General features: G+C 35.0%; 54 protein-coding genes, 1 pseudogene and 1 other annotated feature. Of the genes and pseudogenes, 45 read left to right on the top strand and 10 right to left on the bottom strand.

Annotated features, from left to right (window positions below; translation table 11 throughout):
* The first annotated feature begins 171 nt into the window (after window positions 1-171).
* From radA to tuf, 24 genes are all read left to right on the top strand, one after another.
* Entirely contained in the window at window positions 172-1539 is a 1368-nt protein-coding gene (radA, locus tag RPL90_RS01975) for a DNA repair protein RadA (protein ID WP_313542069.1), read from the top strand.
* Window positions 1540-1612: 73 nt separating this feature from the next.
* Window positions 1613-2677, top strand: coding sequence for a PIN/TRAM domain-containing protein (locus tag RPL90_RS01970; RefSeq protein WP_313542066.1), 1065 nt, complete (start codon window positions 1613-1615; stop codon window positions 2675-2677).
* 348 nt (window positions 2678-3025) lie between these two features.
* Window positions 3026-4480 (top strand): glutamate--tRNA ligase, encoded by a 1455-nt coding sequence (gene gltX, locus RPL90_RS01965; RefSeq protein WP_313542063.1) that lies wholly within the window; start codon window positions 3026-3028, stop codon window positions 4478-4480.
* A gap of 335 nt (window positions 4481-4815) precedes the next feature.
* Window positions 4816-5445 (top strand): serine O-acetyltransferase, encoded by a 630-nt coding sequence (cysE, locus tag RPL90_RS01960; RefSeq protein ID WP_061855526.1) that lies wholly within the window; start codon window positions 4816-4818, stop codon window positions 5443-5445.
* Window positions 5429-6829, top strand: coding sequence for a cysteine--tRNA ligase (gene cysS, locus RPL90_RS01955; protein WP_313542061.1), 1401 nt, complete (start codon window positions 5429-5431; stop codon window positions 6827-6829). Before cysE ends, cysS begins: the two co-directional genes overlap by 17 nt.
* A 40-nt stretch (window positions 6830-6869) precedes the next feature.
* A complete protein-coding gene (locus RPL90_RS01950; RefSeq protein ID WP_313542105.1) occupies window positions 6870-7220 on the top strand; it encodes a Mini-ribonuclease 3 in 351 nt (116 codons plus the stop codon).
* Window positions 7221-7224: 4 nt separating this feature from the next.
* Complete coding sequence (gene rlmB / locus RPL90_RS01945; RefSeq protein ID WP_313542058.1) at window positions 7225-7971, top strand: 23S rRNA (guanosine(2251)-2'-O)-methyltransferase RlmB; 747 nt, start codon at window positions 7225-7227, stop codon at window positions 7969-7971.
* Window positions 7971-8498, top strand: coding sequence for an NYN domain-containing protein (locus tag RPL90_RS01940; protein WP_103294580.1), 528 nt, complete (start codon window positions 7971-7973; stop codon window positions 8496-8498). Before rlmB ends, RPL90_RS01940 begins: the two co-directional genes overlap by 1 nt.
* Before the next feature lie 68 nt (window positions 8499-8566).
* Entirely contained in the window at window positions 8567-9148 is a 582-nt protein-coding gene (locus RPL90_RS01935; RefSeq protein WP_313542053.1) for a sigma-70 family RNA polymerase sigma factor, read from the top strand.
* Window positions 9149-9267: 119 nt separating this feature from the next.
* Window positions 9268-9411, top strand: coding sequence for a 50S ribosomal protein L33 (gene rpmG, locus RPL90_RS01930; protein WP_313542051.1), 144 nt, complete (start codon window positions 9268-9270; stop codon window positions 9409-9411).
* Between the two features lie 85 nt (window positions 9412-9496).
* Window positions 9497-9676 carry a preprotein translocase subunit SecE gene (secE, locus tag RPL90_RS01925; protein WP_048792357.1) on the top strand — a complete coding sequence of 60 codons (180 nt, stop codon included), beginning with the start codon at window positions 9497-9499 and terminating at the stop codon, window positions 9674-9676.
* Between the two features lie 14 nt (window positions 9677-9690).
* A complete protein-coding gene (nusG, locus tag RPL90_RS01920) occupies window positions 9691-10239 on the top strand; it encodes a transcription termination/antitermination protein NusG (protein WP_048792358.1) in 549 nt (182 codons plus the stop codon).
* A gap of 179 nt (window positions 10240-10418) precedes the next feature.
* On the top strand, window positions 10419-10841 hold the full coding sequence (gene rplK, locus RPL90_RS01915; RefSeq protein ID WP_048792359.1) for a 50S ribosomal protein L11: 423 nt from the start codon (window positions 10419-10421) through the stop codon (window positions 10839-10841).
* Window positions 10842-11028: 187 nt separating this feature from the next.
* A complete protein-coding gene (gene rplA / locus RPL90_RS01910; protein ID WP_313542047.1) occupies window positions 11029-11724 on the top strand; it encodes a 50S ribosomal protein L1 in 696 nt (231 codons plus the stop codon).
* An 86-nt stretch (window positions 11725-11810) separates the two neighbouring features.
* Window positions 11811-11954, top strand: a sequence feature (ribosomal protein L10 leader region).
* A 75-nt stretch (window positions 11955-12029) separates the two neighbouring features.
* Window positions 12030-12533, top strand: coding sequence for a 50S ribosomal protein L10 (rplJ, locus tag RPL90_RS01905; RefSeq protein ID WP_048792361.1), 504 nt, complete (start codon window positions 12030-12032; stop codon window positions 12531-12533).
* 37 nt (window positions 12534-12570) lie between these two features.
* Window positions 12571-12939 carry a 50S ribosomal protein L7/L12 gene (gene rplL / locus RPL90_RS01900; protein WP_313542044.1) on the top strand — a complete coding sequence of 123 codons (369 nt, stop codon included), beginning with the start codon at window positions 12571-12573 and terminating at the stop codon, window positions 12937-12939.
* 216 nt (window positions 12940-13155) lie between these two features.
* Complete coding sequence (locus RPL90_RS01895) at window positions 13156-13776, top strand: class I SAM-dependent methyltransferase (protein ID WP_313542042.1); 621 nt, start codon at window positions 13156-13158, stop codon at window positions 13774-13776.
* A gap of 192 nt (window positions 13777-13968) precedes the next feature.
* Complete coding sequence (rpoB, locus tag RPL90_RS01890; protein ID WP_313542040.1) at window positions 13969-17520, top strand: DNA-directed RNA polymerase subunit beta; 3552 nt, start codon at window positions 13969-13971, stop codon at window positions 17518-17520.
* A 198-nt stretch (window positions 17521-17718) separates the two neighbouring features.
* On the top strand, window positions 17719-21315 hold the full coding sequence (gene rpoC / locus RPL90_RS01885; RefSeq protein ID WP_313542102.1) for a DNA-directed RNA polymerase subunit beta': 3597 nt from the start codon (window positions 17719-17721) through the stop codon (window positions 21313-21315).
* 135 nt (window positions 21316-21450) lie between these two features.
* Window positions 21451-21705, top strand: coding sequence for a ribosomal L7Ae/L30e/S12e/Gadd45 family protein (locus tag RPL90_RS01880; protein WP_061855462.1), 255 nt, complete (start codon window positions 21451-21453; stop codon window positions 21703-21705).
* A gap of 94 nt (window positions 21706-21799) precedes the next feature.
* Window positions 21800-22213 (top strand): 30S ribosomal protein S12, encoded by a 414-nt coding sequence (gene rpsL / locus RPL90_RS01875; RefSeq protein ID WP_048792367.1) that lies wholly within the window; start codon window positions 21800-21802, stop codon window positions 22211-22213.
* Window positions 22214-22273: 60 nt separating this feature from the next.
* A complete protein-coding gene (gene rpsG, locus RPL90_RS01870; RefSeq protein WP_048792368.1) occupies window positions 22274-22744 on the top strand; it encodes a 30S ribosomal protein S7 in 471 nt (156 codons plus the stop codon).
* Window positions 22745-22863: 119 nt separating this feature from the next.
* Window positions 22864-24954: an elongation factor G gene (fusA, locus tag RPL90_RS01865; RefSeq protein ID WP_313542029.1), complete on the top strand. Its 2091-nt coding sequence runs from the start codon at window positions 22864-22866 to the stop codon at window positions 24952-24954.
* 213 nt (window positions 24955-25167) lie between these two features.
* Window positions 25168-26355, top strand: coding sequence for an elongation factor Tu (gene tuf, locus RPL90_RS01860; RefSeq protein ID WP_313542026.1), 1188 nt, complete (start codon window positions 25168-25170; stop codon window positions 26353-26355).
* A 301-nt stretch (window positions 26356-26656) separates the two neighbouring features.
* On the opposite strand, the gene RPL90_RS01855 is transcribed toward tuf, so the two are convergent.
* Window positions 26657-27826 carry a M20 family metallopeptidase gene (locus tag RPL90_RS01855; protein ID WP_313542023.1) on the bottom strand — a complete coding sequence of 390 codons (1170 nt, stop codon included), beginning with the start codon at window positions 27824-27826 and terminating at the stop codon, window positions 26657-26659.
* A 166-nt stretch (window positions 27827-27992) separates the two neighbouring features.
* On the opposite strand from RPL90_RS01855, the gene RPL90_RS01850 reads away from it, so the two are divergent.
* The 3 genes from RPL90_RS01850 (at window position 27993) to RPL90_RS01840 (ending at window position 29795) form a co-directional block, all read left to right on the top strand.
* Window positions 27993-29180, top strand: coding sequence for a glycine C-acetyltransferase (locus RPL90_RS01850; RefSeq protein ID WP_313542020.1), 1188 nt, complete (start codon window positions 27993-27995; stop codon window positions 29178-29180).
* Window positions 29181-29294: 114 nt separating this feature from the next.
* Window positions 29295-29441 (top strand): AAA family ATPase, encoded by a 147-nt coding sequence (locus tag RPL90_RS01845; protein WP_313542017.1) that lies wholly within the window; start codon window positions 29295-29297, stop codon window positions 29439-29441.
* Between the two features lie 102 nt (window positions 29442-29543).
* Entirely contained in the window at window positions 29544-29795 is a 252-nt protein-coding gene (locus RPL90_RS01840) for a P-loop NTPase family protein (RefSeq protein ID WP_313542015.1), read from the top strand.
* Window positions 29796-30072: 277 nt separating this feature from the next.
* Here the strand turns inward: RPL90_RS01840 and RPL90_RS01835 are convergent, their stop codons facing one another.
* Window positions 30073-30519, bottom strand: coding sequence for a hypothetical protein (locus RPL90_RS01835; RefSeq protein WP_313542012.1), 447 nt, complete (start codon window positions 30517-30519; stop codon window positions 30073-30075).
* A gap of 209 nt (window positions 30520-30728) precedes the next feature.
* On the opposite strand from RPL90_RS01835, the gene RPL90_RS01830 reads away from it, so the two are divergent.
* From RPL90_RS01830 to RPL90_RS01810, 5 genes are all read left to right on the top strand, one after another.
* Window positions 30729-31307 carry a GNAT family N-acetyltransferase gene (locus tag RPL90_RS01830; RefSeq protein ID WP_313542009.1) on the top strand — a complete coding sequence of 193 codons (579 nt, stop codon included), beginning with the start codon at window positions 30729-30731 and terminating at the stop codon, window positions 31305-31307.
* 4 nt (window positions 31308-31311) lie between these two features.
* Window positions 31312-31815 carry a GNAT family N-acetyltransferase gene (locus RPL90_RS01825; RefSeq protein WP_313542006.1) on the top strand — a complete coding sequence of 168 codons (504 nt, stop codon included), beginning with the start codon at window positions 31312-31314 and terminating at the stop codon, window positions 31813-31815.
* 179 nt (window positions 31816-31994) lie between these two features.
* Entirely contained in the window at window positions 31995-32699 is a 705-nt protein-coding gene (locus tag RPL90_RS01820) for a CoA transferase subunit A (protein ID WP_313542004.1), read from the top strand.
* The gene (locus tag RPL90_RS01815) at window positions 32692-33339 is read left to right on the top strand and encodes a 3-oxoacid CoA-transferase subunit B (RefSeq protein WP_313542001.1); all 648 of its coding nucleotides are present in this window, start codon (window positions 32692-32694) and stop codon (window positions 33337-33339) included. The genes RPL90_RS01820 and RPL90_RS01815 overlap by 8 nt, the downstream gene beginning before the upstream one ends.
* Before the next feature lie 85 nt (window positions 33340-33424).
* Window positions 33425-34381, top strand: coding sequence for an ornithine cyclodeaminase family protein (locus tag RPL90_RS01810; RefSeq protein ID WP_313542099.1), 957 nt, complete (start codon window positions 33425-33427; stop codon window positions 34379-34381).
* 58 nt (window positions 34382-34439) lie between these two features.
* On the opposite strand, the gene RPL90_RS01805 is transcribed toward RPL90_RS01810, so the two are convergent.
* The gene (locus RPL90_RS01805) at window positions 34440-35291 is read right to left on the bottom strand and encodes an NAD-dependent epimerase/dehydratase family protein (RefSeq protein WP_313541998.1); all 852 of its coding nucleotides are present in this window, start codon (window positions 35289-35291) and stop codon (window positions 34440-34442) included.
* Window positions 35292-35497: 206 nt separating this feature from the next.
* Here RPL90_RS01805 and add point away from each other — a divergent pair, with 206 nt between their 5' ends.
* Entirely contained in the window at window positions 35498-36475 is a 978-nt protein-coding gene (add, locus tag RPL90_RS01800; RefSeq protein ID WP_313541995.1) for an adenosine deaminase, read from the top strand.
* A gap of 83 nt (window positions 36476-36558) precedes the next feature.
* Window positions 36559-36900 (top strand): DoxX family protein, encoded by a 342-nt coding sequence (locus tag RPL90_RS01795; protein ID WP_313541993.1) that lies wholly within the window; start codon window positions 36559-36561, stop codon window positions 36898-36900.
* Window positions 36901-37288: 388 nt separating this feature from the next.
* Here RPL90_RS01795 and RPL90_RS01790 read toward each other — a convergent pair whose 3' ends face one another.
* Both RPL90_RS01790 and RPL90_RS01785 read right to left on the bottom strand, forming a co-directional pair.
* Window positions 37289-38674 (bottom strand): GntT/GntP/DsdX family permease, encoded by a 1386-nt coding sequence (locus tag RPL90_RS01790; protein WP_313541991.1) that lies wholly within the window; start codon window positions 38672-38674, stop codon window positions 37289-37291.
* A gap of 185 nt (window positions 38675-38859) precedes the next feature.
* Entirely contained in the window at window positions 38860-39801 is a 942-nt protein-coding gene (locus RPL90_RS01785) for a LacI family DNA-binding transcriptional regulator (protein WP_313541989.1), read from the bottom strand.
* Window positions 39802-39925: 124 nt separating this feature from the next.
* Here RPL90_RS01785 and eda point away from each other — a divergent pair, with 124 nt between their 5' ends.
* The 5 genes from eda to RPL90_RS01760 all read left to right on the top strand — a co-directional run bounded on the left by eda (window position 39926) and on the right by RPL90_RS01760 (window position 44854).
* Window positions 39926-40549 carry a bifunctional 4-hydroxy-2-oxoglutarate aldolase/2-dehydro-3-deoxy-phosphogluconate aldolase gene (gene eda, locus RPL90_RS01780; protein WP_313541986.1) on the top strand — a complete coding sequence of 208 codons (624 nt, stop codon included), beginning with the start codon at window positions 39926-39928 and terminating at the stop codon, window positions 40547-40549.
* Window positions 40546-41517, top strand: coding sequence for a sugar kinase (locus RPL90_RS01775; RefSeq protein WP_313541983.1), 972 nt, complete (start codon window positions 40546-40548; stop codon window positions 41515-41517). The genes eda and RPL90_RS01775 overlap by 4 nt, the downstream gene beginning before the upstream one ends.
* A gap of 73 nt (window positions 41518-41590) precedes the next feature.
* Window positions 41591-42997, top strand: a complete 1407-nt coding sequence (gene uxaC / locus RPL90_RS01770; protein WP_313541980.1) for a glucuronate isomerase — start codon at window positions 41591-41593, stop codon at window positions 42995-42997.
* Between the two features lie 5 nt (window positions 42998-43002).
* The gene (locus tag RPL90_RS01765) at window positions 43003-44034 is read left to right on the top strand and encodes a mannonate dehydratase (RefSeq protein WP_313541977.1); all 1032 of its coding nucleotides are present in this window, start codon (window positions 43003-43005) and stop codon (window positions 44032-44034) included.
* A gap of 1 nt (window position 44035) precedes the next feature.
* Window positions 44036-44854, top strand: a complete 819-nt coding sequence (locus RPL90_RS01760) for an SDR family oxidoreductase (RefSeq protein WP_313541974.1) — start codon at window positions 44036-44038, stop codon at window positions 44852-44854.
* 81 nt (window positions 44855-44935) lie between these two features.
* Here RPL90_RS01760 and RPL90_RS01755 read toward each other — a convergent pair whose 3' ends face one another.
* Window positions 44936-45313, bottom strand: a complete 378-nt coding sequence (locus RPL90_RS01755; RefSeq protein WP_313541971.1) for a winged helix-turn-helix transcriptional regulator — start codon at window positions 45311-45313, stop codon at window positions 44936-44938.
* Between the two features lie 139 nt (window positions 45314-45452).
* On the opposite strand from RPL90_RS01755, the gene RPL90_RS01750 reads away from it, so the two are divergent.
* Together RPL90_RS01750 and RPL90_RS01745 are read left to right on the top strand one after the other, a co-directional pair.
* On the top strand, window positions 45453-46634 hold the full coding sequence (locus tag RPL90_RS01750) for an MFS transporter (protein WP_313541968.1): 1182 nt from the start codon (window positions 45453-45455) through the stop codon (window positions 46632-46634).
* A gap of 18 nt (window positions 46635-46652) precedes the next feature.
* Window positions 46653-47486: an aldo/keto reductase gene (locus RPL90_RS01745; protein ID WP_313542096.1), complete on the top strand. Its 834-nt coding sequence runs from the start codon at window positions 46653-46655 to the stop codon at window positions 47484-47486.
* A gap of 56 nt (window positions 47487-47542) precedes the next feature.
* On the opposite strand, the gene RPL90_RS01740 is transcribed toward RPL90_RS01745, so the two are convergent.
* Together RPL90_RS01740 and RPL90_RS01735 are read right to left on the bottom strand one after the other, a co-directional pair.
* The gene (locus RPL90_RS01740) at window positions 47543-48325 is read right to left on the bottom strand and encodes a DeoR/GlpR family DNA-binding transcription regulator (RefSeq protein WP_313541965.1); all 783 of its coding nucleotides are present in this window, start codon (window positions 48323-48325) and stop codon (window positions 47543-47545) included.
* Window positions 48326-48376: 51 nt separating this feature from the next.
* Window positions 48377-49603 (bottom strand): MFS transporter, encoded by a 1227-nt coding sequence (locus tag RPL90_RS01735; protein ID WP_313541962.1) that lies wholly within the window; start codon window positions 49601-49603, stop codon window positions 48377-48379.
* 333 nt (window positions 49604-49936) lie between these two features.
* Between RPL90_RS01735 and RPL90_RS01730 the strand changes: the two genes are divergently transcribed.
* The 4 genes and pseudogenes from RPL90_RS01730 to RPL90_RS01715 all read left to right on the top strand — a co-directional run bounded on the left by RPL90_RS01730 (window position 49937) and on the right by RPL90_RS01715 (window position 54576).
* A complete protein-coding gene (locus RPL90_RS01730; RefSeq protein ID WP_313541959.1) occupies window positions 49937-51583 on the top strand; it encodes a ribulokinase in 1647 nt (548 codons plus the stop codon).
* Between the two features lie 367 nt (window positions 51584-51950).
* Window positions 51951-53408: a carboxylesterase/lipase family protein gene (locus RPL90_RS01725; RefSeq protein ID WP_313541955.1), complete on the top strand. Its 1458-nt coding sequence runs from the start codon at window positions 51951-51953 to the stop codon at window positions 53406-53408.
* Between the two features lie 78 nt (window positions 53409-53486).
* A pseudogene (locus RPL90_RS01720) lies at window positions 53487-53660 on the top strand (recombinase family protein); the annotation flags it as partial.
* Window positions 53661-53670: 10 nt separating this feature from the next.
* Window positions 53671-54576: a PhzF family phenazine biosynthesis isomerase gene (locus RPL90_RS01715; protein WP_313541953.1), complete on the top strand. Its 906-nt coding sequence runs from the start codon at window positions 53671-53673 to the stop codon at window positions 54574-54576.
* Window positions 54577-55448: 872 nt separating this feature from the next.
* On the opposite strand, the gene RPL90_RS01710 is transcribed toward RPL90_RS01715, so the two are convergent.
* Window positions 55449-56672 (bottom strand): Nramp family divalent metal transporter, encoded by a 1224-nt coding sequence (locus RPL90_RS01710; protein WP_313541950.1) that lies wholly within the window; start codon window positions 56670-56672, stop codon window positions 55449-55451.
* A gap of 15 nt (window positions 56673-56687) precedes the next feature.
* Window positions 56688-57629, bottom strand: coding sequence for an agmatinase family protein (locus RPL90_RS01705; protein WP_313541948.1), 942 nt, complete (start codon window positions 57627-57629; stop codon window positions 56688-56690).
* Between the last annotated feature and the right edge of the window lie 42 nt (window positions 57630-57671).

Raw genomic sequence — 57671 nt, 5'->3', positions numbered from 1 at the left:
AAATTAATTTTAGGACCTAAATATAAATTAATAAAACTAGCTTTTATGAATTAATTGTCTGTACATAAGCAAATGCTACAATGATTTTTAAATGGAATTGTATTTTGATTTGTCTTTAAAGAAAGAGAAGTATAAAATAGATTTGTTCTATATAAAGTTGGAGGTGCAAATTTGGCCAAAAAGAAAGTAATATATGAATGTATGGCATGTGGCTATCAATCTCCGAAATGGATGGGAAAATGTCCGAACTGCGGTGCATGGAATCAAATGGAAGAGAGTATAGCACAGAAAGAAAGCAGTCCGAAACATGGTGTGCGAAGTAAAGCGACATCATCTAAAGTGCAAAAATTAAATGAAGTTCGCCATGAAACGATGCCTAGAATTAAAAGTAAATCTGAAGAATTTAATAGAGTACTTGGTGGCGGTGTAGTCAGCGGCTCATTAGTTCTGATTGGTGGGGACCCAGGTATAGGGAAATCCACGCTATTATTACAAATCTGTGCTGCCTTATCTCAAGACTATAATATTTTATACATAACAGGTGAAGAATCTTTAAATCAAACGAAGTTAAGAGCCGAAAGATTAGAAGAGGACTCGAGTCAGTTAAATGTATTTGCAGAAACAGATTTAGAAATTATACATGAAACAGTAAAACAAATACAACCAGATATGATCGTTGTGGACTCGATTCAAACAATATTTCATCCAGAAATCAGTTCTGCCCCGGGTTCAGTGTCTCAAGTTAGAGAGAGTACCCAAAGTCTTATGAATATTGCTAAACAAATGAATATTGCTACATTTATCGTTGGCCATGTTACGAAAGAAGGGCAAATAGCGGGTCCACGTCTACTTGAACATATGGTTGATACGGTATTGTATTTTGAAGGTGATGAACACCATGCTTATCGTATTTTAAGAGCGGTGAAAAACCGTTTCGGTTCTACGAACGAGATGGGCATTTTTGAAATGAAACAGAGCGGATTGAAAGGTGTCAAAAACCCTTCTGAAATGTTTTTAGAAGAACGTTCGACAAATGTGCCAGGTTCTACGATTGTATCAACTATGGAAGGAACTAGACCATTATTGATTGAGGTACAAGCTTTAGTCACACCAACTACTTTTAACAATCCTAGACGAATGGCTACAGGCATCGATCACAATCGCTTAAGTTTATTAATGGCTGTATTAGAGAAAAAAGAAAACTATTTACTACAACAACAAGATGCATATATTAAAGTTGCAGGTGGGGTGCGTTTAACTGAACCTGCAGTTGACTTAGGTATTATAATAGCTACAGCATCAAGTTTTAAAGATAAGGCTGTTGATGGCTTGGACTGTTTTATAGGCGAAGTTGGACTTACTGGTGAAGTGCGACGCGTCTCTAGAATAGAACAACGCGTACAAGAAGCGGCTAAACTAGGATTTAAAAAAGTAATTATACCCGAAACAAATATCGGTGGTTGGACATTTCCAGACAATATTAAAGTCGTAGGCGTAAAAAGTGTCCACGAAGCTTTAAAACATGCTTTAAAAAACTAAGACAAATTAAACAAAATGACTCAATTCATAACGTTATAGATAGAGAACATTTTGCAGAAAGGAGATTACTAGTGTGAATATGGTAAAATTCATTGTAATCTTGTGCTATATTATTTTAGGTGCAAGTTTAGGTGTATATTTTATTCCAGCTATCACTACTGATGCTGGTTTAGGAGATATAGCGTTATTAACAAATAGCTATTTTACTGGTCTCATTGGTATTATTTTATTCTTTTTAATTTTTGGATGGTTTATTAATAAAATCACTTTAGGAATGAAAGAATTAGAGCAAACATTTATGCGTCAAAGCGCAGTAGAAATACTATTTGCGACGATTGGACTTATTATAGGCCTGTTAATTTCAGTAATGATATCATTTATTTTTCAAATTATCGGGAACAATGTCTTAAATCATTTTGTGCCAATTATTATTACTATTGTTTTAGGTTATTTAGGTTTCCAATTCGGATTGAAAAAGCGTGACGAAATGTTGCTTTTTTTACCTGAAAATATGGCGCGTTCAATGTCGATTAATGCAAGAAATGCTGTACCTAAAATTATTGATACAAGTGCGATTATAGATGGCCGAATTGTAGATATTATTAAATGTGGTTTTATAGATGGTGAAATTTTAATTCCACAAGGCGTTATTAATGAACTACAAATTGTGGCCGATGCGAATGATAGCGTTAAACGTGAAAAAGGACAACGAGGTTTGGATATTTTAAATGAACTGTATGATACAGATCACCCGACAAGAATTATTCATCCAACAAAAACGCATAGTGATATTGACGCGATGTTGATCAAATTAGCGCAACATTATAGAGCTCATGTGATAACAACAGATTTTAATTTAAATAAAGTTTGTCATGTACAAGGTATACAAGCATTAAATGTTAATGATTTATCTGAAGCAATTAAACCAAATGTGCATCAAGGCGATCGTTTTAGCTTATTGTTAACTAAAATGGGTAAAGAATCTGGCCAAGCTGTAGGTTATTTAGATGATGGCACGATGGTTGTTGTGGATAATGCTAAAAAACATATTGGCGAACATATTGATTTAGAAGTTATTAGCTTATTACAAACATCATCAGGTAGAATTATTTTTGCGAAGAAATTAGATACTATTTAATTATAAGATTTTATATAAAAAGGTTGTTATTACGATAATTTTTTTATATGAAATCTTATTTTAATGTAAAACGAAGCATGTTGTTATCAAAAATAGGTGCGACGTGCTACAATGGATAGCGAAAAATTGCTACTTATTTTGATTAAAGTTCAACTGAAGTATTTATCCTATGTTTTCTAGAAAAGAGTTAAGCAAAATGAGTCCAGCTATGGTATTATTAATTAGAAAAATATTAAAGGTCTGCATTATTAATATTATAAAGTGATAAATATTAATTTGAGTTGATACGCAAGTTTCAACTTTTTTGATGCGCCGTGAAACAGAAAAAGTTAAATTGGAGTGAACATAATGAGCGATCGTGTAAGAGTTAGATACGCACCTAGCCCAACAGGTTATTTGCATATTGGTAATGCTAGAACAGCATTATTTAACTATTTATTTGCCAAACATTATGATGGGGATTTTGTTATCCGTATTGAAGATACAGATAGTAAACGTAATTTAGAAGACGGAGAATCTTCACAATTTGAAAACTTGAAATGGTTAGGCATTGAATGGGATGAATCAATTGATAAAGATAAAGGATACGGTCCGTACCGTCAGTCTGAACGTGCTGAAATCTATAACCCATTAATTCAACAATTATTAGACGAAGATAAAGCTTACAAATGCTACATGACTGAAGATGAGTTAGAAGCTGAACGTGAAGAACAAATCGCACGTGGTGAAATGCCTAGATATGGTGGTAAACATGCACATTTAACTGAAGAAGAACGTCAACAATTTGAAGCTGAAGGTCGTAAACCATCGATTCGTTTCAGAGTTCCTAAAGATACTAGTTTTAAATTTGATGACATGGTTAAAGGTGAAATTTCATTCGATTCAAATAATATGGGTGATTGGGTAATCGTAAAAAAAGATGGCGTCCCAACATACAACTTTGCTGTAGCAATAGACGACCATTATATGGAAATTTCTGATGTTATTCGCGGTGATGACCATATTTCAAACACACCAAAGCAAATTATGATATATGAAACATTCGGTTGGGAGCCTCCACGTTTTGCACATATGTCATTAATTGTTAATGAAGAACGTAAAAAATTAAGTAAACGTGATGGGCAAATATTACAATTTATTGAGCAATATCGTGATTTAGGTTACCTACCTGAAGCTTTATTTAACTTTATAACATTGTTAGGTTGGTCTCCAGAAGGCGAAGACGAAATCTATTCTAAAGAACAATTCATTAAAATATTTGATGAAAAACGTTTATCAAAATCACCTGCTTTCTTTGATAAACAGAAGTTAGCATGGATTAACAACCAATACATGAAACAAAAAGATGCTGAAACTGTATTCGAACTTGCATTACCACATTTAATTAAAGCTGAATTATTACCAGAAAATCCTTCTGAAGATGATTTAGAGTGGGGACGTAAGTTAGTTGCGTTATATCAAAAAGAAATGAGCTATGCAGGTGAAATTGTACCGTTGTCAGAGATTTTCTTCCGCGATGAACAAGCTTTAGGCAAAGATGAACAAGAAATTTTAGACGGTGAACAAGTTCCTGAATTAATCAACCACTTATACGGTAAATTAGAAGCTTTAGAACCGTTTGAAGCGGCAGAAATTAAAAAGACAATTAAAGAAGTACAAAAAGAAACAGGTATTAAAGGTAAACAATTGTTTATGCCTATCCGAGTTGCTGTCACTGGACAAATGCATGGACCAGAACTACCAAATACGATTGAAGTACTTGGTAAAGACAAAGTTTTATCAAGACTTAAAAAATATTTATAATGATTACAAAGTGGTACGTGTTGTAACTTGAAAATTTACAACAAACGACTTATGATTAATATTAAATAACAGAGGATTAGTAAATAATTGGCAGTGTTTAGAGAGTGTGCGGTTGCTGCAAGTACATCACTGCGATTATGGAATGCACCTTTGTGTCTTTATAATTAAATAAGATAAATGAGCGTATACTAGTTAACAGTTTGAATTTTTATAGTTATTCAAGCTATCACTATTATAAAAAAGAGTGGAACCGTGCAAAAGCACCTCTAACATAAATTGTTGGGGTGCTTTTTTTAGTAGGGAGGAAATATACCTTGTTTAAAGTAATAAAAAGAATGAAAGACGATATTAATATGGTGTTTGAGCAAGATCCCGCAGCAAAAACGACATTTGAAGTTGTGACGTCATATGCCGGTTTACATGCGATATGGAGCCATTTAATAGCGCATGAATTATACAAAAAGAAAAAATATGTCATCGCCAGACTGATTTCTCAAGTAGCGCGTTTCTTTACGGGTATCGAAATTCATCCAGGTGCAGAAATAGGAAAACGTCTATTTATCGATCATGGAATGGGCGTAGTCATCGGAGAAACATGTAGAATCGGTAATAATGTTACTATCTATCAAGGTGTCACTTTAGGTGGTACTGGTAAAGAAAAAGGGAAAAGACATCCTGATATTGGCGACAATGTATTGATTGCAGCAGGTGCGAAGGTTTTAGGTAATATCCAAATTGATTCAGATGTGAATATTGGTGCTAATTCTGTAGTTTTAACTTCTGTTCCAAGTTATTCAACAGTAGTAGGTATTCCAGGTCATATCGTTAAACAAGATGGTAAACGTATTGGTAAAACATTTGATCATTTAAATTTACCAGACCCTATTTATGAGCAAATGAAAGAATTAGAGCGTCAGTTAGAGAAAACAAGAAACGGAGAGATACAAGATGATTACATTATATAATACACTTACACGTCAAAAAGAGACGTTTGAGCCTATTGAGCCGGGCAAAGTTAAAATGTACGTGTGTGGGCCAACGGTTTATAACTATATTCATATAGGAAATGCACGCCCGGCTATTGTTTATGATGTCGTACGTAGATATTTTGAATATCAAGGCTATGAAGTGATCTATGTATCTAACTTTACGGATGTTGATGATAAATTAATCAACCGCTCTAAAGAATTAAATGAACCTGTAGAAACGATTGCTGAACGTTATATTAATGCTTTCTATGAAGATACTGGTGCGTTGAATGTAAGAAGAGCAACTGCTAACCCACGAGTGATGAACCATATGGATGATATTATTCAATTTATTCAAGATTTAGTGGACGAAGGATATGCTTATGTTAGCGGTGGAGATGTTTATTATAGAACGCGTAAATTTGAAGACTATGGTAAATTAAGCCACCAGTCTTTAAATGATTTGAAAGTTGGCGCACGTATTGAGCAAGGCGAGCAAAAAGAGGATGCTTTAGACTTCACTTTATGGAAAGCCGCAAAAGAAGGTGAAATAAGCTGGGATAGTCCGTTTGGTAAAGGTCGTCCGGGTTGGCATATTGAGTGTTCAGTTATGGCTTATAAAGAACTTGGCGCTACGATGGATATTCACGCAGGTGGTACAGACTTACAATTCCCTCACCACGAAAATGAAATTGCACAATCTGAAGCACATAACCATGCAACATTTGCTAATTACTGGATGCATAATGGCTTTATTAATATTGATAATGAAAAGATGAGTAAGTCGTTAGGTAATTTTGTACTTGTACATGACATTATTAAAGAGATTGATCCTGATGTGTTACGTTTCTTTATGATTAGTGTACACTACCGTAGTCCTATAAACTATAATATGGAATTAGTTAACGCAGCGAAAAATGGATTAGAACGTATACGTAATAGTTACAAAGCAATAATAGAACGTGCAGAAATAGCTACTGACGTAACAGATCAAAATGATTATATTGCAGAAATCAATAATATATTAGCTCAATTTGAAGCAGTGATGAACGATGACTTTAATACAGCCAATGCGATTACGGCTTGGTTTGAATTAACAAAACTAGCTAATAAATTTGTATTAGAGAACACGACTTCATTAGCAGTGCTTGAAAGATTTAAAGAAGTTTATCAAATATTTAGCGATGTGTTAGGTGTACCACTTGTTGGACAAGAAGCGGAAGTGTTATTAGATGAAGATATCGAGGCGCTTATTGAAGAACGTAATGAGGCAAGAAAAAATAAAGACTTCGCTAGAGCTGATGAAATACGTGACTCACTTAAAGAACAAAACATCGTTTTAGAAGATACGCCTCAAGGTGTGAGGTTTAAACGTGGATAAAGCCAATGCAAAATTATTAAATCCTTTAACTTTAGCTTATATGGGTGATGCAGTTCTAGATCAACATGTACGTACTTACATTGTTTTGAAACTTAAAAGTAAACCTAATAGATTACACCAACTCTCTAAAACTTATGTATCAGCTAAAAGCCAGGCGCAAACTTTGGAAACACTAATGACAATGAAATGGTTTACTGAAGAAGAATTAGACATTGTTAGACGTGGTCGTAACGCTAAAAGTTATACTAAGGCGAAGAACACAGATATTCAAACTTATAAAAAAAGCACAGCTTTAGAAGCGATAATTGGCTACTTATATTTAGAGCGTCATAACGAAAGATTAGAGCGATTATTAACAACAATAGTAAATATAGTAGATGAAAGGGCGTAATAATTTGGAAGACATTGTCATCGTTGGTCGTCATGCTGTTAAAGAAGCTATTGTCTCAGGACATACTATAAATAAAATTTTGATTCAAGAAGGCGTAAAGAAACAACAATTGAGTGAGATTTTAAAAAAAGCAAAAAACGATAAACTTATAGTTCAAACCGTACCGAAATCTAAATTGGATAATCTAGCAGATGCACCTCACCAAGGTGTTGCAGCACTAGTAGCACCTTATGAATATGCTGATTTCGACAATTTTTTAACGGCGCAACAAAATAAAGAACAATTATCGACAGTACTTATATTAGATGGACTAGAAGACCCACATAATTTAGGATCAATTATACGTACTGCCGACGCTTCAGGTGTTGATGGCATTATTATTCCTAAACGTCGTTCCGTTGCGTTAACACAAACTGTAGTGAAAGCAAGTACAGGTGCTATCCAACACGTTCCCGTTATGCGTGTGACAAATCTAGCTCAAACAATTGAAACATTAAAAGAAAAAGGCTATTGGGTTGCTGGTGCAGAAGCGGATAATGCGACGGATTATCGTCAATTAGATGCTGGGATGCCAATAGCCATCGTCATTGGTAGTGAAGGTCAAGGAATGAGCAGACTTGTAAAAGATAAATGCGATTTTTATATCAAGATTCCTATGGTAGGGCATGTAAATAGCCTAAATGCGTCTGTAGCAGCTAGTTTAATGATGTATGAGGTTTATCGTAAGCGGAATCAGATAGGAGATAACTAATGAAGTCTCGTTATTTAATCATTGATGGTTATAACATGATAGGGCAGTCTACTGAATTGAGTAAACTGTCCCAAGAGAATTTAGAAGAAGCTCGAGAAAGTTTGCTCACTACCATTGCTAATTATAGTGCTGTAATCGCAGATGAGGTATTATGTGTATTTGATGCTTATGAACAGTCAGGCATGCAAACTGAATATATGTATCATGGTGTTAAAGTCGTTTTTACGAAGGAGAAAGAAACAGCAGATAGCTATATCGAAAAATATGTGTATGATTTATACGATAAATACACTACTCATATTACAGTTGTGACGAGTGATATGAGCGAACAACATGCCATATTTGGCACGGGGGCCTATAGAATTTCATCTAGAGAAATGTGGCGAGATTTAAAAGAGAGCGAAGTGACAATCTCTAAGTCGCTTGATGGCTTTAAAGAACGCAAGCCACGTACGCGAATTGAACTGTCGAATGATATATTGGAAGAATTCGAGAAAATTAGACGTGGCGATCGTAAAAAAGACTAATTTAGCACTATTGATTTAACATATGAATCTATGTATGATGTCTATACTTTTAAGAAAGGACATTACATATGATTCGTAATAAAACAACAAAAGACTATGAGCAACAAAGTGAGTTACGTATTGATGATTGTATAGATTTAGAAGACTACTTAAATAAGATAGAACCTAAGATTAGACAAAAACTAAATCACTACGCAATTGATTGTCATGTACAAGATGATTTATATCAAGAAGTAGTAGTTAAAATATTTTTAGCTATAAGTAAATTTGACTTCCGTCGATCAACGCCGTTTGAGCATTATATTAGTAAAATAGTAAAGTCGGTAAAATATGATTATTTGCGCAGACGGATGAATCAGTATCATAAACAAGAAATGCTAATTAATGAATATAAAGTAGAATATAATTATTTCAAACACTATCATATAGTGGAGCAGCAAGTACTCAATGATGAAATAGCAAGACACATTAAGCAAAGTTTATCTATACTAAGTGATTTTGAGTGTGTGGTTGTTACGTTTTTATTGCAAGGGTACACGCCACAAGAAATGGCTCGGAAATTAAATGTTAACAATAAAAATATTTATAATGCTATACAACGGTGTAAAATAAAACTCCGAAAAAAATTAATGTTACATAAGAATAATTAAGTAGCACTTACAATGATAAAAAAGCGTTGCTTACTTCGTTAGGAAAAAGCTGAGGTTTGACATTTATCATGCTATTTATGTATAGTATACTGGTATTATAATGAATAAGGTGAAGTCTAGTGAAAAAAGTACCGCTTAGTTGCGAAGAATGTGGTAACCGAAATTACAACGTTCCAAAGCAAGATGATTCTACGATAAGGCTAACTTTGAAAAAGTATTGCCCAAGATGTAATGCGCATACCGTGCACAAAGAATCTAAATAAAATTGAAATGTTTTTATCTACTTGGTTTAATAAATAGCGCAGTTAGATGATAATTTAAGATAGAATTGAGATGGAGGTCTGTAATATGGCTAAAAAAGAAAATTTCTTCCAAGGCGTTAAGTCAGAGATGGAAAAAACAAGTTGGCCTACAAAAGAGGAATTGTTTAAATACACAGTTATTGTAGTAGCAACAGTAGTATTCTTCTTAGCTTTCTTCTATGCCTTAGATTTAGGAATTGGCAGAATCATAGAAATAATTAAATAATAAGGAGTGACGACATGTCTGAAGAAGTTGGCGCAAAGCATTGGTATGCAGTGCATACGTATTCTGGATATGAGAATAAGGTTAAAAAGAATTTAGAGAAACGTGTAGAATCTATGAATATGACTGAACAAATTTTTAGAGTTGTCATACCAGAAGAAGAAGAAACGCAAGTGAAAGATGGTAAAGCAAAGACATTAACTAAAAAAACATTCCCTGGTTATGTATTAGTTGAATTAGTAATGACTGATGAATCATGGTATGTAGTAAGAAATACACCAGGAGTAACTGGGTTTGTCGGTTCTGCTGGATCTGGTTCTAAACCGAATCCATTATTGCCTGATGAAGTGCGCTTCATTTTAAAACAAATGGGCTTAAAAGAAAAAACGATCGATGTAGAAGTTGAAGTTGGTGAACAAGTTACTATTAAATCTGGACCTTTTGCGAATCAAGTGGGTGAGGTTCAAGAAATTGAAGCCGATAAATTCAAACTTACTGTATTAGTAGACATGTTTGGTAGAGAAACTCCTGTCGAAGTAGAATTTGATCAAATCGAAAAATTATAATAAAAGAAATCATAACATCAGCTGGAAATTAGCAAAATTACTATTGCTTTATATTCTTAGTTGATGTTATAATACTGTGGTCGCGCTTAAGAGCGTTTCATTTCGTCACGAAATGTTGAAGAGTGGGAGGGCAAAACTTAGTCCTATGACCACATCACGATATCAAGGAGGTGCACATCGTGGCTAAAAAAGTAGAAAAAGTAGTTAAATTACAAATTCCTGCAGGTAAAGCAAATCCAGCACCACCAGTTGGACCAGCGTTAGGTCAAGCAGGTGTGAACATTATGGGATTCTGTAAGGAATTCAACGCACGTACTCAAGAGGATGCAGGTTTAATCATTCCAGTAGAAATCAGTGTATATGAAGATCGTTCATTTACATTCGTTACTAAAACACCACCTGCGCCAGTACTACTTAAAAAAGCAGCTGGAGTTGAAAAAGGTTCAGGTGAACCAAACAAAAACAAAGTTGCTTCAGTAACTAAAGATCAAGTACGCGAAATTGCTAACACTAAAATGCAAGACTTAAACGCTGCAGACGAAGAAGCAGCAATGCGTATTATCGAAGGTACTGCTCGTAGTATGGGTATAACTGTAGACTAATTAATAACATTGATATTATAACGATAAATTATTATAGCAGATAACAATAGCTATAGATTATTTATGGCTTGATGAATGAATGAGGCAATACCTTGTGATTCTCAGTAAATGTTGTCTGCTCTTAACTTGTGTAAACAAGTAAACGTGGGAGGAAATTCCGCTAAAACCACTAAAGGAGGAACTTAAAATGGCTAAGAAAAGTAAAAAGTATCAAGAAGTAGCTAGTAAAATCGATCGCCAAAAACACTATAGTGTTGAAGAAGCGGTTGCATTAGCTAAAGAAACAAGTATTGCTAACTTTGATGCTTCGGTTGAAGTAGCATTTCGTTTAGGCATTGATACACGTAAAAATGATCAACAAATCCGTGGAGCGGTAGTATTACCAAACGGTACAGGTAAATCACAACGTGTATTAGTATTTGCTAAAGGTGACAAAGCAACAGAAGCAGAAGAAGCAGGAGCAGATTATGTAGGCGAAGGCGACTATGTAACTCAAATCCAACAAGGTTGGTTCGACTTCGATGTAGTTGTTGCTACACCAGACATGATGGGTGAAGTTGGTAAATTAGGTCGTGTATTAGGACCTAAAGGTTTAATGCCAAACCCTAAAACTGGAACTGTTACAATGGATGTGAAAAAAGCCGTTGAAGAAATTAAAGCTGGTAAAGTTGAATATCGTGCTGAAAAAGCTGGTATTGTCCACGCTTCAATTGGTAAAACTTCATTCGATACAGATAAACTAGTAGAAAACTTTAAAGCTTTACAAGATGTTTTAACAAAAGCTAAACCATCTTCAGCTAAAGGGACTTACTACAAATCTGTTAACGTAACTACAACAATGGGCCCTGGTATCAAAGTTGATACTTCAAGCTTCAAATTGTAATTTCATACAAAAATAATTATAGACTGGAAGATTTTCTTTCAGTCTATAAATAAATATTGACTTATTAACGTAAACGAGTTATATTTGTTTATGTGATTATTTTACCTAAGACAGTAGGAGTTATACGTAACTTAAAAATTATCCTACCGAGGCTAAAATTGACTTGAACGTGAAGATTAAACTTTCAAGCACTTTTTGCCGTGGGTAGAAAGTGCTTTTTTTATTGATTATTGGTTGTTACATACACTTGTATTGCCAATATCAAAATTAAAAGCACCAAAATTAAACTATATGGAGGTGTCTAAATGTCTGCTATCATTGAAGCAAAACAACAACATGTTGATGTTATAGCTGATCAACTTAAAAACTCAGTTTCAACTGTTATCGTTGACTATCGTGGTTTAAGCGTATCTGAAGTAACAGAATTACGTAACCAATTACGTGAAGCTGGCGTGGAATACAAAGTATACAAAAATACTATGGTACGTCGTGCAGCTGAAAAAGCAGGTATTGAAGGTTTAGACGAATTTTTAGTTGGACCTACAGCTGTTGCTACTTCAACTGAAGATGTTGTTGCGCCAGCAAAAGTACTTGCAGGATTCGCAAAAGAACATGATGCGTTAGAAATTAAGACAGGCGTTATGGAAGGTAACTTAATCTCAGCTGAAGAAGTTAAAACAGTTGGTTCTTTACCAAATCACGACGGTCTTGTATCTATGCTTTTATCTGTATTACAAGCTCCAGTACGCAACTTCGCTTATGCGGTTAAAGCTGTTGGAGAACAACAAGAAGAAGAAAGCGCTGAATAATCGCGCAAAAATATTAAATTAACGGAGGAATATTAAAATGGCTAATCAAGAACAAATCATTGAAGCAATTAAAGAAATGTCAGTATTAGAATTAAACGATTTAGTAAAAGCAATTGAAGAAGAATTTGGTGTAACTGCAGCGGCTCCAGTAGCAGCTGGCGGTGCTGCAGGTGGCGCTGACGCTGCTGCTGAACAAACTGAATTTAACGTTGAGTTAACTTCAGCTGGTTCATCTAAAATCAAAGTTGTTAAAGCTGTTAAAGAAGCAACTGGCTTAGGCTTAAAAGATGCTAAAGAATTAGTAGACGGAGCTCCAAGTGTAGTTAAAGAAGGTTTATCTAAAGAAGATGCTGAAGAACTTAAATCTCAATTAGAAGAAGTTGGCGCTTCAGTAGAATTAAAATAATTCTAGCCTTAATACTCAAAAATAATTTTATATTGCAGTAACAAGGATGTTTCACTATTTAAGTATACACCTTGCAGTCTAAGATTTTGAGAAGTGAAAACCCCGTTATAGATATAACGGGGTTTTATCTTTTTGTATATATAGTTATTTCAAAGAGTCGAACGACGTAAGATATTATATCATTCATGTAACGATGAATAATTAAGAGGTGAAGTCATGAGTCATTATTATGATGAAAATCCTGAAATTGAAAGTGACGAAATAACATTTACATACTCCTATGATCAACATAACTTGAAATTAACTACCGACAGTGGCGTATTTTCAAAAGGAAAGATTGATTTTGGTTCCGATTTATTAATTAGAACTTTTTTAAAATCTAACCCGCCAGGCCCTAAAAAGAAAATAGTCGATGTAGGGTGTGGATATGGCCCGATTGGCTTGATGATTGCTAAATGTGCGCCACATCATGAGGTTGCAATGGTAGATGTTAATGAACGAGCACTAGCTTTAGCTAAAAAGAATAAAAAAAGCAATCATATAGATAATGCGGGAATTTTTAAAAGCGATGGCTTAACACAAACGATTGATAACAATTATGATGCCATTGTTACTAATCCACCAATAAGAGCTGGAAAACAAGTCGTGCATCGTATATTAGAAGACGCTTATAGCAAATTAAATAATGATGGATCCTTGTATGTTGTAATTCAAAAAAAGCAAGGTATGCCATCTGCGAAGAAGAAAATGGAAGAAACTTTTAGTAACGTTGAAGTTGTTGACAAAAGTAAAGGATATTACATTTTGAAAAGTGTGAAGGTTGATTTCGAAGTGTAATTCTGATATAGTTATAGAATGTAAAAATTTATGTTCAATAAGTGTGTACTTTTATCAATCATACAACAATGCAAATTGTAAATATAGTAAATCGAAAATGGTGTCATAAGGAGTGCTACCGTTTTCTTTTTGTCTTATTATATTGAGTAATTTGTTAAAAGTAAACACACAATTTTTGAGGGGTGAATCTGTTTGGCAGGTCAATTTGTCCAATATGGAAGACATCGTAAACGTAGAAACTACGCTAGAATTTCAGAGGTTTTAGAATTACCGAACTTAATCGAAATCCAAACGAAATCATATGAATGGTTTTTAGAAGAAGGATTACTAGAAATGTTCCGCGACATTTCACCAATTGAAGATTTCACTGGAAATCTATCATTAGAGTTTGTTGATTATAGACTTGGTGAACCGAAATACGATTTAGAAGAATCAAAAAACCGCGATACAACTTATGCGGCACCGCTACGCGTCAAAGTTCGTTTAATCATTAAAGAAACTGGCGAAGTGAAAGAACAAGAAGTATTTATGGGTGATTTCCCATTAATGACAGACACAGGTACATTTGTAATCAACGGTGCTGAACGTGTTATCGTATCACAATTAGTTCGTTCACCATCCGTTTATTTCAATGAAAAATTAGACAAAAATGGTCGTACAAATTATGATGCAACAATTATTCCAAACCGTGGTGCATGGTTAGAATATGAAACAGATGCAAAAGACGTTGTGTACGTGCGTATTGATAGAACGAGAAAATTACCTTTAACAGTTCTTTTAAGAGCTTTAGGTTTCTCAACAGATCAAGAAATCATTGAATTACTTGGTGACAATGAATACTTGCGTAACACATTAGAAAAAGATGGCACAGAAAATACTGACCAAGCTTTATTAGAAATTTATGAACGTTTACGTCCTGGCGAGCCACCTACAGTAGAAAATGCAAAAAGCTTATTATACTCACGTTTCTTCGATCCGAAACGTTATGATTTAGCGAGTGTAGGTCGTTACAAAGCAAACAAAAAATTACATTTAAAACATCGTTTATTCAATCAAAAATTAGCTGAACCCATCGTTAATGCTGAAACTGGTGAAATAGTAGCTGAAGAAGGCATTGTTTTAGACCGTCGTAAAATTGATGAAATTATGGATGTTTTAGAATCTAATGCCAACAGCGAAGTTTATGAATTAGAAGGCACTGTAATTGATGAGCCTGTTGAAATCCAATCTATTAAGGTTTATGTTCCTAATGATGAAGAAGGGCGTAAAACAACAGTAATTGGTAATGCATTCCCTGATTCAGAGGTTAAATGTATAACACCAGCAGACATCATTGCTTCAATGTCATACTTCTTTAACTTATTAAGTGGTATTGGTTTCACTGATGATATTGACCATTTAGGTAACCGTCGTCTACGTTCAGTAGGTGAATTGTTACAAAACCAATTCCGTATTGGTTTATCAAGAATGGAACGTGTTGTAAGAGAAAGAATGTCTATTCAAGATACTGACTCAATTACACCACAACAATTAATCAATATTCGTCCGGTTATCGCTTCTATCAAAGAATTCTTTGGAAGCTCACAATTATCACAATTCATGGACCAAGCTAACCCATTAGCTGAGTTAACGCATAAACGTCGTCTATCTGCGCTTGGACCTGGTGGTTTAACTCGTGAACGTGCTCAAATGGAAGTGCGTGACGTTCACTATTCTCACTATGGTCGTATGTGTCCAATCGAAACGCCAGAGGGCCCAAACATTGGACTTATCAACTCATTATCAAGTTATGCACGTGTTAATGAATTTGGCTTTATCGAAACACCATACCGTAAAGTTGATTTAGAAACTAATTCAATTACAGATCAAATTGACTATTTAACAGCTGATGAAGAAGATAGCTATGTGGTAGCACAAGCAAACTCTAAATTAGATGAAAATGGTCGTTTCTTAGACGATGAAGTAGTTTGTCGTTTCCGTGGTAACAACACAGTTATGGCGAAAGAAAAAATGGACTACATGGATGTATCACCAAAACAAGTCGTATCGGCTGCGACAGCATGTATTCCTTTCTTAGAAAACGATGACTCTAACCGTGCCTTAATGGGTGCGAACATGCAACGTCAAGCAGTACCATTGATGAACCCTGAATCACCATTTGTTGGTACAGGTATGGAACACGTTGCCGCTCGTGACTCAGGTGCTGCAATTATTGCTAAGCATAAAGGCCGCGTTGAGCACGTTGAATCTAATGAAATCTTAGTACGTCGATTAATCGAAGAAGACGGCAAAGAATACGAAGGCGAATTAGATCGTTACCCATTATCTAAATTCAAGCGTTCTAACACTGGTACTTGTTATAACCAAAGACCAATCGTTGCAGCAGGTAATGTTGTAACTAAAGGCGAAATCTTAGCGGATGGACCTTCTATGGAACTAGGCGAAATGGCATTAGGCCGCAACGTTGTTGTAGGTTTCATGACATGGGACGGTTATAACTATGAAGATGCTGTAATTATGAGTGAACGTCTTGTTAAAGATGACGTATATACTTCAATTCATATTGAAGAATACGAATCAGAGGCGCGTGACACTAAATTAGGACCTGAAGAAATCACAAGAGATATTCCTAATGTTTCTGATAGTGCATTGAAAAACTTAGATGAACGAGGCATTGTTTACGTTGGTGCTGAAGTTAATGATGGTGACATCTTAGTAGGTAAAGTAACGCCTAAAGGTGTAACCGAATTAACTGCTGAAGAACGCCTATTACATGCAATCTTTGGTGAAAAAGCAAGAGAAGTTCGTGATACTTCACTACGTGTACCTCATGGTGCAGGCGGTATTGTACTTGATGTTAAAGTATTTAATCGTGAAGAAGGAGACGACACTTTATCTCCTGGTGTAAACCAATTAGTACGTGTATATATCGTTCAAAAACGTAAAATTCATGTTGGTGACAAAATGTGTGGTCGTCACGGTAACAAAGGTGTCATTTCTAAAATAGTTCCTGAAGAAGACATGCCTTATTTACCAGACGGTACGCCAATTGACATCATGTTAAATCCACTAGGTGTGCCATCACGTATGAACATCGGACAAGTACTTGAACTACACTTAGGTATGGCTGCTAAAAATCTAGGCATTCATGTTGCATCTCCAGTATTTGATGGTGCTAACGATGAAGACGTTTGGTCTACGATTGAAGAAGCAGGCATGGCTAGAGATGGTAAAACTGTCCTTTATGATGGCCGTACTGGTGAACCATTCGACAACCGTATTTCAGTTGGTGTAATGTACATGCTTAAACTTGCTCACATGGTTGATGACAAGTTACATGCGCGTTCAACTGGACCATATTCACTTGTAACGCAACAACCACTTGGCGGTAAAGCTCAATTTGGTGGACAACGTTTCGGTGAAATGGAAGTATGGGCACTTGAAGCTTACGGTGCTGCTTATACGTTACAAGAAATCTTAACTTATAAATCTGACGATACAGTAGGTCGTGTTAAAACTTACGAATCAATCGTTAAAGGTGAAAATATCACTAAACCAAGTGTTCCTGAATCATTCCGCGTATTGATGAAAGAATTACAAAGTTTAGGATTAGACGTTAAGATTATGGACGAACATGATAATGAAATTGACATGCATGATAACGAAGATGAAGATGCTACAGAGCGCAAAGTTGATTTACAACAAAAAGATGCGCCAGAATCTCAAAAAGAAATCACTGACTAATTGCATTTAAGTTTTAATAGCTATGCAATTGAGCAATGAGGCAATTCATTAATAGTATTTAGCTTAAATTACACTATTGAATGATTGCCTTTAGCTCACTTGCACACTATTGATCGATATAAGCTAATCAATCAATTTGCACAGTAATCTAAATTGAAGGAGGTAGGCTCCTTGATTGATGTAAATAATTTCCATTATATGAAAATAGGACTTGCTTCACCTGAAAAAATCCGCTCATGGTCATTTGGGGAAGTTAAAAAGCCAGAAACAATTAACTATCGTACGTTAAAACCAGAAAAAGATGGTCTTTTCTGTGAAAGAATATTCGGACCTACTAAAGACTGGGAATGTAGTTGTGGTAAATATAAACGTGTCCGTTATAAAGGCATGGTTTGTGACAGATGTGGTGTCGAAGTAACTAAATCTAAAGTACGTCGTGAAAGAATGGGTCATATCGAACTAGCTGCACCTGTTTCTCACATTTGGTACTTTAAAGGTATTCCAAGTCGTATGGGACTATTGTTAGATATGTCTCCTAGAGCTTTAGAAGAAGTAATTTACTTCGCGTCTTACGTACTTGTTGATCCAGGTCCAACTGGATTAGAGAAGAAAACGTTACTATCTGAAGCTGAATTCAGAGAATACTATGATAAATTCCCTGGGCAATTTAATGCCAAAATGGGTGCGGAAGGTATTAAAGAATTATTAGAAGAAATCGACTTAGACGAAGAACTTAAACAATTGCGTGATGAATTAGAATCAGCAACTGGTCAAAGACTAACTCGTGCAATTAAACGATTAGAAGTAGTTGAGTCATTCAGACATTCTGGTAACAATCCAGCTTGGATGATTTTAGATGTACTTCCAATCATCCCACCTGAAATCAGACCAATGGTTCAATTAGATGGTGGACGTTTTGCTACAAGTGATTTAAACGATTTATACCGCCGTGTTATTAACCGTAATAATCGTTTGAAACGTTTATTAGATTTAGGTGCACCTGGCATCATCGTTCAAAATGAAAAACGTATGTTGCAAGAAGCTGTGGACGCATTAATCGACAATGGTCGTCGTGGCCGTCCAGTAACTGGTCCAGGTAACCGTCCGTTAAAATCACTTTCTCATATGTTAAAAGGTAAACAAGGTCGTTTCCGTCAAAACTTACTTGGTAAACGTGTTGACTATTCAGGTCGTTCGGTTATTGCAGTAGGACCAAGCTTGAAAATGTACCAATGTGGTTTACCAAAAGAAATGGCTTTAGAATTATTCAAACCATTTATCATGAAAGAACTTGTACAACGTGAGATTGCTACTAACATTAAAAATGCGAAAAGCAAAATCGAACGTATGGACGATGAAGTATGGGATGTATTAGAAGACGTTATCGTTGAACATCCGGTATTACTTAATCGTGCGCCAACGCTTCACAGACTAGGTATTCAAGCATTTGAACCTACACTCGTTGAAGGTCGTGCAATCCGTTTACACCCACTTGTTACTACAGCTTATAACGCTGACTTTGATGGTGACCAAATGGCTGTTCACGTACCTTTATCAAAAGAAGCGCAAGCTGAAGCACGTATGTTAATGTTAGCAGCACAAAATATCTTAAACCCTAAAGATGGTAAACCAGTTGTTACGCCATCACAGGATATGGTATTAGGTAACTACTACTTAACATTAGAACGTAAAGATGCTGTAAATACTGGTACTATCTATAATGATACAAACGAAGTATTAAAAGCATACGCAAACGGTTATGTTCACTTACACACACGTATTGGTGTACATGCGCGTTCATTTAACAACCCAACATTTACAGAAGAGCAAAACAACAAAATTTTAACTACATCTGTTGGTAAAGTCATATTCAATGAAATCATTCCTGATTCATTTGCTTATATTAACGAACCAACACAAGCAAACTTAGAAGATAAAACGCCTGATAAATATTTCGTATCTGCAACTGAACTTGGTGAAGGCGGATTAGCGGAATACTTTGAAGATAAAGACCTTATTGAACCATTCAACAAAAAATTCTTAGGTAATGTCATTGCTGAAGTGTTCAACCGCTTTAGCATCACTGATACATCTATGATGCTTGATAGAATGAAAGATTTAGGTTTCAAATTCTCTTCTAAAGCTGGTATCACTGTTGGTGTATCTGACATCGTTGTATTACCAGATAAGAAAGATATCTTAGACGAACACGATGAATTAGTTGAAAAAGTAACTAAACAATTTAACCGTGGTTTAATCACTGAAGATGAACGTTATAACAGAGTCGTTGAAATTTGGACTGATGCCAAAGACCAAATTCAAGGCGAGTTAATGCAATCATTAGAAAAAACAAACCCGATCTTCATGATGAGTGACTCTGGTGCCCGTGGTAACGCGTCTAACTTTACACAGTTAGCCGGTATGCGTGGACTTATGGCTGCACCTTCTGGTAAGATTATTGAATTGCCAATCACATCATCATTCCGTGAAGGCTTAACAGTGTTAGAATACTTCATCTCTACTCACGGTGCGCGTAAAGGTCTTGCCGATACAGCACTTAAAACTGCCGATTCAGGTTACCTTACTCGTCGTCTTGTTGATGTTGCACAAGATGTTATCGTACGTGAAGAAGATTGCGGAACTGACCGTGGTTTACTTGTTTCAGATATTCGAGAAGGTACTGAAATGATCGAACCATTTATCGAACGTATTGAAGGACGTTATTCTAAAGAAACAATTCGTCATCCAGAAACTGACGAAATTATTATTCGTCCGGATGAATTAATCACAGCAGACATCGCTAAACAAATTACTGATGTAGGTATCGAACAAATGTACATCCGTTCAGCATTTACATGTAACACTAGACATGGTGTATGTGAAAAATGTTACGGTAAAAACCTTGCTACAGGTGAAAAAGTTGAAGTTGGTGAAGCAGTTGGTACAATTGCTGCCCAATCAATCGGTGAACCTGGTACGCAGCTTACAATGCGTACATTCCATACTGGTGGTGTAGCAGGAAGCGATATCACTCAAGGTCTTCCTCGTATCCAAGAGATTTTTGAAGCGCGTAATCCTAAAGGACAAGCGGTTATTACAGAAATCGAAGGTGTCGTAGAAGATATTAAATTAGCTAAAGACCGTCAACAAGAAATTGTGATTAAAGGTAGTAATGAAGTTAGATCATATCTTGCTTCAGGTACTTCAAGACTTAAAGTAGAAATTGGCCAAAGCGTAGAACGTGGTGAAGTATTAACTGAAGGTTCAATCGAACCTAAGAACTACTTATCAGTTGCTGGCTTAAATGCTACTGAAAGTTACTTATTAAAAGAAGTACAAAAAGTTTACCGTATGCAAGGTGTTGAAATCGATGATAAACACGTTGAAGTTATGGTAAGACAAATGTTACGTAAAGTACGTATCATTGAAGCGGGTGACACTAAACTATTACCTGGTTCATTAGTAGATATTCACAACTTTACTGATGCTAACCGTGAAGCGTTTAAAGATCGTAAACGCCCAGCAACAGCTAAACCAGTATTATTAGGTATTACGAAAGCATCTCTTGAAACTGAAAGCTTCTTATCAGCGGCTTCATTCCAAGAAACAACTCGTGTACTTACTGATGCTGCAATTAAAGGTAAACGTGATAATTTACTAGGCCTTAAAGAAAATGTAATCATTGGTAAACTTATCCCAGCTGGTACAGGTATGAGACGTTATAGAGATGTTGAATACGATAAAGCAGCACCAGAACAAGAGGTAGAAGAATCAATCGAATTTACTGAATCATAAGGTTAAATCAACAGTGGCCGATAGTTATGTCGGTCACTGTTTTTTTGATTTTATAGTTTAATTTAAGTTGACTATGTATAATATCGATGTTATTATTATTAAGGTTGATGCAAGCAGAACTTTGGAGGATATTTAATGTCTAATGAAAAAGTTGCACGCTTTAACAAACAACACTATGTTATTGGTCTTAAACAGACGCTTAAAGCGTTAAGTAAAGATCAAGTGACATCATTGATTATTGCTCAAGACGTAGAAGTTTATTTACTTACTCGCGTGTTAAGCCAAATCAATCTACAAGCAATGCCTATTACTTTTTTTAGTAGCAAAAAAGCACTTGGAGAGTATGTAGGTATTAATGTTAATGCTGCTATCGTGGCATTATTGAAATGAGATTAGTAAGAATTTTTCTTACTAAATTTTATTTACTCTGAAAATGAACCACCTGGATGTGTGGGATTAAAATTCAAGAGAGGAGGACATTCACATGCCAACTATTAACCAATTGGTACGTAAGCCAAGACAAAGCAAAAGCAAACAATCAGATTCACCAGCTTTAAATAGAGGTTTCAACAGTAAAAAGAAAAAATTTACTGATTTAAACTCTCCACAAAAACGTGGTGTTTGTACTCGTGTCGGCACAATGACACCTAAAAAACCTAACTCAGCTTTACGTAAATATGCTCGTGTTCGTTTATCAAACAACATCGAAATTAACGCGTATATCCCTGGTATAGGTCATAACTTACAAGAACACAGTGTTGTACTTGTACGTGGTGGTCGTGTAAAAGACTTACCTGGTGTGCGTTATCACATCGTACGTGGTGCGCTTGATACTTCAGGTGTTGATGGACGTAGACAAGGCCGTTCATTATACGGTACTAAAAAACCTAAAAACTAATTTTTTAATTAATATTTAGCTTTATAAATATCATTATTATAGGAAGGGAGGACTTACATTATGCCTCGTAAAGGATCAGTCCCAAAAAGAGACGTATTACCAGATCCAATTCATAACTCAAAATTAGTTACGAAATTGATCAACAAAATTATGTTAGATGGTAAACGTGGAACAGCTCAAGGAATTCTTTATTCTGCATTCGAACTAGTACAAGAACGTAGTGGTAGAGATGCATTAGAAGTATTCGAAGAAGCTATCGAAAATATTATGCCAGTTTTAGAAGTTAAAGCTCGTCGTGTTGGTGGTTCAAACTATCAAGTACCTGTAGAAGTACGTCCAGAACGTCGTACTACTTTAGGTTTACGTTGGTTAGTTAACTATGCTCGTCTTCGTGGTGAAAAAACTATGGAAGAGCGTTTAGCTAACGAAATCTTAGATGCAGCTAACAATTCAGGTGGCGCAGTTAAGAAACGTGAAGACACTCACAAAATGGCTGAAGCAAACAAAGCATTTGCTCACTATCGTTGGTAAGATGGTAGTTTTTACCCTGAGTACTTTTCGAGTTGATAGTTTACTATCTAAGGTTCGTACTTAGGGCATTGCCGTATTTATAGTATTTATTCACAGTAATACTGGAAGGAGAAAAATACATGGCTAGAGATTTTACTTTAGAAAAAACTCGTAATATCGGTATCATGGCTCATATCGACGCTGGTAAAACAACTACGACTGAACGTATTCTTTACTATACTGGCCGTATCCACAAAATTGGTGAAACACACGAAGGTGCTTCACAAATGGACTGGATGGAGCAAGAGCAAGACCGTGGTATCACAATTACATCAGCAGCAACAACTGCACAATGGAACGACCACCGTGTAAACATTATCGACACGCCTGGACACGTAGACTTCACTGTTGAAGTTGAACGTTCATTACGTGTACTTGACGGTGCTGTAACGGTACTTGACGCTCAATCAGGTGTTGAACCTCAAACTGAAACAGTTTGGCGTCAGGCAACAACATACGGTGTACCTCGTATTGTATTTGTTAACAAAATGGATAAATTAGGTGCTAACTTTGATTATTCAGTAAGCACTATTCACGATCGTCTACAAGCTAACGCTCAACCAATCCAATTACCAATTGGAGCGGAAGATGAGTTCGAAGCGATCATCGATCTTGTTGAAATGAAATGTTTCAAATACAACAACGACTTAGGAACTGAGATTGAAGAAATCGAAATTCCTGCAGACCATCAAGATAGAGCTGAAGAAGCACGTGCTAACTTAATTGAAGCAGTTGCTGAAACAAACGATGAATTGATGGAAAAATATCTTGGAGACGAAGAAATCTCTAAAGATGAATTGAAAGCTGCTATCCGTCAAGCAACTACTGATGTAGAATTTTACCCAGTACTTGTTGGTACAGCATTCAAAAACAAAGGTGTTCAATTAATGCTTAACGCTGTAATTGACTACCTTCCATCACCTTTAGACGTTAAACCAATTGTTGGTCACCGTTCTGGAAACCCAGATGAAGAAGTTATTGCAAGACCAGATGACAGTGCAGAATTTGCTGCATTAGCATTCAAGGTTATGACTGACCCTTATGTTGGTAAATTAACTTTCTTCCGTGTTTACTCAGGTACATTAACATCTGGTTCATACGTTAAAAACTCTACTAAAAACAAACGTGAACGTGTCGGTCGTTTATTACAAATGCACGCTAACTCACGTCAAGAGTTAAACACTGTATACTCTGGCGATATCGCTGCTGCGGTAGGTCTTAAAGATACAGGTACTGGTGATACTTTATGTGGTGAGAAAAATGACATTATCTTGGAATCAATGGTATTCCCAGAGCCTGTTATCCACTTATCAGTTGAACCAAAATCTAAAGCTGACCAAGATAAAATGACAACAGCTTTAGTTAAATTGCAAGAAGAAGACCCAACATTCCATGCACATACAGATGAAGAAACTGGACAAGTTATCATCGGTGGTATGGGTGAGCTTCACCTAGACATTTTAGTTGACCGTATGAAAAAAGAATTTAACGTTGAATGTAACGTAGGTGCGCCAATGGTTTCTTACCGTGAAACATTTAAGCAATCTGCACAAGTTCAAGGTAAATTTGCGCGTCAATCAGGTGGTCGTGGACAATATGGTGACGTTCAAATCGAATTCACTCCAAACGAAACTGGTGGCGGATTTGAATTTGAAAATGCTATCGTTGGTGGTGTAGTTCCGCGTGAATACATTCCATCAGTTGAAGCTGGTCTTAAAGACGCAATGGAAAACGGTGTATTAGCTGGTTATCCATTAATTGATGTTAAAGCTAAATTATTTGATGGTTCATACCATGATGTCGATTCATCTGAAATGGCCTTCAAAATTGCTGCATCATTAGCACTTAAAGAAGCTGCTAAAAAATGTGATCCAGTTATCTTAGAACCAATTACAAAAGTTACAATCGAAATGCCTGAAGAATACATGGGTGATATCATGGGTGACGTAACAGCTCGTCGTGGACGTGTCGATGGTATGGAACCTCGTGGTAATGCACAAGTTGTTAACGCTTATGTACCACTTTCAGAAATGTTCGGTTATGCAACTTCATTACGTTCTAACACTCAAGGTCGCGGTACTTACACTATGTACTTTGACCACTACGCAGAAGTTCCTAAATCAATTTCTGATGAAATCATCAAGAAAAACAGTGGTAACAAAGCTGACTAATTAAACTTGTATTGATTGGCTAAAGCCGATAAAATACACTAAGAGTTTATTTTAACTTAGTAATTGTTATAATTGATTTTTTGGTCTAAATGCATTATAAAGGAACTATGTTCCTTTATGTATAATGTAAACCATCTTCTCATGATGGTGAGAAACTGTCATGAGAGATAAATAATTAAATTAATTTTTTAAGAGAATAGGAGAGATTTTATAATGGCTAAAGAAAAATTCGATCGCTCAAAAGAACATGCCAATATTGGTACTATCGGTCACGTTGACCATGGTAAAACAACTTTAACAGCTGCTATCGCAACTGTATTAGCAAAAAATGGTGACACTGTTGCACAATCATACGACATGATTGACAACGCTCCAGAAGAAAAAGAACGTGGTATTACAATCAATACTGCGCACATTGAATATCAAACTAACAAACGTCACTATGCTCACGTTGACTGCCCAGGACACGCTGACTATGTTAAAAACATGATCACTGGTGCTGCTCAAATGGACGGCGGTATCTTAGTAGTATCTGCTGCAGACGGCCCAATGCCACAAACTCGTGAACACATCTTATTATCACGTAACGTTGGTGTTCCAGCATTAGTTGTATTCTTAAACAAAGTTGACATGGTTGACGACGAAGAATTATTAGAATTAGTTGAAATGGAAGTTCGTGACTTATTAAGTGAATACGACTTCCCTGGCGACGACATTCCTGTAATCGCTGGTTCTGCATTAAAAGCGCTTGAAGGCGACGAAGAATATGAACAAAAAATCTTAGACTTAATGCAAGCAGTTGATGACTTCATCCCAACTCCAGAACGTGACTCTGATAAACCATTCATGATGCCAGTTGAGGACGTATTCTCAATCACTGGTCGTGGTACTGTTGCTACAGGCCGTGTTGAACGTGGTCAAATCAAAGTCGGTGAAGAAGTTGAAATCATCGGTATGCAAGAAGAATCAAGCAAAACAACAGTTACTGGTGTAGAAATGTTCCGTAAATTATTAGACTACGCTGAAGCTGGTGACAACATTGGTGCTTTATTACGTGGTGTTGCACGTGAAGACATCCAACGTGGTCAAGTTTTAGCTGCTCCTGGTTCAATTACACCACACACTAAATTCAAAGCAGAAGTTTATGTATTATCAAAAGACGAAGGTGGACGTCATACTCCATTCTTCAGTAACTACCGCCCACAATTCTATTTCCGTACTACTGACGTAACAGGTGTTGTTACTTTACCAGAAGGTACTGAAATGGTTATGCCTGGTGATAACGTTGAAATGGAAGTTGAATTAATTTCACCAATCGCTATCGAAGACGGTACTCGTTTCTCAATTCGTGAAGGTGGCCGTACTGTAGGATCAGGCGTTGTTACTCAAATCGAAAAATAATAAACTGTAGTTTCTAAAACTATGTTTAAAGAGCCTGAGACATATTGTCTTCAGGCTCTATTTTTATATAGGCACTAGATGACCGAATTGAAAACGCGCTTATATCAAGCTGCTTTCAACTCTTTTCGTCCTTGCCGAGGCGGGGCTACAAAGTCTTCTTATAAAAATAATGTTTTGTCCCATCTGTTTTTAATTACATAATCATTAGCTTGTTTCTCATCAAAATAGTTTTCACAATAAAATGGCGCTTTCTATTTTTATTTAATAGAGAGCGCCGTTTTTGCGTTACTGTGAATTATTATTATTTGAATACTTGTTCTAATTCTAAGATTTTAAGGAAGGTACTTACTGCATATTTTAATGATGATTCATCTATATCAAAGTAGGGACTATGATGAGAGGCAGTAATATTTTTTTGTGGATTACCACAACCTGTTAAAAAGAATGCTCCAGGACGTACTTTTAAATAGTGAGAAAAATCTTCACCAATCATCATGAGCTCAGAATCATTAAATCTAAAGTTTAAATCATTAGCAGCCATCTTAATTGTATTATATGATTTAGGATTATTGTGCAACGGTAGATAGCCGCGTACATAATCTAAAGCATATGTGATATCGTTTGCTACAGCTAATCCTGCTAGCAGTTTTTCCATTTTGTCGATAACGTGTTGCTGTACTTCAGTATCAAACGTACGCACAGTTCCTTTACAATATGCTACATCTGGTATGACATTATCTATACTACCGGCTTGAATCATACCGAAACTAACTACAGCTTGTTTTACTGGATCTATCGTACGTGAAACAATTTTTTGTGCGCTTAGAATAAATTCAGCTAATACCACGACAGGATCAATCGTGTCGTGCGGTTTTGCACCGTGACCACCTTGTCCTTGTATTTTTATGCTAAATTCATCTGGTGATGCCATCATAGCACCTTCTCTAGAGTAGATTGTACCTGTTGGATAACCACTCCATAAATGATTACCGTATACGCTATCTACACCTTTAAGACAACCATCATCAATCATCTCTTGGGAGCCTCCAGGCATCATTTCTTCACCATATTGGAAAATGAGTACTACGTTACCGTTTAGATGTTCAAGATTGTCATTTATTATTTCTGCGACTGCTAACAATATAGCCGTGTGTCCATCATGACCACAAGCATGCATCACACCATCGTTTTTTGACTTAAAATCATGTGTAGTAAGTTCTTCAATAGGGAGTGCGTCAAAATCTGCACGCAATGCGATGGTAGGACCGTCGCCAGTGCCGTTAAAAGTCGCTACTACCCCGTTGCGACCAACAGGTTCAGTAATATCACATGACCATTGTTTTAATTGATTTACGATAAAATCATGTGTATGTGTTTCTGCAAAAGATAATTCAGGATACTGGTGTAAATATCTTCGAATTTGAATCATTTTATCTTCTTTTTTATTCGCAAGTTGATACCAATCAAACAACGTAAACCCTTCTTCCTAATGCAATTTATATACATTATAACATGGTATATAGTAGGTGGTACATGTTCATTAATTTACTTTATTACTAACGTGTTAGTGCTTTTATATTAAGTGAAAATAAGGTATTATTGTCATAGTAGATAGATAACTCAAAGGGGGATTTAAAGTGGTACAATCACTGACTGACTTTTTATCTGAAAATATTAACTATTTGAAAGATAATGGACTTTATAATGAAATAGATACAATTGAAGGTGCAAATGGACCTGAAATTAAAATTAACGGCAAAAATTATATCAACTTATCTTCAAATAACTATTTAGGACTAGCAACAGACGAAGATTTAAAAGAAGCAGCTAAAAGTGCAATAGATACACATGGTGTAGGTGCAGGTGCTGTACGTTCAATTAACGGAACATTAGACTTACATGATGAATTAGAAGCAACATTAGCTAAATTTAAAGGCACAGAAGCAGCAATTGCTTATCAATCAGGATTTAATTGTAATATGGCAGCTATTTCTGCTGTAATGAATAAAAATGATGCGATTTTATCAGATGAATTAAACCACGCATCTATTATTGATGGTTGTCGTTTATCACGTGCAAAAATTATTCGTGTCAATCACTCAGATATGGAAGATTTACGTGCGAAAGCTAAAGAAGCTGTAGAATCAGGTCAATATAACAAAGTAATGTATATTACTGACGGTGTATTTAGTATGGATGGAGACGTGGCAAAGTTACCTGAAATTGTTGAAATCGCTGAAGAATTTGGTTTATTAACATACGTAGATGATGCACATGGTTCAGGCGTTATGGGTAACGGTGCAGGCACAGTTAAACATTTTGGTTTACAAGATAAAATTGATTTCCAAATCGGTACATTATCTAAAGCTATTGGTGTTGTAGGTGGCTACGTAGCTGGTACACAATCACTAATTGATTGGTTAAAAGTACAATCAAGACCATTCTTATTCTCGACTTCATTAGCGCCTGGAGACACTAAAGCAATCACTGAAGCTGTAAAAAAATTAATGTCTTCTACAGCATTACATGATAAATTATGGGAAAATGGTAATTATTTAAAAGAAAACTTACAAAAACTTGGTTTTGACATCGGTCAATCAGAATCACCCATTACACCTGTTATTATTGGTGATGAGAAAAAGACACAAGCATTTAGTAACCGTCTAAAAGAAGAAGGCGTATATGTTAAATCAATCGTCTTCCCAACGGTTCCAAGAGGTACTGGTAGAGTTAGAAATATGCCTACTGCTGCACATACAAAAGAAATGTTAGATGATGCAATTGCAGCGTTTGAAAAAGTTGGTAAAGAGTTAGATATAATTTAATTATTAATAGTTAAGATATTATAGTCGAGATATAGGTAACAGTAAGAAACTTAACGTAGGTTTCGAAGTGTTACTTTACATCTCGACTATTTTTATATATTGTGAGGTGCTGAAATGAACTTGATTATAATAAGAGGTAATTCTGGTAGTGGAAAAACAACAATCGCAAAAGCATTGCATAATGAACTTGGAGAAGATGCGTTATTACTGTCACAAGATGTTGTAAGGCGCGAAATGTTACAAGTACATGATCGACCATGAAATTTAGCGATAACACTTATTCAGCAAATTGCATTATATGGTTTGGAACATTGCAAGTATGTCATACTAGAAGGTATATTAAACAAAGATAAATATAATCACATGCTACAATCATTAATTAGTTTGCCTGCAGTAACTGCACATATTTACTATTTTGATTTACCTTTTGAAGAAACTGTACGGCGACATAACACTAAAGCGCATACTGATTTTGGTAAAGAAAAGATGGCCTCTTGGTTTGTTGACCATGATTATTTAGGCAATGCTCAAGAACAAATATTAAATCAATATATGAATAAAGAAGAAATTTTAGCAAAGATAATTGGAGACTTACAGAAAGAGTCTGGGATATAACGTTCTTGCACAAATAAGAAAAGGCAATTGCTATATTATGTCAATAGCAACTGCCTTTTTCATTATTGTTTTGGTTATAGTTAATGCATTGCGCTACTACTTGTTTTATATTAAAAGCCATTCATACAGAGCTAAGTTCTCTTTTAATGACTTTCGAGTAAAACGTATAATGGCCTTATTTTTAAAGTATTGAAAAAAAGCACTTAGATGCATTGAATTAAATCATCATCTAAGTGCTATTTTTCTAGGATAGATGTCCCAGTATCTTTTAAACGGTTTAATGGTTATTATTGCTTTGATTGAGCTCTCGTTCTGCTTTTGTTTGCATAAATGGTATGGCACACCAAAGTATATGCAGTAAAATAGTTAGAATTACCAATACTATTGGAATAAATACTTCTATAATACTAATGTCGACAATAAATGACACGATGATAAATGCAGTTATTGATGGTAATGAACAAATAACTACAAGTGATAATAAAACGAATTGTAATACTTGTGTGGCGAAAGTGTTGAATATATCGAGTATAAGAATACCGATATAAAATAATGTGATTAAGACAAGTAATACTACAATCCAACCTTCAGAAATACCACTCTGCTTTTCAATATATTGTTGATAAGGTGTTAAGGTCGGTAAGATAAATATAATCATCGTTGCTAACCATGCTAATATGCCAAAAAATGTAAAGAGAATTTTAGATAAATTTTTGTTCATCATTATTGCCCCCTAAATTGATGCTTAATAATAGTTATTAAATAAGCTAACAATTGTGTATGACTTTGCGTGAATCGCCACATCTTTATTATTTAATATACCCAAGTGATGAAAATTGTAATCACTTACATTTACTACTGACATAATGGTGATTTATATGCTATATTCAAGCTAATATATACTAAAATAAATGGCGTTTAAGGGGATAATATATGGATAAATTGTCACGGTTGCATTTTATTACACCACGTCTTATCATAAGACCGTTAGCGAAAAATGACTATGAAGTTTGGTTAAAAGGTTTTAAAGGTAGACTGCCATCACAATATAAGTATGATAAAGGACAATTAGATATGTCAGATGCCACTGTTACTTGGTTTCATAATTTGGTAGAACGACAAACGATATCTGCCGAACAAGATGATTTGTATTTTTGGGGCATTTTTGACCGTAATAATAATCACTTAGGTATGCTAGATTTAAAAACGCTGAGTAGAGATAACTTTCAATGGGCTGAAATTGGTTACTTTATGCATAATCAGTATTGGAGAAATGGCTATTGTTATGAAGCTGTAGCAGAATTAGTCTTTCAAGCTTATGAGACGTTGAGATTTCATAGAATCGAAGCACACGTTAACATTGATAATGAACCATCTATAAAATTATTAGAAAAAGTAGGGTTTAAATTTGAATGTTTACGTGAAGGCTTTATTTATGAAGATGGAAAATGGACGGACAACTATGTCTACTATATAAATACACATAATAATGACTTGTACGGGGAGGCGTAATGTAATGACAGAATTTAGAGAATTAACGATGGGCGATGAAGAGTTGTACTGTAACTACATGGAAGAGTGGCTGGATAATGACGAACATATCGTGCCAACAGTTACAAACATTGCTAAATATAATAATTTTGAAGACTTAGTGCATAAATTAGAAGGTAATAAATCACACGATCAAAAAGTGGATAATACTACATTATTTTTAATTGGCGAAGAAATTATTGGCGCTGCCAATATACGACACAATTTAAATGATGCATTGAAAAAACACGGTGGACATATCGGTTATGGCGTGCGTAAAAAATATCGTCAACAAGGTTATGGCACTAAAATTCTTAAAAAGTCATTAGATTACTTATCTAGAATCGGTGTTCAAGAAGCGTTAATTACTTGTGATGATGATAATAAAGCTTCGGCGACTGTAATTTTAAATAATGGTGGCGAAGAAATTGAACCATACCAACATGATGATGGTACAATTACACGCAGATTTATGATAGAAATCGCATAAACTTTATAAATAAGGCTAGCTTAACGTATGTAACCCATACGTTAAGCTTTTTTAATTGAAACATTTTCGGCAAACAATAGTGGCTACAATATGAAAGCGTAACCATAATTAAAAGACTTTGTTTATTTTTTCAAGTATAATAACAGATGGATTAATTATGATATAGAAAGAGGGATTGCATGTCAAAGGTTATTCAAGACATCAACGAGGCGTTTGATGATTTAAAAGATGGGATGACCGTGTTAGCGGGCGGATTTGGACTATGTGGTATACCTGAGTATGCTATTGAAGCTATTCGACATAAAGGAACAAAAGGTTTAACAGTTGTAAGTAATAATTGTGGTGTCGATGATTTTGGTCTTGGTAGATTGTTAGAACATCAACAAATTGATAAAATGATCAGCTCATACGTCGGCGAAAATAAAATTTTTGAGCGCCAACTCATCAATGGAGAACTAGAAGTAGAATTAACACCCCAAGGTACATTGGCTGAAAAATTGCGAGCGGGTGGTGCAGGTATTCCAGCATTTTATACTAAAACTGGCGTAGGCACTCGTATCGCAGAAGGTAAAGAAACGCGCGAGTTTGACGGTGAAAATTATTTAATGGAACGTGCTATTAAAGGTGATTATGGCATTGTTAAAGCGGCAAAGGCGGACACATTTGGAAACTTAGTATTTAATAAAACGGCACGTAACTTTAATCCGTTATGTGCGATGGCTGCTACAACAACTGTTGTTGAAGTCGAAGAAATCGTAGATATTGGGGAAATCGATCCTGATGATGTACACTTATCAGGTGTATATGTCGATTATATTTATGAAGGACAAGATTACGAGAAACGAATTGAAAAAAGAACAGTTAAGGAGGCTAATCATGGATAAAGCGACACAAAGGAAGAAGATTATACAACGTGCAGCACAAGAAATTAAAAGTAATATGGTTATCAATTTAGGTATTGGAATGCCAACTTTAGTAGCTAATGAAATTAATGACCACGTTGAAAATGTTTATTTCCAATCTGAAAATGGGTTGCTAGGGATTGGTCCGTATCCAACTGAAGCGGAAGTAGACCCAGATTTAATCAATGCGGGTAAAGAAACGGTAACTGCTGCTAAAGGCGCTTCTTATTTCGATAATGCTGAATCATTTGCCATGATTAGAGGTGGGCATATTGATTTAGCTATTTTAGGAGGCATGGAAATATCTCAAAAAGGTGATTTAGCTAATTACATGATCCCTGAAAAGTTAGTTAAAGGTATGGGAGGCGCTATGGATTTAGTCGTTGGCGCTCAAAAAGTAGTAGTAATTATGGACCATATGAATAAGCACGGTGAATCAAAGGTTAAGAAAGCGTGTGAGTTACCATTAACAGGAAGTGAAGTCGTGCACACATTGATTACGGATTTAGCTGTATTTCATTTTGATAAAGGTGTTATGAAATTGATCGAACTGCAAGAAGGGACAACGCTTGAAGATGTAGAAAAGTATACCGATGCCGACTTTGAGAACCACTTAGCATAATTGCTCAACAACAGCGCCTTAGTAATTTGATAATTATGTATGATAGCAAGAACGTTATATTGATACATAGGAGGTTTGTTTTATGGTGCGATTTATAAATGAACGGCAGCAAGCTGAATTACTAAACATGGCAGAAGTTGTCGAAGCAGTTGAAGAAGCATTACAAACTTATTCTGAAGGACAAACAGAAAATCCTTTGCGTCATGTTTTGCCGTTCAATGAGGACAATAAGTATTTAGTGATGCCGGCATTATCTGACAAATTAGGTATAGTGGGACTGAAAACAGTAACATTCGCACCTAATAATCCACAACTTGGAAAAAATACTATAGTGGGTTCAGTTATGTTGTCAGATTATAATACAGGCGAGACGTTAGCTGTCTTAGAGGGAGCATATTTGACGAAAATACGTACTGGTGCAATTTCTGGTGTAGCTACAAAATACCTTGCACAACAAAATGCCAAAACACTATGTGTCATTGGCACTGGTAAACAGGCTGAAGGATTAGTCGAAGCGGTCCTTGCAGTGAGAGCAATAACGCATATACAACTTTTTAATCGAACTTACGATAAAGCTGTAACGTTGGCTAACAAGTTGCAAACACAATACGCTATAACTATAAAAGTATGTGAAGATGTTGAAGGTGCGATGCAAAATGCTGATGTCATCGTAACTGCTACAAATGCTACGTCGCCAGTATTTCACAACGCATTAACAGCTGGTGTACATATCAATGCTGTAGGTTCGTTTAAACCAGACATGCAAGAGTTACCGTCTGTTGCCATACAACAAGCAGACAAAGTCGTTGTTGAATCAACTGATACAGCATTAGAAGAAACAGGAGACTTAATTAATCCTATTGAAGAAGGCGTTTTTAAAGCGAACGATCTATATGGAGAATTAGGTAATATCGTAGCAGGTAAACTTGAAGGCAGATTGAATAATGAAGAAATAACTGTTTTTAAATCGGTAGGTCTAGCCATTGTAGATATTGTCGTAGCTAATTATTTCTATCAAAAATTGCTGACATTAAATAATTAATAAAAAAGTGTAATTACGTAGTTTGTACTTCGTAATTACACTTTTTAAGTAGCGTTGTTTATTTAATAGGGTTCATGCCATCTTGCCAATCAGAATAGATTAACTTGCCACCTTGTTGTCTAAATTTTTTGTTACTTGCACCACGTTCAAAGTCAGCAGCTTGTTCAATATTTAATGTTGGATTAACGTTTAATAGTTGTGCATACCATTTAGCCCAAGTTTCTCCGTCTACTGGATTGTCATCTGTAACATTATAGATACCTGGTTCAAATGAGAAAGCTTGTATAGCTGTTTCCACAGCATCATCTATATGAATAAATGATTGAATACCATTAGACATTGATACAGAGCCGTCTATAAATTGGTTATAAATCATACCATCTTTACCAAACCATGTTTGAGGACCATAAAGTAAGCCGTAACGTAAAATAATATGATGTGAAATACGAGCAGTTTCTTGTTCTAAAGCTTCTACACCATCTACAGTTACTTTTCTTTCGCCTGTCGCTTGATAATCAAGTGGCGTTGCTTCAGTTGCTAAACCTTGCCCACCTTCATAAACGAAAGCAATGCTTTGTGATTGAATATGTTGTACGTCGTTATTTAATGCTGCCGATACTATATTTTTTGTGCCTTCTTTTCTAACACGTGTGTTAGCTGACATATCCGCTTGTTTGAGGTCAGTAATTTCATTAATAATAACGTCTGGTTTGTAACTCGTAATTGCAGCTTCAATCGTATCTGCTTTAAATACGTCACCTATAAAACCAGTAACGCCTTGGTCTTCTAATTTAGCTTTGCCTTGTTGTGAACGTGTTAAACCAGCAACCTCGTATCCTTCTTCTAATAACCGTTTTGTTAATTTAGTACCAATAAGACCAGTGGCACCAACTACAAATATTTTTGTCATGTTAAGGACACCTTCCATTTTAAATTTTATAACTAAGTTCCGCATTTAAAATACATTATATGCGTTAGTCTGAAAACAGTTTAGTTAGAAAAATTAACTTAATTTACTATAGTATTATATGATATATAATTATATGATGTATAATATTAAGCGTTATGTTAAAAATAAAAGTCACACATAATTAATAAATGAACAAGGAGTCAAGAATGGAACAACAGTTATATACTATCCCGAAAATAGAATTACATTGTCATTTAGATGGATCAGTAAGTATAGCATTACTTAAGCAACTAGCTCTGGAACAAGGTGTTTCATTAAATGAACAGCATCTTTATGTTGATCAAAATTGTGAAAACTTGGAACAATATTTACGATGTTTTGATGAAATTCAAAAAGTGTTACAAACTGCAGATAGCTTACAACGTTCTGTTGTAGACGTAGCAGCACAAGCAGTTGAAGATAATGTTAAATATATTGAAATTAGATTTGCACCTTTATTTCACATGGAAAAAGGTTTAAGTATCGATGAGACGATTCAAGCAGTTGTTGCAGGCGCTCAACGAGCCATGTCTCAATACGATATTAAAATTAATATTTTAGTATGTGCTATGCGTCAACATAGTAATGCAGTAAACAAAAATTTATTTAACCATGTGCTTCAAAATGATACTGCACATATTGCTGGTATAGATTTTGCGGGTCCGGAGGCAGCTTTTCCACCAGAAAAAATTCAAGAAGCAGCACAATACGGTGTTGCTAAAGGGTTGAATCTAACACTTCATGCGGGCGAATGTGGTTGCATTCATAACGTTGTAGAATCGATTAAACTAGGGGCGAAACGTATAGGTCATGGCGTTGCCATTAATAATGACGCTCAAGTATTAGCAGAAGTAAAAGCACAACAAGTGTTATTAGAAATCTGTCCAAATAGTAATATACAAACACAAGCGATTACAGACGTTGCCGAGTTGAATTTACCGTACTTAGTATCACAAGGTATACCTTTTCTCATAAATACAGATAATAGGACAGTGACGCAAACAACATTGCTGGCAGAGTATGACTTATTACTTAAAGCACATCAACTCACGATGGAAGATATAGCAAGCATTAATAAAAATGCTGTTAAATATACATTTTTATCACCACAAGAACAAGAAGCATTACGACAAAAGATGAAATAATAATAAATACTATAAATAACAAATTATTTTGCTTATAATGAATATAAGTGTAAATTAAGTAGGGCGTAAAACGAGGTGTATATATGGGTGTAATAATTATTATCTTGCAAGTACTGCTTGGGATAATATTTATCATAACGGGGTCAAAAATTGTGTCGGGGGCTATGAATGAAGAGTTTGTGCGCATGGGGTACCCACAAATTTTTAATCAAATTACTGGAGCAATTGAACTATTAGGCGCTTTAAATATGTTGTTTGGCATTTTCAATCCTTATTTAGCTATAGGAGCTAGTGTTTTACTAGGATGTACAATGTTAGCAGGTGCATTATCATTAATATTTTTAGCTAAAGATCCATTAATAAAGGCGTTACCTGCAACGATATTATTATTGCTTAACGTTGTTATATTTTGTTATTACATATAAAAGTTTGAGTCTGGATATAAAGACCCAATATTAAAATAAGAGTTTTAATCCAAAATCGGATTAAAGCTCTTATTTTTTTATCTTATGTTTTTAGCGTGCATGCTTGTCTCTTGCCTGATGTACAGTTCGAAATAGTTTGATATGATTTGGTCCTGTAAGTCTCTCGCACATATGATTTCACTAGGCAGGCGTCAGTACGTTACAAAATCGCTATAAAGTAAATCTTAATATACTTTTGATTTGGAATAGCTGACTGAATTGAAATCACTATTGTAACAAGTTTTTTCATCTTTGGTCATCCTTGGTAGAACGGAGTGACAAAATCTTCTTATATAAATAAAACATTTGTGGTGCTCCCGTTTTTTTCTATTTGTCCAACTTAATATTACTAAAATAAATGAATAATATAATTCAGTAGGAGAGTCATAATTAAGCCACATAACCCTACAATAGATTGGACGACAGTAATGGTTTTAAATGTTTCACCCATTGACATGCCAAAGGACTCTTTCACTAACCAAAATCCTCCGTGATTGACGTAGTTGAAAAATAGTGAACCTGAGCCTATCGCGACTGTTAACAATTCTTTATTAATACTCGGATCTGCTTGTAAAAGTGGATATAATAAATTAGTTGCCCCGACTATACCAACAGTTGCCGAACCTGTAGATATTGATAGTAGGGCAGCGACTAACCAGCCCATAAGTATAGCTGATAATGAAAAATTATCGGCTAAATGTACAATTGCTGTACCTACGCCAGAATCTTCTAATACTTGTCCAAAAGCACCACCTCCAGCAATAATTAACATAATACCTGCAATCGGTTTTAAACTTGCGCCAAGTGAATCTCTTAATTTTTTAGTATCTGAATGACGTAAGTATCCGAGTGTGATTAACGCATATAACACACCTATAAACATCGCTATAATAGGACTACCTAAAAATTCAAAAGTTTTGTATTGTAATGTATGCTCTGCAAAAAATATGCCAGCAATAGCATGAAGTAACATCATTACGACAGGAACTAAGATTGTTGAAAAAGCTAAAAATGATGAGACTGATCGTTCATCGGTTGATTTTTCAGGTGTTGCATATTGCGTTAATAAGTCTTGATTTGGTTTTACAGATAATCTTGGCGTTATAAATTTACCGTATAGTGGGCCAGCAATAATAATTGTTGGTATCGCACAAATCATACCGTAAATCATCGTAATACCGATATTTGCTTTAAATTGATTAATAGAAATTAATGGTCCAGGGTGAGGTGGCACCATACCGTGCATCGTAGCTAATGCAGCAATTACCGGGACTCCTATAGCGACATATGTAGAACCTTTAAAGTTATGCTGATCTTCTAATTTTTTCGCTATCGTAAATATAAGGGGCAGCAGCATTATTAATCCCACTTCAAAGAACATAGGTATACCAATAATGAAAGCAGCTAGAGCCATTAACCATGGTAATTGCTTATATGAAGCATTACTTAAAATGGTGGATGCAATTTTATCACTTGCCCCAGTATCGGATAAAATTTTACCTAACATTGCTCCTAAAGCAATAGTGACGCCTGTCTCACCAAGCGTTGATCCCGCGCCTTTTTCGATAGAATCTACAATTTTACCTATATCCAAACCTGCCGAGAAACCAACAAAGATTGCTGTTAATAACAAAGCAAGTAAAGGGTGAAAACGTAGCTTAGATGTAATCAGTAATATAAGTAATAAAATACTAATAACTGTAATGATAAGTAATCTATAATCTTGTAATACCATAAAATAACTCCCTTAAAAATATATAATAAGTGCATTTTTATAATAAAAAATATTGAATACGAACCTATTATAACTTAATGAAAGGGATTACATAGGAATTTTGTTTTTTATATCAGAATGCGTGGGTCACAAAAATAGCGATTAAACTATGTCAGTTAATAATAGTTTAATCGCTATAAATATATTTATTCATTTAATTGTGGCTCTAAATTATAAACATTGTCTATTGTGCCGTCTGAAATAACTTGATCTAATACTTCGACAACCTTATTTGCAATTTCGACAGTAGGCACACCGATAGCATGTACCGGATAATCTAATTTAGCGATATGTGGAATATTATCATAAGAATAAATTATCGGTTGATTACGTTCCAAATCTATCGCATTTAAGGTGCCAAGTGTAATATCATAACTACCACAAATCACGCCAGGTGCAAGGTCGTGTTGCGCATAAAAATTTTTGACTGCTGATTCTGTTTCTAAAGCTGATAACCCTTGAGAATCAATGATGCGATAATAGATATGATGCTGTTGACAATAATCGACGATTGCATTTTTTTTTGCTACTTGTCTTGAGTCAGTAGTATTAATATCACCTATGTAATCAATTTGTTTGACGCCTTTATCAAGTAAAGACGTTATAGCCATTATCATTGCTTTATAATGGTTAACGTTAATGATAGGGTAGTCGATTTTTCTATCCACACCATATGCTACAACAGGTATGTTTTGATATACGTCAGGTGTCAAATTTGTACTCGGCCCTTCATCGAAAATGATAATACCATCACAGCCAAACTCAAGAAATTTTTTGGAAGCAACATCAATATCATCAATAGACAATATCATGACGTAGCCTAATGCTTTAAGCGCTTCATTAATCTCAGAAACTAAATGAGTCACGGCAACACGATCAACGGACGGCCAAATCAAACCAATAGTATTACTACGTTTAGACACAAGTGCACGCGCAGAGTGGTTAGGTATATAATTCATTTCGGCGGCTTTTTGTTGTATGTATGCTTTCGTATTTGGTTTTACAAGTGGTGAATTTTTTAATGCTTTACTAACTGTTGAATAACTTACACCACAGGCTTTTGCGACATCTTTGAGTGTAACTGCCATAAAAATACTCCTTCAAAGGGATTGATTTAATTTATATTTAATTATACCATATAGGCAAGAAAGAAAATATTTTTTTATCGCAAAATAACAACGTTGTTATTTTGAAAGCAAAGGGGATGTTGGAATGAATTCGATGGAGACAATGAACAAAATTAATAGCTCTAAACACATTGCTGTTATGAGAACAAATAACAAACAGGAATTTGTTGATATTGCTAATATTATTATCGAACAAGGTTTAAATGTCATAGAGGTAACGCTAACTACACCTCAAGCAATGGAGATTATAACAACGTTGTCTCAAAAAGATAACGCACTTATAGGGGCTGGCACTGTGCTTGATAGTGTTTCAGCGAGGGTTGCTATTTTAAATGGTGCTAAATTTATCGTTAGTCCGTCGTTTGATAAAGAAACAGCAAAAGTTGCTAACTTATATGATGTACCTTATGTTCCTGGAGTCATGACGGTAAAAGAGATGATAGAAGCAATGACATACGGTTGCAAAGTGCTCAAACTATTTCCAGCTACACAGTTTACACCTTCAACAATAAAAGACTTTAGAGGTCCTTTACCTACAACAGAATTTATTCCTACGGGGGGCGTTGGTAAGGAAAATCACCTCGAATGGTTAGATGCTGGTAGTTTTGCTGTAGGCATTGGTAGTGAAATTACAAAAGTATATCAACAACATGGAGCAGACGGTCTGAAGCAATATGTAAGTGAACTTAAAGGTGGTGAGAGAAGATGACTATCTATGGTTTAGGGGAAGTCTTACTGCGTTTTACACCACCGAATTACGAACAACTGAAAAATGCATGTTCATTGAATATAAAAACGGGTGGCGCAGAATTAAATACACTCGTGACGTTAGCTGGATTTAGACAAGATACTGCGATGTTAACAACATTACCGCAAAATAATTTAAATGATTTAGTATTACAAACGATGCGGCGTGCAAACGTAAGTACAAAATTTATCGATTATAGTGAAGGTCGCTTAGGTACTTACTATATGGAAGAAGGCTTCGGTTATAGAAACGGTCAAGTTATTTATGATCGTGATCATTCTACATTCGCTATAAACGGTTATGAACAGTTACAACAAATTGATTTTAATGATGGAGATTACCTGATTTTGACAGGTATTACACTTGCAGTAAATACACAAATAAGAGAAAACATTGTAGATATTCTAACTAAACTTAAAGGCCAAGGTGTTAAATTAGTATTTGATATAAATTATAGAGATAATTTATGGTCTATAGATGAAGCGATACCCGTTATTAAGTCAGTGTTACCACTTGTAGATATTTTACTCTTTGGAAAAAAAGACGCTACACATTTACTATCGACGAATAGTGAAGATGACGATATGGAAACATGTGCTAAAACGATACAAGCTCAATATAATATACCAGTAATGGCGTCTAGCAATAGAGATATTACGGAAAGTACATTGCAAGGTATTATGCTAATCCAAGATAACTTTATAACGAGTCCGAAATATCAATATAACGTCCTCAATCGTATCGGTGCTGGCGATGCATTTACAGCAGGTATTATCCATGGGTTGCTTCAACAGTGGGATTTAGCACAAGTTATCGATTTTGCAACAAAATGTTCCGTATTGCAGCATACTACCAACGAAGATGCATTAAGTATTGAAGAACAAGATATTTTAAATTTATCCGCTAACGTTGGCGAATTAAAGCGCTAGCAAACATAATTTTGAAAGCGCATTCAATCAAACTTAATGAACATGAAAGATAGAGAAATAAAGGAGAGGTACTATGACACTTATGAATGATCATTTTTTACTTAATAATAAAACAGCTGAGAAGCTTTACCAAAAGGTTAAAAATATACCTATTATCGATTTCCATTGTCATATAGACGCGAAAGAGATTTATGACAATGAAAACTATGACACTATCACACAATTATGGTTAGCAGGTGATCACTATAAATGGCGACTGATGCGTGCTGATGGTATTAACGAATCATTTATTACAGGTAATGCACCGGACTTTGATAAATTTAAAGCATTTATGCATATGCTACCTTATTCAATTATGAATCCTATGTATCATTGGTGTGCGTTAGAGTTAAAACGATATTTTAATGAAACGACTAATTTTGATGATGTCGATATTAAAAAATTATATGATGTGCTAAATAAAAAGTTAAGCAAACCTTCGCATACACCCCAAGCATTAATTGAAAAAAGCAATGTCTCAGTTGTGTGTACAACCGATGATCCATGTGACGATTTAAAATATCACCGTTTATTGAACGAAGATAAAAAAGTTAATTTTAAAGTATGCCCAACGTTTAGACCAGATAGTTATGTGTTCCTAAGTAAAGACACAGTCACTGCAAAAGTTGAACAGTTAAAAAAGAATGTAGACTGTAATATTAATGATTTAACAAGCTATATTTCTGCATTAAAAGAACGCATATATTATTTTGATAGGAATGGTGCTTTAAGCTCGGATCAAAGTTTTGAAAAGACACCATGTGTCACTGTTGATGCAGAAGAAGCGGTCAAATTATTTGAAAAAGTGTTAAACGGTGGCGTTATTGAAGAAACAGAACAATACGAGTTAGCTGGCTTTATTATGACTGAATTATCAAAAGTTTATAAAGAATTAAGTTGGGTCGTGCAATTTCACTTAGGACCTACACGCAACAATAATACAAAAATGTACCAACAAGTTGGAGCCGATAGTGGCTTCGATAGTGTGGGCGATCAATTGAGTGCAAAACGCTTAAACGCCTTTCTTAATCATTTAGAATTAAATAATGCATTATCAGACACTATTATTTATCCAAATAATGGTCAAGATCATTTAATGGTTCAAGCAACTGCTGGGAACTTTACGAATAGTGAACATCGCGTTCAATTAGGGGCAGCATGGTGGTTTAACGATACGAAAGAAGGCATGGAACAACACTTAATTGATTATGCCAACGTCGGTCTATTACCAAACTTTGTAGGTATGTTAACAGATTCAAGAAGTATGACTTCATACACTAGACATGAATACTTCAGACGCATTTTATGTAATTTAATAGGTGACAGAATTGAAAAAGGTGAAATTGCCCTAAGTAATAAAACAATTGAACAAATTCTGAAAGATATTTGTTTTAATAATGCATTAAAACTCTTCAAAATCGATGGAATTAAGGAGGTCTAAACGGCATGGAATTATCTTTTAGATGGTACGGCAAAGACGATCCGGTAACCTTACAACAAATTAAACAAATTCCTGATATGAAACACATTGTTTCGGCTATTTATGATGTGCCGGTAGGAGAAGTTTGGACGAGTGAACGTATTGCTAACTTAAAAGCTACAATTGAAGCCGAAGGACTTAAATTTGAAGTAGTCGAAAGTTTACCGGTACATGAAAATATTAAATTAGGCGTAAGTAATAGAGATGAATTTATCGAAAATTATAAAACGTCCCTTATTAATTTAGCTAATAATGGTATTAAAACTGTAACTTATAATTTTATGCCAGTATTTGATTGGACACGTTCACAATTAGATTACGAACTTGAGGACAGCTCTAACACTTTGATTTATAAACATGATCAAATTAAAGATATTGACCCTTTAACAACGGATTTAAATTTACCAGGTTGGGATGAAAGTTACTCTCGAGAAGAAATGAATCAATTGATTTTAGACTACCGCGAGATTTCAGAAGAACAATTGTGGGACAACTTAGCGTACTTTTTAGAACGTGTGTTACCGACGGCAATCGAACATGACGTTGATCTAGCGATACATCCGGACGATCCACCTTGGTCCATTTTCGGTATTCCAAGAATTATTAGAAATAAAGATAGTTATGAACGTCTACTATCTATCAATAATAGTAAAAATAACGGCATTTGTTTCTGTACAGGCTCGTTAGGTTCACTAGCTGAAAACGACTTACCGACAATGATCAGAACTTTTGGAAATCACATTCACTTTATGCATATGCGTAACGTTAAACGTATCGGTGAGTATTCGTTCTTAGAAACTGGACATTTATCTAAAAATGGTTCGGTAGATATGCAAGCTGTTGTTGAAGCATTAGTAGATATTGATTTTAAAGGTACAATTAGACCTGATCATGGGCGAATGATTTGGGGAGAAACAGGTAAGGCAGGCTATGGCTTATATGACCGTGCCTTAGGTGCAACATATATTAATGGTTTAATCGAAGGGGTGCGCAAATAAAATGACACAATTTGAAAATTTAAACATAGTGATAACTGGAGCTACAGGTGTTATTGGTTCAACGTTTGTCAAAGCTTTAGTAGCACAAGGCGCTAATGTAGGTATATTAGGGCGTTCCGAGGACAAAATTGTTAACTTGCAACAACAAATAGACGCCGGTCATAAACAAACTGTAGGTTTAGTAGCAGACGTATTAGACAAAAATGCCTTAGAACAAGCTAAAAAGACTTTTAATCAAAGATTTGGTCAAATTGATGTCTTAATTAATGGAGCAGGCGGTAACAATCCCAATGCTACAACTGATGACGAAATGTACAATGAAAACAGTAAAAAATCTTTCTTTGATTTAACTGAAGACGGTGTTGATCAAGTGTTCAAATTAAATTACACAGGGACATTTTTACCTTCACAAGTCTTTGGTCAAGACGTCGTGACGTCTAAGCAAGGTACAATTATTAACATTTCGTCAATGAACGCATTTACGCCTTTAACAAAAATTCCAGCATATAGTGGTGCAAAAGCTTCTGTCAGTAACTTTACTCAATGGTTGAGTACTTACTTTGCAGGTCAAATCCGAGTAAATGCAATCGCGCCAGGCTTTTTTGAAACTGCGCAAAATAAAGGTTTGTTAAGAAATGATGACGGTTCTTATTCTGAAAGAGCGAATAAAATCTTGTCACAAACGCCTATGCAACGCTTTGGTGAACCCGAAGAATTATTAGGGACTTTATATTGGCTAATGGACAATAGACAAAGTGGTTTCGTAACAGGTATAGTCGTGCCAGTTGATGGTGGATTTAATGCATATTCAGGCGTTTAATAATAAATAACTAAAAATAACCTCGATGTTAATGACAACATCGAGGTTATTTTTTATGCTTATAAGTTATTCACAACTTACTCAATCTGGAATATGAATAAAGTCTTGTTTTTCTAAAGACACTGGACGACCTTCATCGTGCATTTTAGCAATGTGAAACTCTCCCCATTGACATAGAGAAGATAAAATTTCGCTCAACGTCTGTCCATAATCGGATAATTTGTATTCGACTTTCGGTGGCACTTGTTGATAAACAATGCGTTCGATAATACTATCTTCTTCTAACTCTCGTAATTGTTGCGTCAACATTTTTTGAGTGATATGAGGTATGGCACGTTTAAGTTCGGAAGTGCGCATCGTGCCATTATCCTTCAAATGACACAGCACGACAGGCTTCCACTTGCCGCCTAACACATCAATCGTTGCCTCTACGCCGATATTATAATGGTGCTTTAACATAAATTCCACCTCCATAGGTACTAAAAAGTGCCTATAGTACTTTTAGGTACCTATATGACTTTAAAGTGCGTACTTACTTCTTTTAATTATTGGAATTATAATAACACACATATTAATAAAAGAGGAAGGAAAGAAGTAAATGAAACAACAAAAATTAGCAATTATTGCTTTAGCCATCTCAGCCTTTGCGATTGGTATGACAGAATTTATTAGCGTCGGATTATTACCACTTATTAAAAATGCATTTGATATTACAATCCCTATGGCTGGATTAACAGTATCTTTATATGCCATTGGCGTTACGGTAGGAGCACCAGTACTTACGCCACTTACAAATAAAATGAAAAGAAAGCACTTATTAATTACAATTATGGTTATTTTTATTATAGCTAACTTGTTAGCAGCATTTTCAGCGTCATTTACGATGTTACTAGCAATGCGTGTCTTATCTGCATTAATGCATGGCGTGTTTATGTCTATTGCTACAGCTATAGCGAGCGACCTTGTGTCTTCAGATAAACGTTCCAGTGCAATTGCGATGATGTTTACCGGTTTAACTGTTGCAACAATTACAGGCGTGCCATTTGGAACTTGGATTGGACAAAATTTCGGTTGGGAAATGTCCTTTATCACAATAGCAGGTATAGGTTTCATTAGTTTGATTACTAATGTGATTTTCGTGCCAAGCAATTTAAACGAATTTGAACAATCACCTATTATTCAACAATTAAAAGTATTTAAAAATAAATCACTTATGCTTGTCTACCTCATTACTGCCTTAGGTTATGGTGGTACGTTTGTGGTATATACGTATCTGACATCAATGTTAACACATCAATTAGGTTATAGCGATAGTACAGTCGTTGTCTTACTTATCGTCTACGGTGTCATGGTTGCGATAGGAAATACTTTAGGTGGTAAATTCACGAATAAAATGCCTACGAAAGCTTTAAGTATCATCTTTTTAATTCAAGCCATCGTGCTTTTATTTGTAGGTGTGACGACGGATCATCCAATTATTGGACTTATCGCCATTTTATTCATGGGATTATTCGCATTTATGAATGTGCCAGGATTACAACTTATCGTTGTGCTATTTGCAGAACGTGAAAATAAAGCGACTGTCAATTTTGCATCAAGCTTAAATATTTCAGCGTTTAATATTGGTATTACATTGGGATCTGTTATTGGCGGTTACGTGTTAAATGAATTTTCAGTAGCAATGACACCATACTTTGGTTTCGTAATGGTTATAGTCGCAAGTGCAATGATGTACGCATTATATAGTAGAGAAAAACAATACAACTTAGCGCAATGCTAATAAAAGGGGTAAATAATGATGAATCAACTAACATTCAATAATGGAAATGAGATGCCACAAATAGGGTTAGGCGTCTTTCGAGTTGCTAACGATGATACTGCAAAATTGGCTGTAAAACATGCAATTATAAATGGTTATAGAAGTATCGATGCAGCTTTAGTTTATGAAAATGAAGAAATGGTAGGACAGGGTATTAAGGAAGGCATATCAGCAGTCGGCATTTCACGAGAAGATTTATTTATTACTTCTAAATTATGGTTCGATGATTTTGGCAAGCACAATGTGATTAGAGGATATGAACGTTCACTCAATAATTTAGGGCTTAACTATTTAGATTTATATTTAGTTCATTGGCCAGGTACTGATGAAGCACTAATGATTGATACATGGCTAGGCATGGAAAAGTTATATGAGGATGGCAAAGTTAAAAATATTGGCGTGAGTAATTTTAATATGAATCATTTAGCAAGATTGAAAAAGCATGCACAAATTAAGCCAGTTATTAATCAAGTAGAATTTCATCCTTATTTTAATCAAGCTTTATTACGCAATTATTTAACAGAAGAAGGGATACAAATGGAATCATGGTCCCCATTAATGAATGCAGAAATATTAGCGGATGAAACAATTAACGAAATAGCACAAACAATAAACAAATCACCGGCACAAGTCGTGCTACGTTGGAATGTACAACATGGCGTAATAACAATTCCTAAATCTATTACGCCAGCACGTATTGAACAAAATATTGATGTTTTTGGATTTGAACTTTCCGAATCACAGATGACAAAGATAGATAAATTAAATAAAGAGCAACGTGTCGGGCCAGATCCTGCACAATTTAATGGATAAAAAAACAAAGGTCATTTCCTAGATTTGGAGATGACCTCTGTTAGATTATATAGCAATTAATTATTGTTATGACTTACATGGACACGAGTTAAATGTTTAAAATAATTACGATATGAATTCCAATTTACATTTGAATTTGAATTGTCGGTTATTAACATGTCTATATTGTTTGGAGCGCACACATTATATAAAGAAACTTTGTCTAGTTTAGAACTATCAGCTAAGATATAAATTTCTTGAGCTTGTTCTACCATTTGTGCTTTCGTATATGCCAATGTTTCACTAAAGTGCGTCACACCTTTTACTGCGTCTATCGCAGGTGTACTTAAAAATAACTTTAAAGGATTAAAAGATTTTAAAGCGTTGTTCGCAAGCTGACCATCTAAGACATAATTATCCTTATGCAAAACTCCACCAGTAACGATGACCTGATGGTTCGTTGATTTTAACGTAGACGCAATATAAATGTCATTCGTAATAAGCGTTAAGTTGCGTTTGTGTTGTAAAGCTAAGGCTAATTGTAGTCCGGTAGAACCTGAATCAATAATAATAGTATCGTTGTCCCGTACAAACTCAGCAGCCTTAGTGGCAATAGCAACTTTTTCTTGATAATTGCTCGTTTGTCTATCGGCGAAGCTAAGTTCGTCCCATACTTCGCCTTTATTTAATACGACACCACCATGTGTACGTTTAATTTGATCGAATTGTTCAAGTTTATTTAAATCACGACGAATCGTGGCTTCGTGAACATTAAATTGTTTTGATAATGTGTGTATCGTTGCATGTTTATGTTGTAACAAAAAAGCAATAATTTTTTCTTCACGTTCGGCCGGTAACATAATTCACACCTCATTTAGACGTAAGTATAACAAAATTAATGAAAGGTTCAATTATTCATATTGTGCACTTTTAGGTAGCTTGATGAAATAAGTAAGTATCGTACTAATAAAATAAAGTATGCCTAAAATCCAAATGATTCCGATATCATGTACGATATCGATAAATAAATTTACAATCATTGGACCGACAAAGACTGGTAAACCAGCACCTAGATTTAATACAGAGAGCGCAGCGCCTTTGTCTTTTTTTACTAAGGTAGGAATTAATGCTGATAATGGTACGTAAGCGGCGATAAATGCACCCCAACAAAATCCTACGATAGTTAATAATATTAAATTCCCATCTGTCCACATCGGAATATAACCTATGAGTAGTACTGATATACCGCTACCAATGCCTCCGAAGTACATAACTGTGTTACGCCAGCCAATTTTATCTCCGATAATACCAAAGATTAAGTTGAAAATAATATTGCCTACAAAAATCGTAGACCATACGGCTAACCATTTTGATGTAGGTATACCGAAACTTGATAAATAAATAGGTAAGAAGACAGGGAAGGCAAACTGTGCTGTCGTATTGATTACACGTACGATACCACCGAGTAATACTTTAGGTTCTTCCTTCATAATCGTAATACCTTTAAGTATCTCTTTGAATTTTTCTTTCGAACTACCTTGATTTGAAGGTAATGTATCTCTATTAATAATAAGTGTGAATACTGCACCCAAAATAACCCAGAATAATGAACTCCATAGCGTGTTAATATGTCCTAAATATTTAATAGCCCAAATAGAATATAGTGCGCCTAACACATTTAAACCACCAGTAAAGACAAACCAAAACCAACCTACTGCAGCACCTAACGTTTTTTGTTCTGAACGATAAGATATCCACACTAAAAACGAATAAGCAAATAACGGATAGCCTAAACCACGTAGCGCATACGCTGGTAACATTAAATATAAATTATTTGAAGGAATAGCAAAACCAACAAAGCAAATAGTTCCTATAATATAGAAGAACAAACCAAGAATCATTGTTTTTTTGCCACCTAATGCTTCGGCAAACACACCGCTAAACCAACTTGCTAAAGCAACAGTAACACCATAACAAGAAAACAGTGCACTCGTTTCCTTAACGGAAAAGCCATTTTCATGTAGCCAAGGGCTTAACCAGCCAATTTCTAAACCGTCGCCCATCATGAAAATAATAATACCTATGTAACCCCAAACGATTTGGCGGGGCATACCTAAAACTGAATTTGAATTTTTCATATAAAATACTCCTTTAATCACGCATAGTGATGGTAGTGTTATGCTTGTAGGTCTAGGTTGTCTTAAATTTAAACTGTTAATAAAATATAAAAATCATTTATTGAGAAAATAAAACTCATTTTTTGTACATATATGTTTGTAAAAACAATAGTAATCGCTTACATTTATGTATGTCAATCATAAAACTACAATAAATATGTTTTTATGTGCTCGAAATTACTGATTTAATGTTTATTTTTGTTCGTTTATTTAAGTTTTGTGCGTTGCTTTTTGCTATTAAGTTGCTTATTATTTAATAAAGCGTTTTCTATTGTACGTATATGGAGGGTTATTATGAGTTACAGTATAGGTATTGATTTTGGCACAGGTTCTGGGAGAGTATTTTTAATCAATACAGCTAATGGCGAAATTATTTCACAATATATAAAAGAATATTCTCATGGAACGATTGAGCAGCAATTAAATGGTCAAAAGATACCGCAAAGTTTTGCGTTACAAAATGCTAATGATTATATGGAAGTCATCGAAGAAGGCGTCCCATACATAATAAAAAATGCCAACATCGATGTTAACAACATAGTTGGAATAGGCATTGATTTTACTTCATCGACCGTGATATTTGTAGATGAACATATGGAACCGATGCATAACTATGAAGCCTTCAAAGATAATCCACATGCTTACGTAAAATTGTGGAAACATCACGGCGCTCAAGCTGAGGCCGATAAACTATTCCAAACTGCACTACAACAAAAAAATCGATGGTTAGGATACTATGGTTTTAATGTGAGTAGTGAATGGATGATTCCAAAAATAATGGAAGTACAACATAAAGCACCAGAAGTCATGGCTAACACTGCGCATATCATGGAAGCAGGAGATTGGATTGTCAATAAATTAACTGGTAAAAATGTTCGCTCTAACTGTGGACTAGGTTTCAAGTCATTTTGGCAAGCAGAGACAGGTTTTCATTATGACTTATTTGATCAAATAGATGAGGAATTGTCTGATATAGTGAAAAAAAAAGTCGCTGCTCCTATTGTAAATATTGGTGACACAGTAGGTACATTATGCACAGAGATGGCTAATAAATTAGGTCTTCCAGACACAATAGCAGTAAGTCCATTTATTATTGATGCACATGCAAGTTTATTAGGTATAGGCTCAGAAAAAGATAAAGAAATGACGATGGTAATGGGAACGAGTACATGTCATTTAATGCTTAACAAAGCACAACATAAAGTGCCAGGCATCTCTGGTTCGGTTAAAGGAGCAATCATTCCTGACCTTTATGCATATGAAGCGGGGCAATCAGCAGTAGGAGACCTATTTGAATATATCGCTAAACAAACACCGCACGAATACGTTGTCGAAGCTAAAGAACGGTATATTTCAATTTTTGAATTACTCAATGAAAAGGCACAAAAATTGGCGCCGGGGGAAAGTGGTTTAGTAGCACTCGATTGGCATAATGGTAATCGGAGTGTATTAAGTGATAGTACACTAACTGGAAGTCTATTTGGCATGACACTACAAACGAAGCATGAAGATATTTACCGTGCATATATGGAAGCTACGGCATTTGGTACGAAAATGATTATGCAACAATATCAAGGTTGGCAGATGGAAGTGGATAACGTATATGCATGTGGCGGCATACCGAAGAAAAATCCATTATTGATGGAAATATATGCCAATGTGTTGAATAAAACCATCACAATTATCGATAGCGAGTATGCACCAGCGATAGGAGCAGCTATATTAGGCGCTATAAGTGGGAAAGCACATGATTCATTTGACCAAGCTATTCAAGCTATGAAAGAACCAATACTTTATCAAGTAGAGCCAGAAGAAAACAAAGTCACAACTTATAAAAAACTATTCAAAGCATATAAAGCATTGCATGATTTACATGGCTATAAAAAGGCAAGCATTATGAAAAACGTTAAAGCTATTGCCGATGAAAATTTTAATCAATGAGCGTAGGACGATTTTTTAATGGTGAGGAAATGCACACTATTTGAGAATATTAAAAAAACATTGCCATCAAATTCACTAATAATTGAATTTGGTGGCAGTGTTTTATTAGATGGTGGATAGGTGAGAATAAGCGTTTGGTATAGATTGTGAAAGAAGTTAATAACACAAATCAAATGTTTTCTGGAATAATGATGGTATAGCTATATAAGATAGCTTTTAATCAATTTTTTATTATTTAAAAAATCATTTATTATATTTTTATCTCTTTTATTTATTTATTTATGGGAGGGCATACTAATAAACAAGTTGTTTGCTATTCGGATTATTATAAATCATAACAATACTATTATACTAAAGGAAGATGAACATGCTATCTAAAGTAGAACAAGGCACAATCAATGGGATATATAAAGATTCCATTCATAAATTTTTAGGTATCCCTTATGCTGCTCCACCGATCAAGGAACGCCGTTGGACGCAACCTATGCCGCCTCAAAAATGGGAAGGTATTTATCAAGCAACTAATTTCGGACCAATATGTCCCCAAAAAGGCGGTGCTAGTTTTAATCTTAGACAAGATAAGCAAAGCGAAGACTGTCTCTATCTCAATGTTTGGACATCTACAACCATTTGTGATGCTCAGCAACCTGTTATGGTATGGATACATGGTGGCGGTAACTTAGGTGGTGCTGGATCAGAGGATGCTTTTGATGGTACTAATTTAGCTAAACAAGGTGTTACCGTAGTCACTTTTAATTATCGTCTGGGCGCTTTTGGCTTTATAGCACATCCAGACATAGGTTGTAATTTTGCTGTATTAGACCAAGTTGCAGCTTTAGAATGGATTTCAAACAATATTGGATCATTTGGTGGTAACCCTAACAATATCACTATATTTGGTGAATCTGCTGGTGCCCAAGCGGTACGAAATTTATTATCAGTCAGTCGCGCCAAAGGTTTGTTTCACCGTGCTATTATACAAAGTGCAGGCTTTGAGCCTTATGTTTTCACGTCGACTCACTCTTATGAAAAAGTTCAAACAAGTACCGAAAAGTTATTCGAAAAGTTAGGAACATCAGATTTAGAAAAACTTCAAAAATTGCCTGCAAATGACATTTTAGAGGCTTCTATGGCCTTTTCTGGTACAGTGCCACCTCCGGGAGAAGTTCATACACCAGCTAATTTAATATGGAATCAAGTTCCTGATGGAGAAATTATAGCTAAAGATGGATTTCCTGGATGTGATGTTGATTTACCTATATTAATTGGTTGTGTAGAAAATGAGGCACGTTATTTTATAAAGCCTAATGGTACATATCATAACAATGATTTAAGTAGAATGGCTCAAGTTTTAGCTACTACTAAAAGTGATCAAGCATTACAACTTTTAAACAATAAGGATTTAACAACATATGAAGCTTTAGACTTATTGTTCACGACCACTATATGGTTTGAACCGTCTTATGCGACTGTAAATAAATTCGTCGAATTAGGTTATGACGTTTATTATTATCATTTTGCGAGGGTATCTCCCGAACATTATCGGACAAAAGAATTAGCTCAACACACATCAGAAATTAAATATGTTTTTGGGAATTTACAACCTGAAGAACATTATGATGACAGGGATCGAATAATCTCAAAGCAATTGCAACATGCATGGATTACTTTTGGGAAAAAGGGAGTCCCACAAAATGAAGATGGAACGAGTTGGGCTTGTTATAATAGAGATGAACCGTATATAAATCATATAAAAGACACGGTTTATAGCGAACCTTTAAAACTAAACCCTCTTACTGAAATTATCCATTCCTTAAGAAAATAGTAATAATGTTGTTTATAAACAAAATCAAAAGCATTGAGTTAAACCGGATTTATTTTCATATTATTGAACGAATTATAAAAAGGATTGGAAACTACAAGAGCAAGAAGCCGAAAAGGTAGTAGCCATTCATTTCCAAATTATAAGAAGAGAGAAATCAAATTCTTATATGATAAACAAAAACTTGCAGGTGAAGAGATTGCTAAACTAACAGGATTTAGCGATTCTACAATTTATAGAGTATTAAAAAATTAGGAGGTATTGTATGGTTGAATCAGTTCAGGTTTATCATTATGATGCATTTAGCACAGAACCCCACAAAGGGAATCCTGCAGGTATTGTATTAGATGCAGAAAAGTTAACAGACTCGGAAATGCAGAAAATCGCATCAAGTGTTGGCTTCAATGAAACTGCATTTCCACTCAAATCTGATAAGGCAGATTTGAAGATACGCTTTTTTACCCCAGGTCATGAAATGAACCTTTGTGGTCATGCAACTATAGCGACAATTTATGCTTTAAAAGAAAAAAAGTTACTAAAAAATAAACCCGAATATACTATTGAAACTAAAGCAGGCATTTTATCTATAGGTATTAATGAACAAAACGATAATAAAATATATATTATCATGCAACATGCAGTACCAAAATTTGAAACTTATACAGGTTCTAATGAAGATTTAGCTCAATCTTTAGGTATTAAAAAAGAAGATATCAGCGATGATTTACCAGTTTTATATGGAAGTACAGGTGTTTGGACACTTCTTGTTCCAGTAAATAGCCTAGCTACTTGTAAAAAAATGAAACCCAATCATTCACAGTTTCCTTCTATATTAAAAGAAAAACCTAATGTGTCCATTCATCCATTTTGTTTTGAAACTTATGATTTAGATTCTGATATGCATGCACGACATTTTTCTTCACCTTTCTCTGGAACAACAGAAGATCCAGTTACTGGAACAGCTTCTGGAGTAATGGGGGCATACTTTTTAAAATACGTGAGTAATAAGATAGATAATTCCCTAGAACTTATTGTCGAGCAAGGTCAAGAACTTGGAAAGAATGGTAAGGTGCAAGTTAAAGTTACTCCTAATGAGAATGAATGGAACATACAAATAGTTGGAACTGCTGTTTATGTTCAAACATTTAAGATTAACTTAAATCAAGAGTGATTATAATTAACTTAGCAAATATAAATTATGTAAAGTTATTGAGTTAGCGAAAAGTATAAAAGCGATAATTATATTATCATAATTTATATTCTCACTTACTATAATAATATATTTTAATTTATAAAGGCGCCGATTACTATTTTCAGTATCGGGCGCCTTTATGAATTAATTTCTAATCCTAACCAAACGATCAGAGTTCCTTATAAACGCATGTTTATTGTGTATTATTAGGATGTACCCAATTAATACACAAAACAACTATGATTACCCATATACAAGGAAAGATAATAATTAAAAGTCAATTTGTTGATACATCATAATAAAATCTAAATTTTAATGTCGCGTCTTTCAACGATCCTTTGGCATAATAGCCATCTTTCGTTTTACCCACATAATCAATGAGAGGATTTGAAAGAAGTGATAACATATCCTTTATTATTTTGACTTCTTGGTATAGCTTGAACCATACTGTTCCATTGTCTTAGTTTAATATTCAATATAACCACTCCATTATTCATAATTATTATTAAATATACCAAATTTTAAGTTTTGTTCCACTTAAATGAAGGGTTTATTTACACTTTTTTTGTTTCTCTCCGCTGTGATGTTCTAATACAGTTAACAAATAGAGTATTTACATGGTAAACACCGAGCCCGATAACTATGACCGTAGTTATTGGGCTTTTTTTAGTGTATTGGTTATGTCACCGTCGGATTATGATTGCTGCAATGATAGGTGATATAAGTGCTACAAATAGAGTGCTTAACATGAGGTCAAATCCTTGGATGTTTGTTAAAAAACCAGAAGTGAAATGACGACGTTCATATTATATTATCTATAAATGTACAAATTTCGAATATAAATTCCATATTTAAAAAATACTCGTAACGGCATCAATTAAACTATAAACACCTAAAAATGAGACGATAAGTACAACAATAAATCCTAAAATATTAAGCCATATATTATTGGCGTATTTGCCCATAAGTTGCTTTTTGTTAATAATGATAAAGATTAGGATAGCGACTATTGGTAGGATAATACCATTTAGTGCTTGGGCAACGAGTAGGACTTGAATGGGTTCGAAGCCGAGTCCTGATGTGATAATGCCGATAAGTATGATTGCGGCGAATACAGTTTTGTATTTTTTGCTTTTCATACCTTTTTCCCAACCGAGTAAACTACTTATTGTAGCCGCAGCCCCAGTAGGTGAAGCAATGGCAGATGACAGTCCGGCTGCAAACAAGCCTATACTAATAATGAATGGTGCAGCTTCTCCGAAAATCGGTTTCAGGGGATCGGCAAGTTGGATAATGCTTGATACCTCTTTACCTTTAATTAATGTAGCTGCTGAAATTAAAATTGCTGCTGAAATAAGGCCACCCACAGCAATCGAAATAATAGTATCCCAACGTGCAAATTTTAATTCGCTTAAACCTTTAAAACGTTCATGTACGGCAGTAGAGTGAATAAAGAAATTATAAGGTACTACCGTTGTACCAATTAATGCAATAACAGTAATAATTGATCCATTCGGTATCGTTGGTACAAAAATACCTTTCAAGACACCTGTTATATCAGGTTTAATTACAATCATAGTTGTTATGAAAATAATCCCCATAATAACCATTAGTACAATCATTATTTTTTCTAAAAAACGATAGTTACCAAACAGACCGATTAATAAAATAATAATCCCAATTACAGGCGCTACTGCATGCGAAGGTAAATGTAATAAATATGCAGCACCCAAAGATGTACCTAGCAAGTCACCACTTATGTATGCGGCACACCCTATAGTCACTGCGATTAATGTAAACCAAACGATAATAACTTTACCTACTTTATGTGCAAATAATTCTTGCACGGCTTCGCCCAATCCTTCTCTCGTGACCAAGGATAGACGGATAATCATTTCTTGTAAGACGATTGTTGCAATAATAGAGAATACTACTGCCCACAGCAAGCTATATCCAAAGCCTGCGCCCCCTTGGGTCATTGTAGTAACAGTACCTGGCCCAATAAATGAAGCGGTAATAATCATTCCTGGTCCAATTGATTTAAATACTTTACTAAAGTTCTTAAACACAACCATCACATCCCCGTGTTATTAGGCTTTGCCTAAGTATTTCGCGTGGCCTGCAAGTACGTATAGTACAGCAGTAGAGACAAAATGAGCAGAATTTTGGTTGGCGTCTTGCATTGGATATACCTCAACATAATCCATACCACAAAGACCTAATTTACCAAATTCATGTATTAATGTTAGTAACTCGTAAGATGTAACGCCATTGCCATCCACTGGACCGCCTGGATTAAAAGCAAAATCAAGGACATCACTACAAATTGTTAAATAAACGACATCTACATCTTTACTCGCTTGTGCATAAATATCACGTGCTAATTGTGTTAAATTTGTAGATGATCTAATGTCGTTAATCGTTAAAGTGACAGCACCCGCTTCCTCAGCATATTTACCAGTTTCAGGTTTATTACGCGGACCATGGATACCTGTATGTATGATGCTTTCATTTCTGATACCCTCAGTTTCATATAAGCGCATAAATGGGGTGTTACGTGCATAAAGTTCGCCATCATAGTCAGGCATATTATCATAATGTGCATCTAAATGTATAATACCTACACGTTTATTTGTTTTAGTTAATGCTTTTAGAATAGGGTAGGTAACGCCGTGTTCACCACCAAAGCCCACTAAAAATTTATCTTGTTGCCATAAATTATATGCAAAGTTCTCAATATTCTCATAACTTTGCTTATTATCGTGTGCGACGAAAGGAACGTCACCAACATCACCCATAGATAAATGTTTGCTTACATCTATATGATTTAACTCGGGTAAATAATGACTATAACGTGCAGAACATACACGAATTTGTTTAGGTCCTAATTCAACGCCTGTATAGTCACCCCAAGTACTTTCACCTTCAAAAGGCACACCATACACAATAACGTCAGTATCTAAATCTTGTGCCTTTGATAAATTCTTACTAGCTAAAAAACATGGTGTATTTCCATAAATATTATCTTTCATAAAATATAATGCCCCCTTTATTAATTAACAATTATAGAGAGT

Origin of the sequence: Staphylococcus kloosii (genome assembly GCF_032139365.1) — a bacterium.
GTDB lineage: Bacteria > Bacillota > Bacilli > Staphylococcales > Staphylococcaceae > Staphylococcus > Staphylococcus kloosii_A.
Note: the sequence above shows the minus strand (reverse complement) of the source record. Positions and strands in the feature narration are given on the sequence as shown.

Excerpts from the sequence above, each read along its gene's own strand:
- RPL90_RS01745 (WP_313542096.1), top strand. The coding sequence starts at position 46,653 with ATGAATCAACTAACATTCAATAATGGAAATGAGATGCCACAAATAGGG.
- RPL90_RS01845 (WP_313542017.1), top strand. The coding sequence starts at position 29,295 with ATGAACTTGATTATAATAAGAGGTAATTCTGGTAGTGGAAAAACAACA.
- RPL90_RS01895 (WP_313542042.1), top strand. The coding sequence starts at position 13,156 with ATGAGTCATTATTATGATGAAAATCCTGAAATTGAAAGTGACGAAATA.
- RPL90_RS01750 (WP_313541968.1), top strand. The coding sequence starts at position 45,453 with ATGAAACAACAAAAATTAGCAATTATTGCTTTAGCCATCTCAGCCTTT.
- RPL90_RS01760 (WP_313541974.1), top strand. The coding sequence starts at position 44,036 with ATGACACAATTTGAAAATTTAAACATAGTGATAACTGGAGCTACAGGT.
- rplA (WP_313542047.1), top strand. The coding sequence starts at position 11,029 with ATGGCTAAGAAAAGTAAAAAGTATCAAGAAGTAGCTAGTAAAATCGAT.
- cysS (WP_313542061.1), top strand. The coding sequence starts at position 5,429 with ATGATTACATTATATAATACACTTACACGTCAAAAAGAGACGTTTGAG.
- gltX (WP_313542063.1), top strand. The coding sequence starts at position 3,026 with ATGAGCGATCGTGTAAGAGTTAGATACGCACCTAGCCCAACAGGTTAT.
- RPL90_RS01825 (WP_313542006.1), top strand. The coding sequence starts at position 31,312 with ATGACAGAATTTAGAGAATTAACGATGGGCGATGAAGAGTTGTACTGT.
- cysE (WP_061855526.1), top strand. The coding sequence starts at position 4,816 with ATGAAAGACGATATTAATATGGTGTTTGAGCAAGATCCCGCAGCAAAA.
- RPL90_RS01740 (WP_313541965.1), bottom strand. The coding sequence starts at position 48,325 with ATGTTACCGGCCGAACGTGAAGAAAAAATTATTGCTTTTTTGTTACAA.
- secE (WP_048792357.1), top strand. The coding sequence starts at position 9,497 with ATGGCTAAAAAAGAAAATTTCTTCCAAGGCGTTAAGTCAGAGATGGAA.
- RPL90_RS01830 (WP_313542009.1), top strand. The coding sequence starts at position 30,729 with ATGGATAAATTGTCACGGTTGCATTTTATTACACCACGTCTTATCATA.
- eda (WP_313541986.1), top strand. The coding sequence starts at position 39,926 with ATGAATTCGATGGAGACAATGAACAAAATTAATAGCTCTAAACACATT.
- RPL90_RS01880 (WP_061855462.1), top strand. The coding sequence starts at position 21,451 with ATGTCTAATGAAAAAGTTGCACGCTTTAACAAACAACACTATGTTATT.
- rpsL (WP_048792367.1), top strand. The coding sequence starts at position 21,800 with ATGCCAACTATTAACCAATTGGTACGTAAGCCAAGACAAAGCAAAAGC.
- RPL90_RS01785 (WP_313541989.1), bottom strand. The coding sequence starts at position 39,801 with ATGGCAGTTACACTCAAAGATGTCGCAAAAGCCTGTGGTGTAAGTTAT.
- RPL90_RS01790 (WP_313541991.1), bottom strand. The coding sequence starts at position 38,674 with ATGGTATTACAAGATTATAGATTACTTATCATTACAGTTATTAGTATT.
- rplJ (WP_048792361.1), top strand. The coding sequence starts at position 12,030 with ATGTCTGCTATCATTGAAGCAAAACAACAACATGTTGATGTTATAGCT.
- add (WP_313541995.1), top strand. The coding sequence starts at position 35,498 with ATGGAACAACAGTTATATACTATCCCGAAAATAGAATTACATTGTCAT.
- RPL90_RS01725 (WP_313541955.1), top strand. The coding sequence starts at position 51,951 with ATGCTATCTAAAGTAGAACAAGGCACAATCAATGGGATATATAAAGAT.
- rplL (WP_313542044.1), top strand. The coding sequence starts at position 12,571 with ATGGCTAATCAAGAACAAATCATTGAAGCAATTAAAGAAATGTCAGTA.
- RPL90_RS01715 (WP_313541953.1), top strand. The coding sequence starts at position 53,671 with ATGGTTGAATCAGTTCAGGTTTATCATTATGATGCATTTAGCACAGAA.
- RPL90_RS01940 (WP_103294580.1), top strand. The coding sequence starts at position 7,971 with ATGAAGTCTCGTTATTTAATCATTGATGGTTATAACATGATAGGGCAG.
- RPL90_RS01805 (WP_313541998.1), bottom strand. The coding sequence starts at position 35,291 with ATGACAAAAATATTTGTAGTTGGTGCCACTGGTCTTATTGGTACTAAA.
- RPL90_RS01775 (WP_313541983.1), top strand. The coding sequence starts at position 40,546 with ATGACTATCTATGGTTTAGGGGAAGTCTTACTGCGTTTTACACCACCG.
- RPL90_RS01755 (WP_313541971.1), bottom strand. The coding sequence starts at position 45,313 with ATGTTAAAGCACCATTATAATATCGGCGTAGAGGCAACGATTGATGTG.
- RPL90_RS01765 (WP_313541977.1), top strand. The coding sequence starts at position 43,003 with ATGGAATTATCTTTTAGATGGTACGGCAAAGACGATCCGGTAACCTTA.
- RPL90_RS01795 (WP_313541993.1), top strand. The coding sequence starts at position 36,559 with ATGGGTGTAATAATTATTATCTTGCAAGTACTGCTTGGGATAATATTT.
- RPL90_RS01735 (WP_313541962.1), bottom strand. The coding sequence starts at position 49,603 with ATGAAAAATTCAAATTCAGTTTTAGGTATGCCCCGCCAAATCGTTTGG.
- RPL90_RS01815 (WP_313542001.1), top strand. The coding sequence starts at position 32,692 with ATGGATAAAGCGACACAAAGGAAGAAGATTATACAACGTGCAGCACAA.
- RPL90_RS01835 (WP_313542012.1), bottom strand. The coding sequence starts at position 30,519 with ATGATGAACAAAAATTTATCTAAAATTCTCTTTACATTTTTTGGCATA.
- RPL90_RS01730 (WP_313541959.1), top strand. The coding sequence starts at position 49,937 with ATGAGTTACAGTATAGGTATTGATTTTGGCACAGGTTCTGGGAGAGTA.
- nusG (WP_048792358.1), top strand. The coding sequence starts at position 9,691 with ATGTCTGAAGAAGTTGGCGCAAAGCATTGGTATGCAGTGCATACGTAT.
- rpsG (WP_048792368.1), top strand. The coding sequence starts at position 22,274 with ATGCCTCGTAAAGGATCAGTCCCAAAAAGAGACGTATTACCAGATCCA.
- fusA (WP_313542029.1), top strand. The coding sequence starts at position 22,864 with ATGGCTAGAGATTTTACTTTAGAAAAAACTCGTAATATCGGTATCATG.
- rpoC (WP_313542102.1), top strand. The coding sequence starts at position 17,719 with ATGAAAATAGGACTTGCTTCACCTGAAAAAATCCGCTCATGGTCATTT.
- RPL90_RS01710 (WP_313541950.1), bottom strand. The coding sequence starts at position 56,672 with ATGGTTGTGTTTAAGAACTTTAGTAAAGTATTTAAATCAATTGGACCA.
- RPL90_RS01950 (WP_313542105.1), top strand. The coding sequence starts at position 6,870 with ATGGGTGATGCAGTTCTAGATCAACATGTACGTACTTACATTGTTTTG.
- RPL90_RS01820 (WP_313542004.1), top strand. The coding sequence starts at position 31,995 with ATGTCAAAGGTTATTCAAGACATCAACGAGGCGTTTGATGATTTAAAA.
- tuf (WP_313542026.1), top strand. The coding sequence starts at position 25,168 with ATGGCTAAAGAAAAATTCGATCGCTCAAAAGAACATGCCAATATTGGT.
- RPL90_RS01935 (WP_313542053.1), top strand. The coding sequence starts at position 8,567 with ATGATTCGTAATAAAACAACAAAAGACTATGAGCAACAAAGTGAGTTA.
- RPL90_RS01705 (WP_313541948.1), bottom strand. The coding sequence starts at position 57,629 with ATGAAAGATAATATTTATGGAAATACACCATGTTTTTTAGCTAGTAAG.
- uxaC (WP_313541980.1), top strand. The coding sequence starts at position 41,591 with ATGACACTTATGAATGATCATTTTTTACTTAATAATAAAACAGCTGAG.
- RPL90_RS01840 (WP_313542015.1), top strand. The coding sequence starts at position 29,544 with ATGCTACAATCATTAATTAGTTTGCCTGCAGTAACTGCACATATTTAC.